Here is a 41238-nt window from a genome sequence, read left to right on the forward strand (position 1 = left end):
GCCCTCTCCACCGGCACCACCTTCGCCCCCAGCACCAAATGGCACGACTACTTCGGCCTCAACGGCGAAACCACCCTCTGAATCCGACGGTCCATCCACCACCCAGGAGGAAAAATGTCGCACCAACCGACCGGCCCCCGACTCGTGAGCCGTCGCCGTCTGCTCACCGGCGCCGCGGCGGTCGCGGCGACCGGCGCCCTGGCCGGGGCGTTCTCCGCCCCGTCGTCGGCAAGCGCGGCCGGCAACGGGCACGGGCTGACCATCGTCGACCGCAACGAGAACGGCGGCCGCCTGCAGTACTTCCGCTTCGCGACCAACGAGATCGAGTGGGACCCCGCGGTCAACGTGCTGCTGCCCGACGGCTACCACACCAGCCGCAAGCGCTACCCGGTGCTCTATCTCCTGCACGGCGGCGCGGCGGACTTCCGCACGTTCCACATGCAGGACAACATCATCAACCTGACCGCCGGTCGGGAGATCATCGTGGTGATGCCGGACGCCTCCACCGGCTGGTACAGCAACCCGGTCAACACCAACACCGGGCCGCGCAACTGGGAAAACTTCCACATGAACCAGTTGGTGCCCTGGATCGACAGCAACTTCCGTACGTTCTCCGAGTACAACGGCCGGGCGGTGGCCGGCTTCTCGATGGGCGGCTTCGGGGCGCTCAAGTACACGGCGAAGTACTTCGGACACTTCTGCTCGGTCAGCTCCCACTCCGGCCCGGCCAGCCTCCGCCGCGACTTCGGTCTGGTCGTGCACTGGGCCAACGCCACCTCCGCCGCCCTCGACCTGGGCGGTGGCACGGTGTACGGCGCACCGCTGTGGGACGAGGCCCGGGTCAGCGCGGACAACCCGGTCCAGCGGATCGAGAGCTACCGCAACAAGCGCATCTTCCTCGTCGCCGGCACCTCGCCCGACCCGATCAACTGGTTCGACCTCGCCAACGAGACCCAGGTGCTGGCCGGGCAACGCGAGTTCCGGAGTCTGCTGGGCCGGGCCGGCATCCCGCACGAGTGGCGGGAGGTTCCGGGCGGGCACTACTTCCGGCACGAGCTGTTCATCCAGGACCTCAACGGCCGGCGCGGCCGGCTGCGTCGCGCCGGCTGAGGCACCGCACGAGCGATCTGCCGTCGGGCCCCGGACCGGTGCCGACCGGTCGGGGGCGACCGCGGCGACGGGTGCGGCCCCTTCCGGACGGGGGCAGGGGCCGCACCCGTCGCCGTCGCGGCGCGTCCGGCCGGGTACGAGCGGTGGCCCTGACCGGCCCGTACAGTGCGCAGGAGACGCCGCGAGAAGGAGTGCCATGTCGAAGCCGCCGCTGCCCGAGCCTGCCGTCGCCATGCTGCGCAAGCCGAACCCGGCGGTCATCGCCACGCTGCGCCCGGACGGGCAGCCGGTCTCCGCAGCCACCTGGTACCTGTGGGACGACGACCGTGTCCTGGTGAACATGGACGAGGGACGTCGCCGGCTGGATCACCTCCGCGCCGACCCCCGGGTCACCCTGACGGTGCTCGACGAGCAGGGCTGGTACACCCACGTGAGCCTCATCGGCCGGGTGGTCGAGCTGCGCGACGACGAGGGCCTGGTCGACATCGACCGGATCGCCCGGCACTACACCGGCAACCCGTACCCGCGACGTGACCGGGCCCGGGTCAGCGCGTGGATCCACGTCGACCGCTGGCACGGGTGGGGCGCGCTCAAGGACAACGGCCAGATCGGCTGACGGCCCGCTCGTCCGACCCGCCTCTCGGACAGTCCCGCGGCTCGGTCACACCGGGCTGCGGTAGCCGATGTCGCGGGACACGGCTCGGGCCGCCTCGGCCACCGTGGCGCCATGGCGCAGGGTGTTCTCGGCGAACCGCTCCCGGGGGCCGCACAGCGAGATCGCACCCACGACATCACCGGAGGCGCCCCGAACGGCGGCCGCCACGCTCGCCGAACCGGCTTGCCGTTCCCCGAAACTGACCGCGTAGCCCCGCTGACGAATCTCGGCGACGTCCTCCCGCAGCGCGTCGGCTGAGGTGAGCGTCCGGGGGGTGAGGCTGGCGTGCCGGTGCTGGGTGAGGAACTCCTCGACGGCCTCGTCGGGCAGCGCGGCGAGAATGGCCTTCGAGGAGGACCCGGCGTGCAACGGGTACATCCGGCCCAGGGCCACGGACATCCGCACCTCGTGCGGGGAGAGCACCTGGTCGACATAGACACGCTGCCAGCCCTGGCGGATGGACAGCGTGGCCGTCTCACCACTGACCTCGACCAGCCGCTCGAGATAGGGCCGGGCGGTCTTGGGCACGTCGAGCGTACGCAGCGCCGCCAACCCGACCGTCAACGCGCCCGGACCTAGTTGATATTGCTTCTTACCGTCGTCGAAGGCGAGGAAGGCGTCCGCCACCAGTTCCTTGAGGATCCGGTGCGCGACCGCCTTGGGAATCTCAAGATCGCGCGCGATCGCCGACACGCCCAGCGCCTCGGGCGCTCGGGAGGCCAGCAGGTTGATGATGGAAAAAGTTCTGGCCAGTCCCGATCGGGCCCGACCGGCGGCGTCGGCCCCCTCCGCCTGCAAGCCGGCCTCTCGTCGGCGCTGCGTCGGCCGGGGTCGTACGGCGGCCTCCACATCGGCCTGGGCGGCGCCCGATGAGGCCATTGGCAGGCTCCTTTACACAACGGTTGGCGTCTATGGTGCCGGTGATTGCAGCAGACACGTTAGTCGCCGGACCGGACCGCGCGCATCAGACCTTCCACATCGGTCCGCGGCAGAGCGGCGGTGCTGTCGACGAGCTGGTCCACGAGGCTCTCCGGCCACCTGCCGGTCAGCAACCGTCGCACCTTGTCGGCCACCCGGTCGAAGCCGAGAGGATTGCCGGCGTGTCCGCTCGCGGCGAGCACCTCGACCGTGGCCTCCCGGCCGTCCCGGGTCACCAGCCGGATGCGGGCGCCCAGGTGCCGGGGTGGCAGCCGGTCGAGCCGGTCGTCGACGACGAGCCGGGTCGCCGACTGCAGCCGCGCGAGTTCCGGGTCCGCGATCCGTCCCAGGTCGAGGTGCGACAGGTCGAATCCGCCGTCCCGCACCCCACAGGCGATCACGTACGGGGTGCTCATGCTCGCGGCCAACGCCGTCGTCGGATGGGGTCGACCGAGCACGTCGACCATCTCGCGGAAACCCCATCCGTCGATCTTCACGATGTCGCTCCCGGCGCAGCCGAGCTCTCGACGGGCGGCCACCGCCGCCTCCAGCGCCGCGTGGGTGGCCCCCGAGGACGGGTAGAGCTTCTGCCCCGTCTGCATCAGCATCGGCTCGCCACCCAGCCCGTCGGTGAGGCTGGCGAGATCGACCCGGTCGGAGGCCGCGGCCAGGTAACCCCGGTCGGCCGCCAGCGGTTCGTCGGTGGCCCGCAGGCCGGCGTGCGCGCCGAGCGCGGCGAGCAGCCCTTCCCGGGACGCCTGCCCGGACAGGGCGTACCAGGCGTCGGAGAAGTAGGCGGCGCCCACCACCCCGGCGGCGGCGTTGACGGCCAGACCGATGGCCGCCTGGTAGACCTCGGGGCGCCGCTCGCCGCCGACCTTGAGGCTGGCGACCGCGGCGGCGGCCGCGTTGCATCCGCCCCGTGGATGCCAACCCCTGTCGAACGCGGAGCGGCCGAGCGCGGACCCGATACGCATGGTGACCTCGTAACCGACCACCGCCGCCTCGATCAGTGCCGTGCCGGGTGCCCGCACCTCCTCGCCCCGGGCGAGCAGTGCCGGGAACGTGCCGACTCCCGGATGCCCGAGCGAACCGTGCCAGACGTCGTCGAGGTTCGGGCCGGACGAGCCGGCGACGCCGTTGAGGAACGCCGCCCGGTCGGGCGCGACGCGCAGCGCGGTGCCGACGACGGTGCTCGCACCGGTCTCGCCGCCGGCCATCCGCAGCTCGGTGGAGACCCAACGCCTGTGGTGGTCACGCGTGCTGCCGAGCACCGCCACCCCGAGGTGATCGAGCAGCAACCCGCGGACCCGTTCCACCACGTCGTCGGAGAGCGAGTCGTACCGGAGGTCGGCGGCCCAGCGGGCCAGGGCTTCGGTGGGACCCATGGCTCAGCCCTGCTTCCAGCGCGTGGCCCAGCGCTCCAGCATGATGATCATCTGGGAGAGTACGACCGACACGCAGGCGACCAGGGCAACGCCTGCCAACACGCCCGTGGTGTTGAAGAACGCCGCGGCGTTGGCGATGACGTACCCCACACCCTGGTTCGACGAGATCAGCTCGCCGACGACGGCACCGATCACCGCCTGCGGTACGGCGATGCGCAGGCCGGTCATCACCCACACGACGGCGGACGGCATGACGACACGGCGGTAGATCGTCAGCCGGTTGGCACCCATGATCCGCAGCGAGTCGATGAAGAGCGGGTCGACGTCGCGCGCACCGGTGAAGGTGTTGTAGAAGACCAGGAAGAACGAGATCAGTCCGACCAGGACGATCTTGGAGCCGAATCCGATGCCGAACCAGAGCACGAACAGTGGCGCCAGTGCCAGCTTCGGCATGCTGTAGACGACGGTGACGAACGGATTGAGTACGGCGGCCGTGGTCGGCAGCCGGCCCAGGGTGAAGCCGACGAGCACGCCGGCCAGGCCACCCACGAACAGGCCGACACCGAACTCCTGCAACGTGATGAGCAGGTGCGGCCAGATCGACCCGGTCCGGAACCACTCCATCAACTGCTGTCCCACCGCGCTCGGGGAACTGGAGAAGAACGGGTCGATCACGCGACCGGACATCAACTCCCACGAACCGAGCCAGACGATCACCACCGCGATCTGGCCGAGTGCGATCTTCACCTTGGGGTTCATCCCGCGACGTGGCGGCGGTCCGGCAGGCGGACTGGCGACCGCGCTGCGGGGCAGCGTCTCGGTCTCACTCATGACTTCGCCATCTCCTTCTCGCCGGCGTGGATCTCCCGACCGAGGTTGCGCCAGACCCGGCGACGGACCTCCTGGTATTCCGCCGTGAACTGCAGTTGCTCCAGATCACGCGGTCTCGGCAGGCCGACCTCGATGACATCGACGATGCGCGCGGGGCGGGCGCTCATCACCACGACCCGGTCGGCCAACGTGATCGCCTCGTCCATGTCGTGGGTGACGAACAGCACCGCCGCGCCGAGCTTCTCCATCAGCGACAGCAACTCGGCCTGCATCCGCAGCCGCAGGATCGCGTCGAGCGCGCCGAACGGCTCGTCGAGAAGCAGCGTCTCCGGCTCGTACACGAGTGCCTGGGCCAGGCCGACTCGCTTGCGCATGCCGCCGGAGAGGCCGGCCGGGTACGCGTTCTCGAAGCCCTTGAGACCCACCATCTCGATGTAGGTGGCGACCCGGTCCCGGCGCTCCCGGGCCGGGACGCGGCGGATCTGCAGCGGCAGTTCGATGTTCTCGGCGACCGTACGCCACGGCAGGATCGAGTCCCGCTGGGTCATGTAGCCGATGCTGGTGTTCGGGCCGTCGATCACGTTGCCCCGGTAGGCAAGCGTCCCACTGGTCGGCTCGATCAGTCCGGCCACCATGTTCAGCAGCGTGGACTTGCCGCACCCGGAGGGCCCCAGCAGGGCGACGAACTCGCCCTGCCAGAGCGTGAAGTCCACGCGGGACAAGGCGTTCACGGCGCCACGGCGCCCGTGGTAGGTCATGGAGACGCCCTCCGCCGACACGACGGCGTTGCGGGGTGCCTCCGTTTGCTCTGTGCCCATCCGAACTCTCCCGTATCCGCTGTCAGGCCGGCTGGAGCATCGAACGGTCGATGTCAGCCAGGGTGGACCGTCCGAGCAGGGCCAGCGACTTCACCATCTCCGCCGCCAGCATCTCCAGGGCCAGCCGTACGCCGTCGCGGCCCCCCGCGCAGAGCCCCATCGCGGCGAGTCGACCCACCACGACCAGGTCGGCACCGAGGGCGAGCGCCTTCAGCACGTCGGTGCCACGCCGGATGCCACCGTCGACGGCGACGCTGATCCGGCCGCCGACCGCGTCGACCACCTCCGGCAGCTGCCGGAGGGTGGCCGGAGTGCAGTCGAGCTGGCGACCGCCGTGATTGCTGACGATGACCCCGGCGGCGCCCATGTCGGCCGAGAGGATCGCGTCCTCGCCGGTCATCACGCCCTTGATCACCACCGGCAGTGAGGTCTCGCTGAGCGCCTCGGCGAGGTAGTCGAACGTCCACACCGGCTGGCTCATGGCGCGGAACTCACCGAACATCTCCTCGGCGTGGTCCACCTCGCCGTGGTAGTTGCCCCGCATGACGTCCTCGTAGATGAACTGGTTCGCCAGGTTGCGGTCGCGGTAGCCCGCGGTCGGGCAGTCCGCGGTGATGATGAGGCCGCGGTAGCCGGCCGACTCGGCCCGGCGCACCAGCCGACGGAAGTTGGCCAGGTTGCCGACCGGGTGGAGCTGGAACATCAGCGCCGACTCGGGTGCCACCTCGCGGATCTTCTCCATCGAATGCGTGGAGACGTGCGGCGCCAGGGCCAGCGCGCCGACGTCCTGCGCCGCGCCGGCCACGGCCAGTTGGCCGTCCGGGTGGAACAGCCCGTCCGCCCCGAACGGTGCGGTGGCCACCGGCATCTTCAGCGGCCATCCGAGGTAGGTCGTGGCCAGCGACGGCGGCTTGCTGCCGGTGAGGATGCGCGGTCGGAACGTCCACCTGTCGAACTCGTCGGTGTTGGCGGCGACGCTGCGCTCGGCGCCGGCGCCGCCCTCCAGGAAGTCCCACACGGCCTGGCGTGCCCCACCGCGGGCGGCGGCCTTGAGATCTCCGAAGTTCTTGATATGGGTGGAGTTCACCCCTGGTACCACAGTAGTCACGATCATCTTCCCTAGGGTGAGGAGCCGGCACCGGTCCGGCTGCGGCCGGTGCGGTCAGGTGCGGTCAGTAGGACGTGCCGACCTTGTCGAACGCCTGCTGGGCGATCTTGGCGTCCCAGGTGTCCTCGAAGCCGATCTTCCGCGCGGCGGCCGCCTCGCTGACACCACCGTTGATCTCGAAGGCGGTGACCACGAACTCCTTCGCCTGCTCGTACTGCGCGGGGGTCGGGACGATGCTGGTGCCGTAGATCGGGTAGTTCGACTCGAACGCCGTCTTGAAGACCTCGGGCTTGATGTCGGTGAAGATGCCGGCGAGCAGGTCGCGGAACTCGTCCTTCTCCGCCTGGATGAAGTTGAGGGAGCGCTGGATCGCCCGGCAGTACGAGGCGATGGCCTCCGGGTTCTTCTCCAGGAAGTCCTGCTTGCAGGAGGCCATGATGTAGGGGAAGCCCGTCAGCGACTGGACCGGGTCCTTGGACATGTCGAACAGGTACTTCATGCCGAGGTCGGAGATCGCCTGGTCGGAGATCGGCGACGAGATCGCCATGCCGTCGATCTGCTTGTTCTTCACCGCCGCCAGCATCGCCGAGCCGCCACCCTGGATCGGCACGATCTTCAGATCCTTGTTGGGGTCGAGCTTGCCCAGGTTGCTCGACACGTACCGGATCAGCAGGTCCGGGGTGCTGGCGACACCTGTGGAGGCGAGCTGCATGCCGCGCATGGCCGCGCCCCGCTGCTCCGGCGTGCTCGAGTCGGTCAGGCCCGCCTTCTCGAACGTCTCGGCGCTGACCACGATGTTGGTGGCCAGCGTGGTCACCATTCCGCAGAAGCTGATCAGCGGCTGGCCCACGGCGGTGGACTTCATCGTGTCCATCGGCGACCCGACGACGAACTCGGCGTCGCCGGCGACGACGATGTTGGCCACCACGCCCTGGCCGGCGACCTTCCCCTTCTGCTCCAGCCCTTCCTCGGCGAAGTAGCCCTTCTTCTCCGCGACGAGGAACGGCGCCCAGATGTACGAGGTGGCGGTCGACCGGATCGTGGTGAAGGGGCCGTTGGAGCCGCCTGCGGAGGCCGGGGCGTCGTCGGGGCGGGAGCAGGCGGCCAGCAGGCCGCCCGCGCCGGCCAGGGCACCGAGCCGGAGCAGGTTGCGGCGGGAAAGGGCAGTTCCGTTCGACATTGGTTACTCCCGGGGGAATGAGTACGAGGGATGAGGTGGACGCTCAGTGCCGGCCGAGGGAACCGAGGGCCGCCGGAGAGTCGCCGAGACCGGCCGCCCGGAAGGCGGCCCAGATGCTCGCCTGGTTGGCGGTGACCACGGGGATCGAAAGATCCTTCTCGAGTTCGGCGACGATCCCGAGGGTGGAGAGGTTGGTGCAACTGATGAACAGCGCCTCGGCGTCCGGGTGGACGGCGGCGCGGGCCAGCCGGTGGACGACTTCCTCGGACTGCTGCGCGATGGCCGAGACGGGGGTGCGGGCGAGCGGGAAGTTCGCGACGCGGTCGCGCAGACCGAGGCCGACGAGCTTGACCACGTCGAGGTCGTGGGCGGCGAAGAAGGCGGCCAGTCGTTGGTTGATGGTGTCGTCGTAGGGCGTGGCGACCGCGACGCGGCGGGCACCCAGGGCGCGGAGCGCCTGGACCCCGGCGCCCGACGCGGACAGCGTCGGGCAACCGACCCGCTCGGCGATCCGGTCGACCAGGTCCGCCTCGTAGTCCTGGCCGCCCACGAAGCTGCCGGAGGTGCAGCCGAACACCACGGCGTCGGCATCCAGTTCGGCGAGTTGGTCGGCGGCGCGCAGCGCGTCGTCGGCCATGGTGACCAGACCGGCCGGGTCGAGTTGCGGGATCACCATCCGCGCCGCGTGGGCGGATGCGCCGCGTGGCAGCACGGAGTTGATTTCCGGCTCCATCGTCATGTTGACATGGGGAATGATCAAGCCGATTCGGGCTCGCCAGCCGTGCATCGTCTTCACCTCCTGGCAGCCCGATTCGGGCGTCGGCTTAGGGGTGGGAAAGGACCGTTCGCCTGGGAGGAACGCCGGTCCGATTATGTATGCCGGGACGCTAATGGCTGCCCCGAGCGCCGTCAAGGGTGGAAAACAAGCTGGAACAAAGCGGCTGCCAGCCTCAGCGCCAGCGACCGATCAGGTCGTTGACCAGGCTCGATCGCGCCGCCGCGGCATCCGGGAGACGATGCAGGGCCCGATACGCGGCCGCCACCGACGAGGAGAGCACCGGCACGCCGAGTTCGTCGCCCACCTGCGCGATCGCGTCGACCGTGGGCATCCCCGTGCCGCTGAGCAGCACCACCGTGTCCGGATCCGGCCGCAGGCCACGCAGCAGGGCGGCGACCTCGGCGGGAGTGATCGCGTAGATGCCGTTCGGCGCCGGGGCCTTCTGCACACCCACCACCGTGAGCCCGGCCGCGCCCCAGTGCGCGACCGCGAGGTCGGTCAGCCAGTCCGGGTACGGGGAGACCACCAGCACCCGCGTGCGGTCCAGGTCGGCCAGGGTCTCCAGGATCGCCCGAGCCGCGGTCAGGCCGCGGCCCGCCCCCGCCGCGTCGATCGCGTCGTGCAGGTCCGCGTCGCGTTCCGGTCCCACCAGGTAGGACGAGCCGGTGCAGGCGAAATAGGTGACGTCGGGCCGGGCGGGGCGCAAGGTCTCCGCAGTCGAGGTGAGCGCGTCGTTGTAGCCCGCCAGGCGATCCGCCAGGGTGCCCGTGAGCAGCGGCAACGGCGCGATGTGCACCTCGACGTCGGCCGGGAGCAAGGCCCGCAATTCGGTCGCCACGGTCGGGTTCTCCGGCGGGACCAGCGCGGCGACACCACCGCCACCGCCCTCGCCACCCGTGGTCGCATCGACCCGGTTCGGTTCGTTGGCCATGACAGCCACCACCTTCCAGTTCGCGGGTGAATCCGCTGAGGTTCGTCCGGACCGTTGACAGCCCGGGTAGTGGCACGACAGTATCCAGATTGTTCCGCCTGGGGAACCACCGTTCGTTTGACAGGAACAGTTATTTCGGGCCGGCACCCAGGCACCCCGAGGCAAAGGTGTGCAGCCAACATGTGGAATCGCCCTGACGTCGACTTCATCTCGACCCAAGACCTGCCCTGGGCCCCGGTTCCGGGCGGTCAGTTCGGCGCCGACCACGGTGGCGGTCTGCGCAAGACGCTCTCCGTCGACGAGGAGGACGGTGCCCGTACCGAGCTGCTCGCGTTCACCAACCGGCAGCACGGCGTGCTGCGCTCCGCGTGCGACATCTTCGTGCTCACCGGCCGTGGCACGGTCAACGACCAGCCGTACGCCCCGGGCACCTACCTGCACGCCCAGGCGATGACCGAGTTCGACTGGGTGCCGGGGGTGGGCGAGACGGTGCTGTACTTCGGGCCGCACGGCGCCCCGGACTTCGCCCCCGGGCAGGGCTCGGGCGCGCTCACGGTGCTGCACGAGACCCGCGACGAGTGGGTGTCGATGGGGTGGCGCGGCGACGAGCCGCAGCCCGCCGACGTGCGGATCCGGTGGCTGCGCCGCGACGAGGCCGGCATCGTCTTCCTGGTCGGCATGCTGCCCGGCTACACGGCGATCAACGAGGAGAAGCACCCCGTCTACGAGGAGTCCTTCAAGATCGCCGGGGACCTGATGCTGGGGCGGCGTGGCGTGGTCAAGCCCGGTGGCTACTTCTTCCGCAGCCCCCAGACCTGGCACGGTCCGCTCTACAGCCGCACGGGCAACCTCTCGTTGATCCGCAAGAACGACTTCGGCAGCACCGACTACCGGGACCCGCTGCCCGGCCACGACCTCGGCAGCCTCATCCCGGCCTTCTACGACCGCGACGCCTCGATGACGCCGAGCCTCATTCCGTCGCCGCGATGAGCCGGCCGGAGCAGCCCGACCAAATCGCCCGGATCCTCGCCGAGCGGGGCTACCTGCTGTCGTACCACGAGATCTACGCCCGCACCGAGCCGGGTTTCCTCGACGCGTACACCCAGCTCTACCGCCGCTTCACCCTCGACGCGCGCTACCTCTCCGCCCGGGAGCGGGAGCTGATCTGGGTGGGTCTCCTCGTCGCCGACGAGGAGACCGTCGGCACGCTGCACGTCGAACGCGGCTACGCCGCCGGGCTGACCGCCGACGAGATGTCGCAGGCGGTCGGCGTGGCCGGAGCCGGGGCGGCGTGGCGGCCGATCTTCTTCGCCGCGCGGTCCTGGGCGCACGTGCTGCCGATGGACGGTTTCGCCAGGTACCACGCCCTGCTCGCCGCCGCCGCGCCCGACCTCTCGCCCCGCGAGGTCGACCTGATCGCGGTGGTCGTGCACGCGGCGCACCAGCAGGAGGAGCCGTTCCTGCACCACCTCGACCGGCTGTACGCCGCCGGGGCCGAGGAGCGGGACGTGGCCGAGGCGCTCAGCTACCTTCTGCTGCCGCGCGGCGCCAACGCGCTGCTCTGGGCCACCGACCGGTGGCTCACCGCCGTCGAGTCCGGCCGGCTCGCACCCACCGGCGACCTGGTCGGCGTCAACACCCGGACCCGCCGGTCATGACCGCACTGGTGGTCGGAGGGCGCGGAGCGATCGGCTCCGCCGTGGTCGACGCGCTGCGCCGCGCCGGCGAGGCGGTGCACGTCCTGGACCGGGCCGACGGCGTGGACGCCGCCGACCCGGACCAGGTCCAGGAGTTCCTGGACGCGCTTCCCGAGCCGCCGACCCGGGTGGCGCACGTGGCCGGCTCGGTCGGCTACGGCGGCCTGCTGGACGTCTCGCCCGAGCAGTGGCGCACGGTCCTCGACGACAACCTCACCAGCGCGTACACCGTGGTCCGGGCGGCGCTGCCCGGGATGCTCGCGGCCAACGGCGGCGCCATCGTGCTGACGAGTTCGGTAAACGGACGGCACGGCGGCAACGCCCTGTCCGGGCCGGCCTACGCGGCGGCGAAGGCCGGCGTGCTGGCGCTGACCCGCAACATCGCCAGGGAGTTCGGGGGCCGGGGCGTCCGGGCCAACGCGGTCGCGCCCGGCCCCGTCCACTCGGCGATGACCGAGCGCCTGTCCGCCGGGGAGATGTCGGACCTGGTGGCCCAGGTGCCACTCGGACGCGCGGCCCAGCCGGCGGAGATCGCCGAGACGATCGCGTTCCTGCTCAGCGAGCGGGCGAGCTATGTCAACGGCGCGACGGTCGACGTCAACGGCGGGCTGTGGACGGGATGACCCGGACCGCACGAACGAGAAAGGACCAGCGGTGACTGAACCGAACACGCCTGCGGATCGACTCGGCCCGTTGCACGGCATCCGCGTGCTCGACGTCTCGACGATCCTGGCGGGGCCGCTCTGCTGCCAACTACTCGGCGACTACGGCGCCGACGTCATCAAGATCGAGCACCCCGTCGCCGGGGACAGCATGCGCGGCCACGGCGAGGCCAAGGACGGCGTGCCGCTGTGGTGGAAGGAGATCTCGCGCAACAAGCGCACTGTCGGGCTCAGCCTGTCCGACCCGGACGGCGCGGCGCTGTTCCTGCGGCTCGCCGCCACCGCCGACGTGGTGGTGGAGAACTTCCGCCCCGGGACGCTGGAGCGGTGGGGCGTCGGCCCGGAACAACTGCACGAGGTCAACCCGGGCCTGGTGATCGTCCGGATCAGCGGCTTCGGCCAGACCGGCCCCTACGCCGCCCGGCCGGGTTTCGGCACGCTGGCCGAGGCGATGAGCGGGTTCGCGCACCTGACCGGCGAGGCGGACGGCCCGCCGACGCTTCCCGCGTTCGGCCTGGCGGACAGCATCTGCGGCATCGCCGCTTCCTCGGCGACGGTCATGGCCCTCTACGCGCGCCGCGACGGCGACGGCCGCGGCCAGGTCGTCGACCTCAGTCTGCTGGAACCCATCATGGCCGCGGTGGGCCCCGGACCGACCGTCTACGACCAGCTCGGCATCGTCGGGCAGCGACACGGCAACCGGTCGTCCAACAACGCGCCGCGCAACACCTACCGGACCTCCGACGGGCGTTGGGTGGCCGTGTCCACCAGCGCCCAGGCCATCGCCGAGCGGGTGCTCCGACTGGTCGGGCATCCGGAGGTCGTCGACGAGCCGTGGTTCCGCTCCGGCCGCGAGCGGGCCGCGCACGCCGACCTGCTGGACGAGTACGTGGGCGGGTGGATCGGTGAGCGCACCCGCGCCGAGGTGATCCGGGAGTTCGGCGCGGCCGGTGCGGCGGTCGCGCCGGTCTACGACGCGCGGGACCTGGTCGAGGACGAACACGTGCGAGCCACCGACATGATCACGACGGTGACGGACGCGGATCTGGGTCCGGTCCGCATGCACAACGTGATGTGGCGGATGTCGGACACGCCCGGACGGATCCGGTTCACCGGACGATCCCTCGGCGCCGACACCGATGAGCTGCTCGTCGACGAACTGGGCTGCACACCCGAGTTCCTGGCCACGTTGCGCGCACGCAAGGTCGTCGCCTGACCGCCCCCTCTGGTCGGTCGACCGATTCGAAAAGAGTGAGGAACAACCCGTGACACCCCCAATCCAAGCTCCTGCCACCGATCCGCTGCTGACGGCCGTCCGCCGGGGGGTGGACGTCTACGACCTCGGACGCCCGCTCTCCGTCGGCATGCCGCAGTCCCCCAACCATCCGGCCTACTGGCACAGCCTCCCCCGGCGGCACGGCGACATGGTCCGATCCGACGGCGGCTCCGCCGCGAACGACATGATCACCATGGGCACGCACGTGGGTACGCACATCGACGCGCTCGCCCACGTGTCACACCGGGGACGACTCCACGGCGGGGCGGACGCGGTCGAGGCCGGTCGGGGCGGCCGGTACGTGGAGCTGGGCGCGCACACCATCGCGCCGATGGTGCGTCGTGGCGTGCTGCTCGACGTACCCCGGGCCATCGGCGCCGGTGCGGGATGCCCGGCCGGCTACGAGATCACCCCGGAGGACCTCGCCGCCACCGAGGCGGCCCAGGGCACCCCGATCGGGGAAGGCGACGTGGTCCTGGTGCGCAGCGGCTGGGGTCGCTTCTTCGAGCACGCCGACCGCACCGTCTACATGGGACTGGAATCGGGCGTCCCGGGTGTGGGTGAGGCCGGTGCGAAGTGGCTGGCCGACCACGCGGTGCACGCCGTAGGGGCCGACACCATCGCGTTCGAGCAGCTACGCCCGGGTGCGGCGCACAGCGTGCTGCCGGCGCACCGGGTGCTCCTGGTCGAGCACGGGATCTACATCATCGAGGCGATGGCGCTGGAGGAGATCGCCGCCGCCGGCGTACACGAGTTCACCCTGGTGCTGGCGCCGCTGCCCCTGTTCGGCGCGACCGGCTCGCCGGTCCGCCCGCTGGCGGTGGTCGGCCATGGCTGAGCCCACCGCCGCCGAAAGGCTCGCCGCGTTCGCGGCGGCCACCACGCACACCAACCTGCCCGACGACGTGCGGCACAGCGTCCGGCAGCGGGTGCTGGACGTGCTGGGCCTCTGCGTCGCCGCGTACCGCCTGCCGACGAGCACCGCGGCGGTCGGCTTCGTGGCCGACCAGGGCGGTCGGCCCGAGGCGCACGTGGTCGGCTTGGCCGACGCGGTGCCGGCCCCGCAGGCCGCCTTCGCCAACGGGGTGCTGGCGCACTCGCTCGACTACGACGACACGCACCTCCCCTCGGTGCTCCACCCGAGCGCCGGCGTGGTGCCGGCGGCGCTCGCGGCGGCACAGGCGGCGGGCGCCACCGGCGGGCAACTGACCGCCGCGGTCGCGGTCGGCCTGGAGGTGGCCGTCCGGCTCGGCATGGCCGGCTACGACCGCGAACTTGGCAACTCGGTCTTCTTCGAGCACGGGCAGCACGCCACCTCCATCTGCGGGGCGATGGGTGGTGCCGCCTCGGCGGCGCTGCTGTTCGGCCTCGGCGCCGAGGGAGTCACCCACGCCCTCGGCCTGACCGCCTCGTTCGCCTCCGGCATCATCGAGGCGAACCGGACCGGGGGCACCGTGAAACGGCTGCACTGCGGCTGGGCGGCGCACTCCGCGGTCACCGCGGCGCAGCTCGTCGGTCGTGGCTTCACCGGCCCACCCACCGTCCTGGAGGGACGGTTCGGCTTCTTCCACGCGTTCCTGCGCGACGAGGTGGACCTCGACCAGGTCACCGACGGGCTGGGCGAACGCTGGTCGGTGCCGGACATCTTCTTCAAGCCGTATCCGGCGAACCACTTCACCCACGCGGCGATCGACGCCGGGCTGCGCCTGCGGGAACGGGGCCTGCCGACGGATCGGATCACCCGCATCGAGCTGCGGGTGCCGGCGGCGGTGATCCGCACCATCGGCCAGCCGATCGAGGTCAAACGCGCACCGGAAACCGGCTACCAGGCCCAGTTCTCCGGGCCGTACGCCGTCGTCGCCGGCCTGCTCGGCGGCTCCGGGCTCGGTGTCGGGCTGAGCGACTACAGCGACGAACTGGCCCGCGACCCCCGCCGCCGCGCGCTGATGGCAACCGTCGACGTGCTTCCCGACGAGCGCTGCGACGCGATCTTCCCCTACCAGTTCCCGGCGATCGTGACGGTGCGTACCGACGACGGCCGGGAGTGGACCGAGGAGGTGCTGGCGAACCGCGGCGGACCGCAGCATCCGCTCAGCAACGACGAACTCGCGGTCAAGTTCCGGGAGAACGTCGCCGGCCGCCTCGGCGACGACGACGCACGCCGGGTCGAGGACCTGGTGCTGCGCCTCGACGAACTCGACTCCGTCGACGAGATTCCACGCACCCTGTCCCGCCTGGCTTCCGGCTCGCCCACCAACGGAGGAACCCATGACGTCCTTTGACATCCTCGTGACGAACGTTCGTGTCGTGCGGCACGCCTGGACCCAGCCGCGACAGGTGGACATCGCCGTCCGCGACGGCCGCGTCGTCCAGGTCGCCGCCGGAATCGACCCGGCGCTGGCCCGGACCGTGGTCGACGGCGGCGGCAAGCTCGCCTTCCCCGGTGTAGTGGACGCCCACCAGCACTGGGGCATCTACAACCCGCTGGAGCGCGACGCGGCCTCGGAGAGCCGGGCCTGCGCCCAGGGCGGGGTGACCTCCGCCATCACGTACATGCGCACCGGGCAGTACTACCTCAACCGGGGTGGCGCGTACGCCGACTTCTTCCCCGACGTGCTGGCCGCCGCCGACGGACGCTCCTACGTGGACTACGCGTTCCACCTCGCGCCCATGTCGAAGCAGCACATCGCGGAGATCCCCGAGCTGGTCGAGCGGCACGGGGTCACCTCGTTCAAGGTGTTCATGTTCTACGGCAGCCACGGACTGCACGGGCGGTCGGCGGACCAGAGCCAGTTCCTGATGATCCCGGAGGGCGAGCGGTACGACTACGCGCACTTCGAGTTCGTCATGCGCGGTGTCCAGGCGGCCCGCGAACGATTCCCGGAGTTGGCCGACGAGATCTCGCTGTCGTTGCACTGCGAGACCGCCGAGATCATGAACGCCTACACCCGGATGGTCGAGGAGGAGGGCGCGCTGTCCGGGCTCGCCGCCTACCACGCCTCCCGGCCGCCCCACTCGGAAGGGCTCGCGGTCAGCATCGCCGCGTACCTGGCCCACGAGACCGGCCTGCCGACGATCAACCTGCTGCACCTCACCTCCCACAAGGCGGTCGACGCCGCTCTGCGGATGTCGCAGGCCTTCCCGCACATCGACTTCCGCCGCGAGGTCACCATCGGGCACCTGCTGGCCGACGTCGACACCGCGACCCTGGGCGCCAAGGTGAACCCGCCGATCCGGCCCCGCGAGGACGTCGAGGCCCTGTGGGAGTACGTGCTGGACGGGAAGATCGACTGGGTGGTCAGTGACCACGCCTGCTGCCGCGACGAGGTGAAGTTCGGCGACCCCCGTGACGACGTGTTCGTCGCGAAGTCCGGATTCGGCGGCGCCGAGTACCTGCTGCCGGGCCTGATCTCGGAGGGCAACCGCCGTGGCCTCCCGTACCACCGGATCGCGGAGATGACCGCGTGGAATCCGGCCAAGCGGTTCGGGTTGCGCACCAAGGGCGACATCGCCGAGGGCTTCGACGCGGACTTCTGCCTGGTGGACGACGACCACGCCTGGACCGTCCGGGCGGCCGACTCGGAGTCGGCACAGGAGTACACCCCGTTCGAGGGCTTCAAGCTCAGCGCCAGGGTCACCGACACCTTCCTGCGCGGTGGGCGGGTCCTGGAGACGGGTGCCGTGGTCGGTGCGCCCCGCGGGCGTTACCTGTCCCGACCGGCCTGATCGGAAGGTTGCGATGACCCGCATGCCGCGCAGCTACCTGTACGCGCCCGGGAACGAGCCGAGGAAGCTCGCCCGGGCGGCGTCCGCCGACGCCGACGCCGTGATCTGCGACCTGGAGGACGCGGTCCCACCGGGCGCCAAGTCCGAAGCGCGGCAGGCGGTCGCCGCGTTCCTGGCCGATCCGTCCCGGCGCGACGGTCGGTGGTGGGTGCGGATCAACGCCGACTCGGCCACCACCGACATCACCGCGGTGGCGGGCCCGGCGCTGTGCGGCGTCGTGGTGCCGAAGGCAGAGCCCGAGCTGCTCGACGAGGTGGCGGCGGCGCTCGGGCGGGTCGAATCGGCGGGCGGGTTGACGCCGGGGAGCCTCCGGGTGCTCGCACTGCTGGAGACCGCGCGCGGCATCCTCTGCCTGGACCGGGTGGCCCGCGCACCGCGGGTCGTCCGGCTCGGCCTCGGCGAGGCGGACCTCGCCGCCGAACTGGGTCTGCGGCCGGGGCCCGACAAGGAGGAACTGTGGCCACTGCGGGCCGGCGTGGTGCTGCACTCCACCGCCGCCGGCCTCGCGCCACCGGTGGGCCCGGTCGAGACGGCGGTACGCGACACCGACCGTCTCGACCGGACCACCCGGTTGCTGCTCCGCCAGGGTTTCCGGGCCCGCACGTTGATCCATCCGGCGCAGGCGGCGGTGGTCAACGAGGTCTTCACCCCGTCCCCGCAGGAGGTCGCCGACGCCCGTGACCTGGTGGCACGTCTCGCCGACGCGGCCGAACGCGGTCTCGGCGTCGCGGTCGCCGCCGACGGCAGGATGATCGACGCCGCGGTGGCCCGCACCGCCCACGACATCCTCGCCCGCGCGGTCTGACCCGGGCCGGTCCCCCCACCTCCGGGCCGGGCGAAGGCGCGGTCGGCGGTTGACCGCGCCTTCGCCCGGACCCATCCTTCGGACAGTGGATCGACAATCCGGGCAGTATCGTGAACCATCTATCCCATGGTCACCCGGTCCACCGACGCCACGCCCGCCACCACGGACGACACCGGCCCCGAGCAACCCCCCGCCGACCGACCGTCGGGCGGGCCCGGCGGCTGGCGCCGGTTCCACCCCGAGTGGATTCTCGCCGTCCTGGGCAGCCTGCTGCTGGCGGTGGTGCTGACCTGGCCGACGATGCGGCACCCGGCGACCACCATCCCCGGCGACCTCGGCGACCCCACGTTGCAGGCGTGGCAGGTGGCCTGGTCGGGGCACGCGCTGCTCAGCAACCCCGCCGGCCTGTGGGACTCGAACACCTTCTACCCGGAGAAGTACACGTACGCCTACAGCGACACGCTGCTCGGGTACGCCCCGATCGGGATGATCGGGTCCGGTTTCGAGGCCGCCCTGATCCGCTACAACGTGCTCTACGTGCTGCTGCACGCGCTGGCCTTCCTCGGGGCGTACGCGCTGGCCCGGCAGCTCGGCGCGAACCGGTGGGGCGGCGCGGTCGCCGGGATCGCGTGGGCGTACGCGCCGTGGCGGCTGGCCCACAGCGGCCACCTGAACATCCTGTCCAGCGGGGGAATCGCGCTGGCCCTGGCGATGCTGGCCCGCGGCCACGGCTGGTCGTTGCGCCACGGCTACCGGCCGGACCGGCGGCGGCCCGGCTGGGCGCTGACCGGGTGGCTGGTCGCGGCCTGGCAGGTGACGCTCGGCTTCGGCATCGGGTTGCCGCTCGTGTACTTCCTGCTGGCCGCGGCGCTCGTCGCGGCCGGCTGCTACGGCTGGTCCTGGTGGCGGAAGCGGGAACGCCCGCCGTTCGGCCGGCGGCTGCTGCTCGCCGACCTGGTCGGCGGCGGCGCGTTCGGCGCGGTGACGGTGCTGCTCGGGCTGGTCTACCTGCGCGTGGTCGACCTCAACCCGCAGGCCGTGCGGACGTTGGACTGGACGAAGATGTTCTCCCCGCCGCTGATCGGGTTCCTCACCGCACCGGGGGACTCCTGGCTGTGGGGTGAGCGGCACGCCGCCGCCCGGGAGCAGCTGTCCTGGCCACCGGAGATGGCGCTGCTGCCCGGCATGACGCTGATCGGGTTGGCCGCCGCGGGGCTGTTCGTCTCGGCGTACCCTCTGCGGCACCGGGTCACGCTGGGGCTCGGCGTGCTCGGCACGGTGCTGCTCGGCCTGGGCGCCACCCTCGGCGGGGACGGTGATCCCGGCTACCTCACGTTGTCCACGCTCCTGCCCGGCTGGGACGCGTTGCGCACGCCGGGCCGGATGATGCACTGGACCAGCCTGCTGCTGGCGCTGCTGGCCGCCGGGCTGGTGACCGCGCTCGCCGAGTCGTGGAGCCGGAACGGGGCGGCGGCGGCCCGCCGCTGGACGGCGGTGGTCGCCCCGCTGGTGCTGCTGGTGCCGCTGGCCCTGGTCACCGCGGAGGGCGTCAACCGGACCCCGCACCCGACCGTGCCGACGCCACCGGCGGCGATGACCACGGCGCGGGAGCCGATGCTGGTGCTGCCCGCCGGTGGCGTGGGCGACCTGACGTACATGTTGTGGAGCACCGACGGGTTCCCCCGGATCACCAACGGGCTGGGTGGTTTCGAGCCGGTCAGCCAGGCGCAGACCCGGGTCGCGGTGGCGTCGTTCCCCGACGCTGGCAGCGTGGCCTACCTGCGGGGCATCGGCGTGCGGTCGGTGGTCGCGGTGCCGAGCCGCGCCGCGGGCACTCCGTGGGAGGGTATCGAGGCCCGGCCCGTCGACGGGTTGGGCATCACCCGGGAGGAACGCGATGGCACGCTTGTCTACCACCTCTGACCGGGTGGGGTGACGACGGTGCGGTTGTCCGTCGTGGTTCCCTGCTTCAACGAGGAAGCGTCGGTGGAGCGGTTGCACGAGACCCTCAGCGGCGCGCTCGCCGAGCTGGCCGACGTCGAGATCGAGGTGGTGTACGTCGACGACGGCAGCGAGGACGGGACCCTCGCGGCGCTGCGCCGACTCGCCGCCGCCGACCCCACCGTCCGCTACACGTCGCTGAGCCGCAACTTCGGCAAGGAGTCGGCGATGCTCGCCGGCCTGCGGCGGGCGACCGGCGACGCGGTCGTCATCATGGACGCCGACCTGCAACACCCGCCCCGGTTGCTGCCCGAGATGGTGATGCTCTACCAGCAGGGCTTCGACCAGGTGATCGCCCGCCGGGACCGGCACGGCGACCGCTTCTTCCGGATGCTCGCCTCCCGGTCCTTCTACCGCCTGGTCAACTGGTGGATCGACGTACGCCTGCTGGACGGCGCGGGCGACTTCCGGCTGCTGTCCCGGCTGGCGGTGAACGCGATCCTCGCGATGCCCGAGTACAACAGGTTCTCCAAGGGCCTGTTCTCCTGGATCGGGTTCCGGACGGTGGTGGTGGCCCACCGCAACGAGACCCGGCAGGCGGGGCGCAGCCGGTGGACGTTCGGCAAGTTGTTCAACTACGCGTTCGACGGGCTGTTGTCGTTCAACAACCGACCGTTGCGGCTGGCGATCTACGGCGGCCTGTTCCTGACCCTGATCGCCGTGGGCTACATGGCCTGGGTGGTGGCGGACGCGGTGGAGAAGGGCATCGACGTGCCCGGCTACACCACCATCATCGTCAGCGTGATCGGGCTCGGTGGCATCCAGATGATGATCCTCGGCGTGATCGGTGAGTACATCGGCCGGATCTACTACGAGACCAAGCGTCGTCCGCACTATCTGGTGCAGGAGACGGAGCAGCCGGTCACCGGGACCGGCCGGATCCCCCGGCCGCGGTCCGGCGGGGAAGCGATGTCCGGCGACACCCCCTGAGCCGACAGGTCCGCCTCGGCGGTCCGGCGGCGCCGGACCGGCCGACCGGTCGTGGCCCCTCAGCCGGTGGGCCGAGGGGTTGATCGGCGAGGGCCGATCGACCACTCGACAGACAGTTTTTGCTGGTGGCGAGCGGTTGCTATGGTCGCCGCTATGCCGCACCTCGGCGGTGGGGAAGGGGACACGATGGGGCTGATGGACAAGCTCCGGGGTGAACTTGTCGACATCGTCGAGTGGCTGGACGACAGCCGGGACACGATCGTCTGGCGGTTCCCGCGGCACCAGAACGAGATCAAGATGGGTGCCCGACTGGTAGTCCGGGAATCGCAGACGGCCGTGTTCGTCAACGAGGGGAAGATCGCCGACGCGTTCCCACCCGGCACGTACACGCTGGAGACCCGCAACCTGCCGGTCCTGTCCACCCTCAAGGGCTGGAAGTACGGCTTCAACTCGCCGTTCAAGGCCGAGGTGTACTTCGTCAACACCCGGCAGTTCACCGACATGAAGTGGGGCACCCAGAACCCGGTGATCCTGCGCGACGCCGAGTTCGGCGTGGTGCGGGTCCGGGCGTTCGGCGCCTACGCCGCCCGGGTGGTGGACGCGCAGCGGCTGCTGCGCGAGCTGGTCGGCACCGACCCGCAGTTCCGCACCGAGGAGGTGCAGGAATACCTGCGTCAGTTGATCGTGGGACGGCTGGGCGGCGCGCTGGCCACGGCGGGCGTGCCGCTGCTGGACCTGGCCGCGCACCAGGATGCGATCGGCCGGCGACTGGCCGCGGTGCTGACTGCGGAACTGGCCGACGTGGGCATCGCGATCCCCACGTTCGTCATCGAGAACGTCTCCGTGCCGCCGGAGGTGGAGAAGGCCCTCGACAAGCGCACCGGCATGGGCGCGGTCGGCGACCTGGACCGGTACACCCGCTACCAGGCGGCGAACGCGCTGGAGGCGGCGGCGAACAATCCCGGTGGCCAGGCGGGTGCCGGCGTCGGGTTGGGCATGGGCATGGCGTTGGGCCAGCAGGCGGCCCGGTCCATGGCCGGCGGGGGTGGGCAGCCGCAGCCGGCGCCCGCGCAGTCCACCGGCGCCGAGCCGCCGCCGCTGCCGAACCAGACCCAGTGGTTCCTCGGCGTCGCCGGGCAGCGGCAGGGCCCGTACGACCTCGGTGGGCTGGCCGAGCAGGTGGGCGTGGGCACGCTGGGCCCGGACACGCTGGTCTGGCGGACCGGCATGGCGCAGTGGCAGCCCGCCGGACAGGTGCCGGAGTTGGCGGCGGTGCTGGCCAGCGTCCCGCCGCCGCTGCCACCGCAGTGAGCGGAACGGCCGTCTCCCCGCCCGCGTACCGGTGCGGGGGGTGTGGAGCCCGGGTCGAGTACGCGCCTGGCACGACGGTGCTGAGCTGCCCGTACTGCGGGCACCGGCAGGAGATCGCCGGGGCCGGCCGGGAGGTGCGGGAGCACGCGTACGCGGGGCTCGCCGCCCTGCCCCGCAAGCCGGCGGCGAACGTCGGCGCCCACACGTTCGTCTGCCCGGGCTGCGGCGCCCGCACCGACAGCGACGCGCTGGCCCAGCGCTGCCAGTTCTGCACCACCCCGCTGGTGTCCGACCCGGCGGCGATCGAGCTGATCGCGCCGGAGGCGGTACTGCCGTTCGCGGTCGACCACGCGGGGGTGCGGACGGCGCTGGCGCAGTGGTGCCGCAGCCGGTGGTTCGCGCCGAACAGCCTGAAGAAGATCAGCGAGGCGGAGACGCTGCGGGGCACCTACCTGCCGCACTGGACGTTCGACGCGCGGACCGTCTCGGCCTACCAGGGCCGGCGCGGCGAGCACTACTGGGTCACCCAGACCTACACGGTGACGGTCGACGGCCGGCCGCAGACCCGCACCCGTCAGGTGCGGCACACCAGGTGGTACCCGGCCGGCGGCACGGTCCGTCGGGACTTCGACGACGTGCTGGTGCCGGCCACGACGCACCTGCCCGCACCGCAGTTGGACACGCTTGCACCGTGGCCGCTGGGCGAGGCGGTCGCCTACCACGGGGACTACCTGGCCGGATACCACGCGCTGCGGTACGACACCGAGCCCGAGTCGGGGTTGACCGAGGCGAAGTCCCGGATGGCGCCGGTCATCGAGGGGGACTGCCGCTCGGACATCGGCGGCGACGAGCAGCAGGTGTCCACGGTGGACACCACCTACTCGGACGTGACGTACAAGCTTCTCCTGCTCCCGGTGTGGATCGCCGCCTACCTGCACGCCGGCAAGTCGTACCAGGTGCTGGTCAACGCGCGCACCGGCGAGGTCATCGGCGAGCGTCCGTACAGCGCCGGGAAGATCGCGGCGGCGGTGCTGGCCGCGCTGGCGCTGGTGGCGGCGATCGTGCTGGCGTACACGCTGACACGCTGACCGCAGCCGGCGTGCGGCCCCTCCCCCGGCGTGGGTAGAGGCCGCACGCGTGCTGGCTGTGAGCGCTCACATGACAGCTCCAGGGCTCGCCCGCCTGGAAGTTTCGGCGCCACGGCGATAGTTTCGGCCGGCATCCGCGCCGGCATCACCGCTGGTCGCGCGCCATCGCGGTGGGCTTCGCCGGCACTGCGGACGCCCCGCTCCCGCATAGCGACCAGTTGAACATGTTATCGATAACCTGCTATCTTTCGGCGCGGGAGCGAAGGGCACGCTCCCGCCACCCCGGTCAACCGGCAGGGCGCTGCGTGGACACACCACCGCGCCGCCGGCCGGTCGGTGACCAGTCCGGGCCGCTCCGCCGACGCAGGCTGACCACAGGCGGCCATCGGGCGAATCCGCCCCGGCCACGTGCCCAGCTTCCCGCCCTGTACGGGCGCCCCGGCATCGACGGAGGGCCCGGGCCCCGAACCGGCTCGCCGACGGCAGACGATCAAGGGCAAGGAGCACGCAATGGTGAAACGAACACCACTCTTCTCATCCATCGCCGCTGCCGCGGTTCTCCTCGCGGCCACCACCGGCGCGGCGCTGACCGGCGGGTTCGGCGCGACGGCGGAGGCCGCCACGAACGGCACGCTCGCGGCGACCGCCGGCTGCGGCAAGGCACCCACCCTCACCAGCGGGACGCGCACCATCTCCAGCGGCGGTCAGAACCGCAGCTACATCCTGCGGATCCCGGACGGGTACGACCGCAATCACCCCTACCGGTTGATCTTCGGCTTCCACTGGCTGAACGGCTCCGCGAACAACGTCGCCTCGGCCGGCTACTACGGCCTGCTGCCGCTGTCGAACAACAGCACGATCTTCGTCGCGCCGCAGGGCATCGACGCCGGCTGGGCCAACACCAACGGCCGGGACCTGACCCTCTTCGACGACATCTCCCGGCAGGTCGAGAACGACCTCTGCGTCGACACGAGCCAGCGCTTCGCGCTCGGCTGGAGCTACGGCGGGGCGATGAGCTACGCGGTGGCCTGCGCCCGGCCGACCGTGATCCGGGCGGTCACCGTGCTGTCCGGCGCCAACCTCAGCGGCTGCAACGGCGGCACCCAGCCGGTGCCCTACTTCGGCATCCACGGCATCTACGACAGCGTGCTGAACATCTCCGCCGGCCGGTCGCTGCGGGACACGTTCGTGCGCAACAACGGCTGCACCGCGCAGAGCCCGCGCGAGCCCAGCCGCGGCAGCCTCACCCACATCACCACCACCTACTCCGGCTGCCGGGCCGGCTATCCCGTGCAGTGGGCCGCCTTCGACGGCGACCACACCCCCAGCCCGGTCGACGGCTCACCCAGCCCCAACGACTCCCGGACGTGGACCTCGGCGGAGATCTGGCGGTTCTTCAGCCAGTTCGAGTCCACCACCACGCCGCCGCCCACCACCGCACCGCCGACGAGCCCGCCGCCCACCACCCCGCCGCCCACCACCGCACCGCCCACCACCCCGCCGCCGACCGGCCCCGGCGCCTGCGCCGCCACCTACCGCACCGTCAACACCTGGCCCGGCGGCTTCCAGGCCGAGGTGACCGTGGCCAACACCGGCACCGCCCCGATCACCGGCTGGACCGTACGGCTGACCCTCGCCGGGGGTCAGGCGATCAGCAGCCTCTGGAGCGGCGTCAACACGGGCACCACCGGCACCGTCAGCGTCCAGAACGCCCCCTACAACGGGTCGGTGGCACCGAACACCTCCACCACCTTCGGGTTCACCGCCACCGGTGACGGCACCACGCCGGCCGGCAACCTCAGCTGCGCCAGCTCCTGAGCCAGGACGTCGGGCCCGGAGCCTTTCCGGGCCCGGCGGACTGCTGGGGCCCGGCGGACTGCTGGGGCGGGCCGGCCGGCCCCGCGTCGGTCAACCACTGCGCGAGCTGCCGGCCGACCTCCGCGTCGAGCAGCGGCGCGGCGCGGGCGGCCAACGTGTCGAGCTCGGCCCGTCGGCCGGCGTCGAGCGACAGTTCGGGTCGAGGAGCACCACGCCAGCTCGCTCGACCATGGTCGCGGACGAGCCGGGTCACCTCGGCCCGGCCGCGCTCGGCCAACCGCCCGTCCGGGTCGAGGGTGAGCGTCAACGCCGCGCGCAGCGTGGTGTCGACGTCCCGGCCGCGCAGCAGCCGGAAACCAGCCCGGCGCAGCTCCACCCGGCCGTCGGCCAGCAACTCCCACGGCAGTTCCGGCGGCAGGGCACCGGCCACCGGGAGCAGCGCGACGGTCACCTCCCGGACCACCGCCGGAGACGGATCGCGTACGAACGGGACAAGGTCCTCCGCGACGACCGCGTCCAGCAGCCGCAACGCTCGGATCGCCTGGGCGCGAATCCGGGCCTGCCCACTGTCGAGCAACCGCCGCACCAGCGGCACGTCCACGGTGGAACCGATCTCGGCGAGGCCGGCGATGGCTCCCGTGTTCGGACGTCCGCCGCCCACCTCGACGCGGTAGTGCTCGTGGGCGTCGACGCCCTGCCGCCGGGCGGCGTCCCGGGCCACCGCCCGGACCAACGGCGCGTCGTCGTCCAGCCAGGCGACGACCTCCCCGTCCTGGCCGGCGCGCAGCAGCCCGGTCAGCGCGACCACCCGCGCTTCCGGCCGGGCCGAGCGGGCCAGCCGGCGCAGCACGTCGAGCCGCCGGGTCCACACCGCCTCCCGGCCGGCCGCCTCGGCCGCCCGGGCGCGGATGCGTACGTCCGGGTCCGTCTCGGCGAACGCCACCAGCTCCGCCAGCCGCAGCCATCCCTGCGCCGCGGCGACGTCGAACAGGAACCGACGCTCCCGGCGATCGTCCGAACCGAGCAGGTCCCGCCACACCGGCTCCCGCACGGCCCACAACGCCGCCCGGACCTGGATGGCCGCGAACCCGCCGCGTGCACGGCGGCCCAGCCGCATCGTCATCGGCAACGCCACCGGCAGGTACGCCGCCGGGTCCTCGCCGAGCAGGAGCGCCAGCCCGGCACGGGCCTGGTCCCGCACCGGCCGGGCCCAGTCGGTGGTCCGCAACACCAGGAACGGCAGCACCTCGGGGTACGGCCGGTCCAGCATCGCGGCGACGGCGCGGGCCCGCACCCGCCCGTCACCGTGGGTGCTGGCCAGGGCGGCCGTCACCGCTCCCGGTGACGCACCCGACAAACGCGCCGCGACCCGCCGGGAGGCGGACTCCTGGTACGGGCCGCGCCACGGCCCGTGCCGTGCGTGCTCATCAAGTCGCACCACCAGATCCGGCGCGCGACTCACCACCGCCAACGCCGACCGGCCGACCTCCGCACCGGCGGCGTCGGCTGCAAGCAACGCGTCGAAGAGCCGGTTCGACGCGTCCCACCCGCCCAGCGGAACGTCGCCGGCCGCGACGCGGACAGCTTCCAGCGGCCCGTCCGTCGCCGGCGGCGGGACCGGGCCGCCCTGCCTCCCTCTCGCCATCCGGCCATCCTGCCGGACGGCCGCACGCGGTTCCCGATCGGAGGGGCGCTGCGCTGCTGTCCCTCATCGGCACCCGGCTCGTGACGGTCGAGCACCACCGGCGGGCACGGGGTTTCCCGCTCCGGCTATCGTGCGGACGAAACGGCGAAACGGAACCCACCTGTGACACGACACGAAGATCCGGAGCGGATCGCCCGGACCCGCACCGTCACCGCTGACGCCCTTTTCACCAACCGGGCCGACCTGCGCGCCTACCCGCACCGGCTGCTGACGGTCGTGGCCAACGGCGTCGGCCTCGACGCGGTGTCCCAGGCCGTCGCCGCCGCCGAGTTCCTTGAGGCGTACGGCTGGGAGCTGGTCACCATGTCCGAATTCACGTCGATTCGCCTGGTCTGCGCGGTGATGCGGCGACGCTGACCGGACGTCGCCGTCACGGGCCAGGCTCGCCGGCGCCGCGACGCCGGCGAGCCACCTCACGGCAGCGTCAGCAACCGATCCGGCTGGACCCCACCGCGACGTCGTCGTACCAGAGGGTGTCGGCTCCGCCGCCGTAGCTCTCCCAGCCCAGCTTCAGGTCGGTGAGCTGCGGCCGCCAGGTGCGGTTGTACCACTGGCCGTCGATGTCGTGGGTCGGTACGCCGTCCGCGGTCAGCCCGGCGACGGCGGCGCCGTCCAGCCAGGTACGTAGCTGACCGGCCGATCCGTCCACCATGAACTCCAGGCACGCCCACCGGTTGGTGGGCAGCGGCACGCTCTGCGCGACCCCGGCCGGGCTCTGCTCGGGCAGCGTCGCGTCGTCGGAGGCGCGGTTCCACTGCAGGGCACCGTTCTGCCCGCCGAGCCGCAGGTCCTTGTTGCCGTCGGCGGCGTCGGCCATCGTGATCATGGTGGTGTGGTCGGTGGGCTGGGCGGTGGTGTGCCGCACCCAGATCCGGGCGTACCGCACATTGCCCACGCCGGCGAGGTTGGTCGTGGAGCGGATGAAGACGTGGTTGCAGTACCCGGCCGCGCCGTTGATCCGCACCGCCCGGCTGCCGCTGTGTGTGGTGGTCGTGTCGATGGTGGCCGTGCCGGCGCCGGAGCAGTCCGGGCTGACCACGGTCCAGTCACCGGACGGCGTGGGGCCGGTCTGGTTCTCGAAGCCGTCGCAGAGCACCGCACCGGCGCACCCGGCCGGCGGCGGAGTGGTCGGCGGGGCGCTCGTCGGTGGCGCGCTGGTCGGCGGGGCGCTGGTCGGCGGGGCGCTGGTCGGGGACGGTACGGCTCCGTTGCACGGCACGCCGTTGAGGCTGAACCCGGTCGGGGCGCCGCCACCGGAGCCGTACGTGCCCTGCACGCCGAACTCGGTGGAGCCGCCGGCCGGGATGCTGGCGTTGTACGACATGCTGCGGGCCGTGACCGTCGCCCCGGACTGACTGACCGTGGCGTTCCAGCCGCTGGTGACGCGCTCGTCCCCGGCGTACGTCCAGGTGACGGTCCAGCCGGAGACGGCGGTGTCGCCGGGGGAAACCTTGACGGCGGCGGTGAAGCCGCCGGGCCACTGGTTGGCCGTGTAGTCGACCCGGCAGCCCTGGGCGGCCGCGGCCGGGTCGGTGAGCAGGGCCGCTCCGGTCACGGTCACGGCGGCGGCGAGCGCGGCGACGGCCGCCACGGCTTGCGCGGAGCGGGCACGAAGATTCGTCATGGAAGGTCCTTCTGCCATCGAGCGGGACGGAGGCGACGCGGCGCGGCGATGCGCCACGGCGAGTTGTCGGTGCACAGCACCGACGTGCCCGGCTCGGGTGGACCTGTCAGCCGCCGACGGCCCGGTCACCCGGACCTCGGCGGCGCCCGCCCTCAATCTATTGAGCGACGCCTATCCAATCAAGCCTCGTCGCCCGTCGTGTCTCAGCTCTCGATCCAGCCGTGCGAACGGGCCAGGTCGACGAGCGCCTGCCGGACGGCCCCGATCTGCGCGCCGGTCAGCGACGGCACGCGCGCGATGAGCACCTCGGTGACCTCGGCGAAGAACTCCCGCGGGGACAGGACGTCACACAGGCCGTCGTCGTCGCCCGCCGCAGCGGTGCGGCCGGGTGTGCCCTCGCGCGGCGGTCGGGGCCCCGTCGCGGCTTCGAGGATGCGCAGCGAGGCGACCTTCAGACCTCGGCCGCTCGTCTCCACCTCGTACTCCACCCGCATCCCCGGATGCACGAGACCCCGCTGGTCCCCGAAGTCGTTGGCGTGGACGAAAACGTCCTCTCCGCCCTCGTCCGGGGCGATGAACCCGTACCCGCGTACGTCATCGAACCGGATGACCTTGCCCACCGACGCCACCACAACCACCTACTGCCACTCCGTCGAAAGTCACTGATGCACCACACTCTCCGCGCAGATTACCCGACGGGTTGTTCCTTCACGCGCACCTGAGCTGGGACCGATGGTCGACGCTGTCGAGCTGACGGCTGCGGTGCACTCAGGCGGCCGGCACCGACGACACGGTCTCGCGCAGGACTGTCCGGGCCCTCGCCGCCAGGCTCGACACGGGGACGTACGACCGGCCGCCGACGCCGAGCCACACCTTCACGACGAGGTTGCCGGTGCGGGCGTGCACCATGTACTCGGCGTACCTGACACCCGGCGTCGACAGCTTCGTGAACGCCTCGGCCTCGTCACCGACCCCGTCGACCGGCCCGGCCGGCATCATACCGGTGACCCGGGCGGTCGCCCCGTACAGCAGTCGGGCGTCCTCCACGGTGGCCGGGGTGGACGCCTCCACGCGCATGGTCGCCTGGAAACCGTCTGCCGTCCGCATCTCGAACAGGCACGCGGCTCCGGGCCGACCGACCGGCGGCTTCGGGTCGGTCCACCGCACCGTCAGGCCGAGGTCGGCAAGCACCTCGACATCGGTACGCCCGCACAGGTCCAGCCCTCGGCACGAAAGACCCGACCGCCCACAGGAGCCGTCGCGACCACGACGCCCGGTGCGGAGGTGGCCGTCCCGGGGGGTACGACATCCGGCACGGCGTCCCCTGCGGCGCATCCGGACACCGCCAGGCCGGACACGATCGCCATGACGGCGGGGCGGATCGACGCAGACATGATCATGACCATACCCGTCCCGTCCCGGCCGGCCCCGGTTCTGTCGCCCACCGCGGATAGCCTGCGGCCATGGTGCGCGCCGAACTGGATGAGTTGATCGTCGCCGACGCCGACGGGTTGCGCGGGTGGTTGTCCGCACATCACGCCACCTCCCCCGGCGTGTGGCTCGCCCTGACCCGCAAGGGTGGCACGGTCACCACGGTGACCTGGCAACAGGCGGTCGACGAGGCGCTCTGCTTCGGTTGGATCGACGGGCAGGCCCGCAAACGCGACCAGGAGAGTTCCTGGATCCGGTTCACCCCGCGCCGGCCCCGCAGTTCCTGGTCACAACGCAACGTCGCGCACGTGGCCCGGCTGGAGGCGCAGGGCCGGATGACGCCGGCGGGCCGGGCCGCGGTGGAGGCCGCGAAGGCGGACGGTCGGTGGGCGGCGGCGTACGCCCCGCCCTCGGAGACCGAGGCGCCGGCGGACCTGCTCGCCGCTGTCGCCGCCGATCCCGCCGCCCAGGCCATGTTCGACGTCCTCACCAGGACCAACCGGTTCGCTCTGGTCCACCGCCTCAACGCGGTCAAACGGGCGGAGACCCGGGAACGGAAGATCGGCGAGTTCGTCGCGATGCTGGCCCGTCAGGAGACGATCCATCCGCAGAAGGCCCGGCCGACCCACCTGCCGTGAACCCACCGTGGCCCGCCGGCCGAGCTCTGGGATCCTGGCGGGATGCGAACGCTCGGGTGGCCGTTCGAGTTCCGCGCACAGCCGTGGCCCTCGATCGCGAGCCACCTGCACGGTGCTCTCGACGGCAGTGCCGCCGGCAGAACGGTGCTGGACATCGTCGACAGCATCATCGCGACCGGGGCCGAGGCGCTCCTGGCGGGCACGACGTCGATGTTCGACGTCGTCGTCACCCCGAAACCGGTCACACCCGCGCCGGTCGACGTCGTCGTGGTCCGTCAGACCTACGGCACGGTCACGATCGAACACCTCACCCACACCGGCCGCAACGACCGCATCCAGCAACCCGCGCACGAGGGGGTCGCGTTGTTCTGGCAGTTCATGATCGAGAAGTTCGGCGTCCACCCCACCCCCACCGGCGCGCCACCCGACGGCCGTCCGTCGTAGCGGATCGACGAACGCGTCCGCGGACCGGGCACGGTGGCGCGGTGGTGGAGGTGGCCACGCCGGGACGAACGAGTCCCGCGCTACCGGCCCGGACGCGCCAGCCGGAGTTGAAGCGCCGGGAACCGGGGCTCGGTGAAGCCCAGAGACCGGTACAGGGCGGTCCCCTCACCTGTGGCATTCAGGTTGATGACCCGGGCCTCGGTCTCGTCGCGGAACCAGGCCAGCAGCGCCTCCAGGCACGCCCGCGCGTGGCCACGGCGACGGCACCGGGGGTCGGTGCTCATGTTGAACACGAGACCCTGCACCCCGCCCGGGTTGCCCGGTCCCGGGGCGTGCCGGTCGCACACCCCGGCCGCGCAGCTGACCACGCCGAGATCGTGCTGCTCGACGACGAAGGCGGCGAAGGTGTCCTCGTCGTCGAGCCGCTGGGTGAACCACGCCTCGGCCTTGTCCCGCCAGCCCGGGTCGGCCCCGGTGGCGAGCATCCCCATGTCCGAGAGCATGGCTTCCCGCAGACGGGTCAGTGCCGCGGCGTCCGCCGCCGTCGCCCGACGCACCAGCGGGGGTCCCTGTGTGTCGCTCATCCCCCCATGATCGACCCGTCGTGTCACCGGCCGACGGCGGGGCACTCCTCGGGCCCCGGTGTCATGGCCGGACCTGGATCAGTCGGCTCAGCCCGGGGGGCGCCCCACATGCGTGAGCCGTACGACGATGTTCCCGCCGGCGAGCCGGACGTCGCCAGGGTCAGGCGCTGCGCACGTCGGTCCCGCCGACGCGGACGCCCCCGCCGGCGGGTGACCGCTCGAACGGGATGCTCGTCCTCACCGTTGCGCTGTCAGACAACCACGCGAGAACGCGGCGGCCACAGCCGCCGCCGTTCCGTCGACCTTCGGCATCCGCAGATCCATGAGGATCACGTCGGGTCGGAGCGCTTTCGAACTCACGGGCCCGCTCACCGAGCCAATCCCGCAACTGCTGTTCCGCCTGGCCGATACCAGATGCCCACCACTCGCCCATCCGCTCAGCCTAGGCATGTGGCACCGTCCCGTAGGCTGTCGCCCGTGGCCGCGACGCGGAAGCCGGGTTCCTACGAAGTCCGCTATGCCCTGCGCTCGGCGCTCACCCTCCTGCTGCCGGCCCGTACAGGCCCGCGGTTCCCAACGCGTCGATCACATCGGTGACCGCCGGATGGCCGGGGACCAGCGTCTCCAGAGCGACGGCGAGGGACTCCCCCGGCTCCAGGTGCCGGTAGTGCTCGAAGCTGCGCACCAGGGAGAAAAGTTCCAACCGGGCCGCGCCGTCACGCCGCAACTGGTGCACCATCACCGGCGGCAGGAGATCGTAGACCTGTTCACGGAAGGCCGACTCGGTCATCCGTGGGACAGCGAGCAGCCGATCCACCAGCGCACGCTGGAGTTCGGCCGCCCCGTGGGCCGACCGCTTCGCGGAGGGCAGCCGGTCGGCGGGCGGTCGCGGTGCGGGAACGCGAACCACCGACAGTGCATCGGTCAGGTGGCGTTTCAGTGCCACGTAGGAACGGTGTCCGTGCGAGTCCGGCTTGATGATCGAGAAGTGGTCACCCGGCAGCACCCCCACCTCGGGGAAGACGCTCCTCGCCGAAACGGGCGTGACGACTGCGTCGCGGTCACCGGCGTACGCGACGATCAGGATCGGGCACGTGGCGGCCGTGACCTCGGTGGCGTGGATGACCTGGTTGACGACGATCCGGTGCGCGTCGGAGATGGCCTGGTTGAACGGCCGCAGCTCGCGCTCCTGGGGGTGCCGCCACAGGCCGCCCCGGCGCAGCAGCAGGGCCAGGTCGGATCCGGAGTTGGGACACGCGAACAGGACGATCCGTCGGATGCGGGCAAGCTCCGGCCCGGCTCCGGCCGCGAGGGTGCGGGCGAGCATCCGCTGCGCCACCAGACCGCCCTGGCTGTGCGTGACCAGAACAAGTGGGGATCGGTCGCCGAGGTCATGCGTCAGATAGGTGCGAAGACTGTCGGCGATGTCATTGATGTCGGGAATGCGGCGCAGCGGGTTCAGCGAGACGGGCGGGCTCGGGTATTCGAAGGTATAGGGGTCGACGAGCGTGAGGTCGGCGTCGGTCTCGATCAGCCGCAGAAACGGTGACCAGGTGGCCGCCGATGACAGAAACCCGTGCACGAACACGACTCCGAGGCGGTCGGACATAGCGACAACCTACCGTGGAAGGTCGAATTGCGGGAGCGTCCGAAGTGGGCTTGCGCGATATCCTGCTGCTTCCGGAATCGTCTCCGCGTACGACATGATGAGCGCGGGGACCGCATCGACGTGAGGAGACGCCGCTAGTGAGCCGATCGATCGACGACATCGGGTCGGACCTGGTAGACCTCACGGAGGTGACCCTTGCCGATCTGCCGACATACGACGGACGAATCCTCGCTCCCACCATGCGTCGACTACTGCGTCGCATTGACGATCCCGAAAGCATCACCAGCGGCTACAATCCGCAGCGCGTCGACTGAGATGCTCGGCCTGGGATGGGCAGTGACGGGCCCGTGAACAGACCGCCCCGCCAACACCGGCTCGACGAGCGGGACGTCAACGCGCTCTGCTCCGGTGGCGGTGACACGAACACGATCGCTCAGCTCCTCGCCGTCGAGCGGAGCTGGCGTCTCCTGCAACTGCGCGCCCTGCTGGACCTCGCCGGCCCCGACCACGACACCGGTCCGCTCCCGTCCGTCCAAGCAGCCTGGGACCTGCTCACCGAGGCGGAACGGCACGACCCGGCCACCATCGACGACCTACTGCTGCATCCCCAGGCGGGCGTCTGGGCGGGTTACACGTTGCGGCGGCTGCGTGGTGCCGCCCACTCCGCGGCGCCGCTCTGGGTCGACCTCGGCTACCTGCACTCCCTCGCCGCCGCGGCGGCCCTGCGTGCCGGCATCGACTTCCGCATGACCGTGCCGGTCCGCGACGGCCATGCCGTGCTGCCGACCCTCGGTGCCGTGCCCGTGCCGGGGGCGTCCCGGTGGGACAGCACGGAGGTACGCGGGTCCGCCGGCCGCGGCGTCGTCAGCACGCCTGCGGGCGCGGTGCCGGTCGGCGGCGACGGCTGGGAGGCCATGCCCACCGTGCGGGTCGAGGCCGGCGGGCACACCCTCGCGGTACGGCTGGACTGCCTCGACCCGTACCGCAACCTGCGAGCCCCGACGCCGCCCCGGGCGCTGGACGAAGCGAAGCTCGGTCTCTGGCGCAGCCTGCTCGCCCAGGCGTGGCGGTTGCTCGTCGAGACCAACCCGGCGCTGGCGTCACCCATGACCCGTGGGCTCTTCTCGGTGGTGCCGCAACCGCCGGCGGAGCGGTTCCGCACGATGAGCGCCTCCGCCGGTGACGCCTTCGGCAGCATGATCATGTCGGAGCCGCGCGACGCCACCGAACTCGCGGTGACGCTGGTGCACGAGTTCCAACACATCAAGCTCGGCGCTCTCCTGCACCTGGCTCCGTTGCACACCGGCGAACCCGCCCGGCGGCTGTACGCGCCGTGGCGCGACGACCCCCGGCCGCTCGGTGGCCTGTTGCAGGGGGTGTACGCCTTCGCGGGCATCACCGAGTTCTGGCGAACGGCACGCCACCGCGCCCTGGACGACGCCGCCGCGCTGGCGCACTTCGAGTTCGCCCGGTGGCGCCAGCAGGTGTGCACCGTACTCGATCTGATGGGGCGGTTGCCGCAGCTCACCGAGGTCGGTCGCCGGCTTGTCGCCGGTCTCACCGCGACCGCGAACCGATGGCAGGCCGACCACGTCCCCGATCAGCCGCTCGCCGCCGCCCACGACACCGTGGCCGACCATCGGGCCCGGTGGCGGCTTCATCACCTCCGACCCGCGGCCGAGGTGGTCGCCGCCTGCGCGGATTCCTGGATGGCCGGTGCCGAACGGCCGGACCTGCCCGCCGGCGCGCCAACGGTGGAAGCCGAACCGAACGCCCGAGGGCTCGACGCGCGAGCGGTCCTGGAACTCTGGCGCCTGACCGACGCCGCCGGATTCGCACGCCTTCAGGCGGAGCCGGCCGAGATCGGCACGCGGGTGACGGGTGCCCGCCCCGCCGACCTGGCCCTCGTGGCTGGTGATCGGGACACCGCGTGGCGCGGATATCTGCACGAGTTGTCGGCGGATTCCGACCGCCCCGGCGCCTGGGCCGGGCTCGGGCTGCTCCTGACCCGCACCCGGCCTGGCCCGGCAGCGGATGCGCTGCGAGACCGGCCTGAGCTGGTGCGGGCCCTGCACCGCGCGGTACGTGACCGCGGCGGTGAAGCCGATCCGGTGGAACTCGCCGGCTGGATCGGACCGCGATGACTGCCTACAGCGGCAGCGGTTCCATGTCGCAGTTGGCCCGCCGGTCCAGGTCCACCGCGGCCGCCGTCGCCGGGTGGTCGTCGCCGAGAACTCGCCGGAACTGGGCCACCGTCGTCGTGTGCAGCTCCGCGGACTCCTGCTCGCGGCCCAGTTTGAGCAGGTCCATGGCCAGGTTGCCGTAGCCGGCCAGAGTGGTCGGATGCTCTGGGCCCAGGACCCGCCGCAGCCGCTCGGTCGCGTCGACGTCCCGCTCGTACGCCTGCGCGTACTGCCCCTCGGCATAGAGGTCGCTCGCAAGGTTGAGCGCCACGGCGAGGGCGAGCGGATGGTCGTCGCCGAGTTGCTCCCGTAGCTGGGCGAAGCCCTCCTCGTCCATCTGCCGGGCCTGCGCCACCCGGCCACGCAGCCGCTCGGTGACCGCCCAGTTGAGCCGGGCGGCGATGGTGTGCGGGTGCCTGTCGTTGTCGCGCAGCAGCCGCCGGTAGCTGGCGTACACGTGCTCGCCCAGTTCGGCGGCGCCGTCGAGGTCGCCGGTCTCCCGCAGGTCGGTGGAAAGGGTCAGGGAGGCGGCGATCGTGTCCGGGTGGTCCTCGCCGTAGCGGCGCAGGAAGCCGTCGCGGACCTCACCGGCGATGCGGCGGGCCCCCTGGTGGTCGCCGGCCGTGCGCAGTGCCACCGCCAGTGACCGCAACGCCCGCAGGGTCTGCGGGTGGCCCGGGCTGAGCCGGTGTCGCAGTTGGTCGGCCACCGCCTGCGCCTCGGCGCGCGCCCCCACGTAGTCGCCGAGTTCACGCCGGTTGGTGATCAGGCTACGGGTGCTCTCCAGGGTGATCGGATGGTCCTCGCCGTAGAGATCGATTCGCAGCCGCCGGTTCTGCTCGTCGATCTGGTAGGCCCGCTTCAGGTCACCGCACAGCCGCAGGCTCACCGCCAGGTTGTGGGCCGCCGTGATGGTCTCCACGTCGTCGGGTCCCAGGGCGCGCACGTGCCGCTGATAGATCTCCTCGGCGAGGTCCAGGGCGCCCTGGAAGTCCCCGGCCACCCGGCGGTCGGCGGCAACCGCGCCGAGGGCGCGCAGGATGTCCTCGTTGTCCTCCTCCACGGTCTCCTGGTAGGTGGCGAGCACCTCCTGGTTGAGGCGGGCAGCCTCCTCGAACCGACCGAGGACGAACAGCAGCCACCCCATCCAGTGGCCCATCCGCAGCGTGGACGGGTCCGCAGCGCCCAACTGGTCACGCCGGGCGTCGTAGGCTCGCTCGGCCAGGTCGAACGCGGCCTGGTGGTCGCCCCACCAGTAGAGATAGCGGGAGATGTTATCGACGAGTTGCTGCACCCACGGGTCGGTGGACCGGAACGCCTGGGCCGCCATGGCGTGCGGGTACAGATCGGCGTAGACGCGCCAGCCGTCCGGCGAATTCGGATCGTTCGGGTCGCCGTCGGCGAGCATCAGGTGCGCGCTGTGCCGCAACGCTTCCTGCTCGGCGTCGTCGAGCCGGTCGACGAGCACCGCCTGGACCAGCCGGTGCATCTGAATCGAGTTGGTCCGGTGGTCGATCTTGGCCAGGGCAAACCTGTTGATCTCACGGATGGCCCGGTTGAGCCGCATCGGATCGCGCCGCACCCGGTCGAGTTCCGGGTGGACGTTGCCGGATCGCCCACGGTTGAACAAGGTACGGGGGATGGGCTCCGGGGCGAGGAACGAACACACCTGCAGGAGTAGCAGCGCGCCAGGGCTGGAGTCGGCCAGGCGGTCGAGGGACACGTTCCAGGCGGCGGCGACCGGCAACTGGTAGTCAAGCGACACCGACGCCCTGAGCAGTTCGATCCGCTTCTCCTCGAACAGCCGCAGGTATTCGTCGGTGGGCATGCCGGTCTCGGCGAGCCATGCCGCCGCCTGGTCCAGTGCCAGCGGAAGGTCACCGAGAGCATCGGCCAGTCGATCGGCGTCCTCCTCGCTGAGTTCCGGGCCACGGCGACGGAGCAGAGCGACGCTCTCCTGCCGGGCGAACACGTCCACCTCCAGCTGGCGGGCCAGGGTCGACCACTGCGGGTTGCGGGAGGTGACCATGATGCGACCGGGCCCCCCGTTGGGGAAGTACCGCCGCACCGCCTCCGGGCTCTCCGCGTTATCGAAGATCAAAAGCCAGTTCGCGTACGGCTGCCCCAGCCGCAGCGCCTCCCGCACGGCCGGCACGGCGGCGTTGGCCTCCAGTCCCACGGGCAGATGCAGGCGCTGAGCGAGTTCGACAAGCGCGTTGCCGATCTGGGCCGCGCGTTCCGACGGGATCCACCAGACCACGTCGTACTCGTCCTGGTGCCGGTAGACGTACTCGATCGCCAACTGCGACTTGCCGACCCCGCCCATGCCGTGCAGCGCGTGCGGTAGCACCGCCGTCACGCCTCCACGCATCTGCTCGTGCAGGTGCACCAGTAGCGACTCGCGACCGGTGAAGTTGGGATTGCGAGGTGGGACGCTGCCCCAGATGGCGGGCGCGCCGGCCGGCGTCCTCTGCGAGACCACATCCACCACGCTGCTCGACACGACTGGCGCTCCTTCTGACGTCCGGTCAAGGTTGGCCGCCGCCATCGCCTCACCAGGCGGGTCGGCCGTAGGGCTCGACGGCGTTTCCGCGTCGATACCGAGCGCCTCGTGCAGATGGCGGGCGCGGGTGAGGTAACGGCCGGACAGGGCGTGGAGCACGGCCTGTTCGACACGTATGAAGGGGGCGGTCTCCGGGGTCACCGGGGGCACCGGTGTGTCGTCCGGGTCGTCGAGCATCCGGCTGAGCCCGCGGACCGCCGGGACCATCGGCCCCAGTTGCTCGTCGACCACCCGCAGCACCCGTACCGTGTCCGCGCGGCGCCCGGCCGCGAGCAACTCCTCGCGAACTCCCCGGTGGAACTCGTAGGTGACCTCGGCGCTCTCGGCCGTCGACACCGCGGCGGCCACCGGGTGCAGCAGTTCACCGTTGAGGATCTCGGACAGGTGCGACGTCTGCGCATCCGGGATCAGGGCCCGCTGTACCCACCTCATCACGGCCAGGTTGAGCGGAGCGGCGGCGAGCTGCGTGGCGAGCGTGACAGCGGTCGGCGTGGCCCATGCGGTGAACTGCCGCACCCGCGTCTGCGCGGACGGCGCCACCTGCGACGGGGGCGGCACGACGGTGGCCGGGAGCCGGGTGTCCGCCAGCACCGCGGGCAGGTGCGCCTCGCCGCCGGTGAGCAGCCCGGCCCAGGCGGAGAGCCAGCGGGGGTCGAGTTCGAGCACGGGCACCGGTACGGGGTCGCCGCCCTCGGGGCAGGGCTCGTCGAGGACATCCGGCACCGGGTGGTGCGCCTCCCACGCGAGATCGGCGTTCGCCACACCGCCGGACGAGGTCTGCGACATCCGCAACCGCCGGGGTCGGATGCCGGTCCGGTACCACTGCAGTTGGGGCAGGAGGTGCACTATGGCGACCGGCGCTCGGCGCCCCCAGGCTCCGAGCAGCGCCGGCATCGTCCCGGCATGCCAGGCCGCGCCGGCGCCGTCGGACAGGACCAGCACGATTCGCCCGTCGGTGGCCACCTGCCCGGCCAGGTCGGCCGGACCCGTCTCGGCGGAGTCGAACGGGACCACCTCGACGCCACTGAAACCCTGGTGGTCGCGCAACGCGGTCACCACGCCGTCGACGGTGTCATGCCATACCGCCATCGACCGGCCGGCATCGACAAGCACCGTCACGCCCCACCTGGCCGCCGACCCGGGTAGGGCACCGGGCAGCCGCCGCAGCGCCTGGGAGACCGCGTCCCGGGCGCCCTCGGCCTCACCCCGGCTCACCAACCCTCCCCGGTCCCTGGACCAGCGGGAGCGCCCAGCGCGTCGGGCCGGCGTTCCGGGTCGTCCCAGAGGATCGTCAGATGGTGGCCGATGTGGCCGTCGCGCGACGACGGGTCGAGCTGGAGCGCCTGGTGCCGCAACTCCTGGGCACGCATCGGCAACTGCCCCAGCCCTCCGTCGCCCACCAGCCCGCTGACCGCTTCCCGGAACTCGGCGCTTGTGCAGTCACCCCGGTGCCAGATGATCACCGGTAACCCGGCCCGCAGGGCCGCTTCGATCTCCTGCTGGCCGGTTTCACCGTGCCGCGTCGGTGGCTCACTGAGCACGAGTGACACCACCCGGTCGTCCGCTTTGAGCTCCGACTCGAGCCGGGTGAAGTAGTCCTTGCCGCCGGGATGGCTCCAGAAGACGACACTGTGGGCGGGAGCCGCGAGCAGTTGCCGCCAGCGCTGATGCCAGGCACGGTGCCAACGCCGGGTGCGCAGCCGTTCCAGGCTACGAACCACCACGGGATAGTCCATGGCCAACGCGATCGGCCGCGAACTGCCGGATTCCTTACGCCAGCGGTCCACCCCGAGATTGAGCAGTTCCCATGGCAGGACGAATTCGACCACGACGGTGCCTGTCCGGTCCGACCATTCGATCTCCATCTGCTCGATCACCCGCTCCACCTCACGTTCCAGGTCGTCGAGGTGGACCAGGCGGGGCTCGCCCTGCCGGGAGTGCCAGGAGTCCGCGCCGTACCACTGACGGAAATGCGACAGCGCGTACGTGTCGTCGCCACCGGCCGGATCCAGGTGCGGCTCGACCTGAACAACCAGATAGGCCGTGGTGCCCATCGGCTGTTCGCCACCGCGGTGCAGGTGTGCCCGTCGATCCTCCAGTTGCGAGGTGAGCCCTTGGCCGGTGGCCAGCCGACTGTTGCGCAGCCGGATCCACCGGGCGTCCTGCGGGTCGACCTGGTCCTCGAGCAACGCCAGGAAGGCCATGCTGGGCGGCAGGCCGTCCGGGCCGGCGTTCTGCCCGGCCAGGTGGACGAACGCCTGCCAGGCGTCGGCACACCACGGGGGCGGCCCGGGCGAACGGTGCTCGGTCGCGCGTTGGTAGAGAACGGTCAGGTTGGTCGGCACGAGATTGCGCAACAGCGGAGAAAGTCGGTCCCAGTCCTCTTCGGTCAGGACCTCGACCGCCTCCCACTCGTCCCGCAGGCGCTGCAACCGGATCACGTCCTCCGTGCCCGGCTCCAGGTGCTCGACCGTCTCCACCAGGATCTGAAGTCCGTCGGCGCGCCTGCTGCAGGCATGCACCAGTTCGACCATCTGAAGCCGCAACTCGGGGTGCTCACGCAGTGAGAAGGAACCGAGGCGATCCTGGAGCTGTTCGACGAGGAGCTGACGGCTGGTTTGACCCCGCATCAGCCGGGTGTGTTCGAGCACGCCGACGAGCACCGTCTGAATCCGGTGCCGCACCTGATTACCGCTGGTCTGCGCAGTCTTCATATACTCACAGGTTCAAGGCATGGCGTTTCGGGCCCGGACAGGTCCCGGTCGACACAGGCTACCGTCTGACGGTCCCCGACGGGACCTGGGACCACGATCGGAAAAGCGTTACACCTATTGAGCTGAACGGATGCGGCAGGCCGGTGGTGGCCGACGACGTCAGCCGCGGGGCACGACCGCCATGAGCCATCGAGCGGAAATTTCACCGAGCTCCGCCTGAACTACGACCCGCACCTCCCGGCGGAGGTCACCGAACACGCGTCGGGAATTCGCCTCTACCTGCGACCGACGTTACGCGAGGACGGCTCACGCTTACCGCCGAAATAGACGTCGACCTCCTCCGCCAGGTGTTCAATATCCAGCCGGCGGGCACGCCGCGTGCGATCACCGAAGAACTCGCCACGGTGGATGACACCGCAGCGTCCGCCCACCGTGCCGTCGACGCATTCGCCGATCACCATCCGCCCTTCGACGACCTCGGCTTCCTCCACCGGCGGTGGACGTGGGACGCCTTCACCAGCCGTCGCCCGTGGGCAGAGCGACCCCGGTTGGCGCAACTAACAGTTTGGGAGTGACTAGTGCCTTGACCACGAAGGTTCGCGGTGTTGGGGTCAGGCTGCGAGGGCGGCGGGTTGGCCCCAGCGTCGTTGGC

37 protein-coding genes are annotated in these 41238 nt (G+C 71.4%); 20 read left to right on the forward strand and 17 right to left on the reverse strand.

Annotated features, from left to right (window positions below; all coding sequences use genetic code 11):
• Nucleotides 1-114: 114 nt before the first annotated feature.
• Both ACLQ2X_RS27015 and ACLQ2X_RS27020 read left to right on the forward strand, forming a co-directional pair.
• Nucleotides 115-1110 (forward strand): alpha/beta hydrolase, encoded by a 996-nt coding sequence (locus ACLQ2X_RS27015; RefSeq protein WP_425683896.1) that lies wholly within the window; start codon nucleotides 115-117, stop codon nucleotides 1108-1110.
• Between the two features lie 196 nt (nucleotides 1111-1306).
• Nucleotides 1307-1726, forward strand: coding sequence for a PPOX class F420-dependent oxidoreductase (locus ACLQ2X_RS27020; RefSeq protein WP_425683897.1), 420 nt, complete (start codon nucleotides 1307-1309; stop codon nucleotides 1724-1726).
• Nucleotides 1727-1771: 45 nt separating this feature from the next.
• On the opposite strand, the gene ACLQ2X_RS27025 is transcribed toward ACLQ2X_RS27020, so the two are convergent.
• The 8 genes from ACLQ2X_RS27025 to ACLQ2X_RS27060 all read right to left on the reverse strand — a co-directional run bounded on the left by ACLQ2X_RS27025 (nucleotide 1772) and on the right by ACLQ2X_RS27060 (nucleotide 9717).
• Entirely contained in the window at nucleotides 1772-2644 is an 873-nt protein-coding gene (locus ACLQ2X_RS27025) for an IclR family transcriptional regulator (protein ID WP_425683898.1), read from the reverse strand.
• Between the two features lie 59 nt (nucleotides 2645-2703).
• Nucleotides 2704-4071 (reverse strand): MmgE/PrpD family protein, encoded by a 1368-nt coding sequence (locus ACLQ2X_RS27030; protein WP_425683899.1) that lies wholly within the window; start codon nucleotides 4069-4071, stop codon nucleotides 2704-2706.
• Between the two features lie 3 nt (nucleotides 4072-4074).
• Entirely contained in the window at nucleotides 4075-4902 is an 828-nt protein-coding gene (locus ACLQ2X_RS27035; RefSeq protein WP_425683900.1) for an ABC transporter permease, read from the reverse strand.
• Complete coding sequence (locus tag ACLQ2X_RS27040; RefSeq protein ID WP_425683901.1) at nucleotides 4899-5720, reverse strand: ABC transporter ATP-binding protein; 822 nt, start codon at nucleotides 5718-5720, stop codon at nucleotides 4899-4901. Before ACLQ2X_RS27040 ends, ACLQ2X_RS27035 begins: the two co-directional genes overlap by 4 nt.
• Before the next feature lie 22 nt (nucleotides 5721-5742).
• On the reverse strand, nucleotides 5743-6807 hold the full coding sequence (locus ACLQ2X_RS27045) for an alpha-hydroxy acid oxidase (protein ID WP_425683902.1): 1065 nt from the start codon (nucleotides 6805-6807) through the stop codon (nucleotides 5743-5745).
• An 85-nt stretch (nucleotides 6808-6892) separates the two neighbouring features.
• Complete coding sequence (locus tag ACLQ2X_RS27050; protein ID WP_425683903.1) at nucleotides 6893-8008, reverse strand: ABC transporter substrate-binding protein; 1116 nt, start codon at nucleotides 8006-8008, stop codon at nucleotides 6893-6895.
• A gap of 43 nt (nucleotides 8009-8051) precedes the next feature.
• On the reverse strand, nucleotides 8052-8795 hold the full coding sequence (locus ACLQ2X_RS27055) for a maleate cis-trans isomerase family protein (protein ID WP_425683904.1): 744 nt from the start codon (nucleotides 8793-8795) through the stop codon (nucleotides 8052-8054).
• A gap of 163 nt (nucleotides 8796-8958) precedes the next feature.
• A complete protein-coding gene (locus ACLQ2X_RS27060) occupies nucleotides 8959-9717 on the reverse strand; it encodes a maleate cis-trans isomerase family protein (protein WP_425683905.1) in 759 nt (252 codons plus the stop codon).
• A gap of 180 nt (nucleotides 9718-9897) precedes the next feature.
• Between ACLQ2X_RS27060 and ACLQ2X_RS27065 the strand changes: the two genes are divergently transcribed.
• The 13 genes from ACLQ2X_RS27065 to ACLQ2X_RS27125 all read left to right on the forward strand — a co-directional run bounded on the left by ACLQ2X_RS27065 (nucleotide 9898) and on the right by ACLQ2X_RS27125 (nucleotide 25091).
• Nucleotides 9898-10707 carry a hypothetical protein gene (locus tag ACLQ2X_RS27065; RefSeq protein ID WP_425683906.1) on the forward strand — a complete coding sequence of 270 codons (810 nt, stop codon included), beginning with the start codon at nucleotides 9898-9900 and terminating at the stop codon, nucleotides 10705-10707.
• Nucleotides 10704-11375, forward strand: a complete 672-nt coding sequence (locus tag ACLQ2X_RS27070) for a carboxymuconolactone decarboxylase family protein (protein ID WP_425683907.1) — start codon at nucleotides 10704-10706, stop codon at nucleotides 11373-11375. Before ACLQ2X_RS27065 ends, ACLQ2X_RS27070 begins: the two co-directional genes overlap by 4 nt.
• Complete coding sequence (locus ACLQ2X_RS27075; protein ID WP_425683908.1) at nucleotides 11372-12037, forward strand: SDR family NAD(P)-dependent oxidoreductase; 666 nt, start codon at nucleotides 11372-11374, stop codon at nucleotides 12035-12037. Before ACLQ2X_RS27070 ends, ACLQ2X_RS27075 begins: the two co-directional genes overlap by 4 nt.
• A 31-nt stretch (nucleotides 12038-12068) precedes the next feature.
• Nucleotides 12069-13292, forward strand: a complete 1224-nt coding sequence (locus ACLQ2X_RS27080; protein ID WP_425683909.1) for a CaiB/BaiF CoA transferase family protein — start codon at nucleotides 12069-12071, stop codon at nucleotides 13290-13292.
• Between the two features lie 49 nt (nucleotides 13293-13341).
• Nucleotides 13342-14190 carry a cyclase family protein gene (locus tag ACLQ2X_RS27085; RefSeq protein WP_425683910.1) on the forward strand — a complete coding sequence of 283 codons (849 nt, stop codon included), beginning with the start codon at nucleotides 13342-13344 and terminating at the stop codon, nucleotides 14188-14190.
• Nucleotides 14183-15634: an MmgE/PrpD family protein gene (locus tag ACLQ2X_RS27090; protein ID WP_425683911.1), complete on the forward strand. Its 1452-nt coding sequence runs from the start codon at nucleotides 14183-14185 to the stop codon at nucleotides 15632-15634. The genes ACLQ2X_RS27085 and ACLQ2X_RS27090 overlap by 8 nt, the downstream gene beginning before the upstream one ends.
• Nucleotides 15621-17078: a dihydroorotase gene (locus tag ACLQ2X_RS27095; RefSeq protein WP_425683912.1), complete on the forward strand. Its 1458-nt coding sequence runs from the start codon at nucleotides 15621-15623 to the stop codon at nucleotides 17076-17078. Before ACLQ2X_RS27090 ends, ACLQ2X_RS27095 begins: the two co-directional genes overlap by 14 nt.
• A gap of 13 nt (nucleotides 17079-17091) precedes the next feature.
• Complete coding sequence (locus ACLQ2X_RS27100; protein ID WP_425683913.1) at nucleotides 17092-17943, forward strand: HpcH/HpaI aldolase/citrate lyase family protein; 852 nt, start codon at nucleotides 17092-17094, stop codon at nucleotides 17941-17943.
• Between the two features lie 126 nt (nucleotides 17944-18069).
• Nucleotides 18070-19866, forward strand: a complete 1797-nt coding sequence (locus tag ACLQ2X_RS27105) for a hypothetical protein (protein ID WP_425683914.1) — start codon at nucleotides 18070-18072, stop codon at nucleotides 19864-19866.
• Nucleotides 19867-19875: 9 nt separating this feature from the next.
• Nucleotides 19876-20874, forward strand: a complete 999-nt coding sequence (locus ACLQ2X_RS27110) for a glycosyltransferase family 2 protein (protein ID WP_425683915.1) — start codon at nucleotides 19876-19878, stop codon at nucleotides 20872-20874.
• 186 nt (nucleotides 20875-21060) lie between these two features.
• Nucleotides 21061-22185, forward strand: coding sequence for an SPFH domain-containing protein (locus ACLQ2X_RS27115; protein WP_425683931.1), 1125 nt, complete (start codon nucleotides 21061-21063; stop codon nucleotides 22183-22185).
• A complete protein-coding gene (locus ACLQ2X_RS27120) occupies nucleotides 22182-23273 on the forward strand; it encodes a hypothetical protein (RefSeq protein ID WP_425683916.1) in 1092 nt (363 codons plus the stop codon). Before ACLQ2X_RS27115 ends, ACLQ2X_RS27120 begins: the two co-directional genes overlap by 4 nt.
• 510 nt (nucleotides 23274-23783) lie before the next feature.
• A complete protein-coding gene (locus ACLQ2X_RS27125; protein WP_425683917.1) occupies nucleotides 23784-25091 on the forward strand; it encodes a cellulose binding domain-containing protein in 1308 nt (435 codons plus the stop codon).
• Here the strand turns inward: ACLQ2X_RS27125 and ACLQ2X_RS27130 are convergent.
• On the reverse strand, nucleotides 25072-26736 hold the full coding sequence (locus ACLQ2X_RS27130; RefSeq protein WP_425683918.1) for a hypothetical protein: 1665 nt from the start codon (nucleotides 26734-26736) through the stop codon (nucleotides 25072-25074). The genes ACLQ2X_RS27125 and ACLQ2X_RS27130 overlap by 20 nt on opposite strands.
• A 162-nt stretch (nucleotides 26737-26898) precedes the next feature.
• Between ACLQ2X_RS27130 and ACLQ2X_RS27135 the strand changes: the two genes are divergently transcribed.
• A complete protein-coding gene (locus tag ACLQ2X_RS27135) occupies nucleotides 26899-27153 on the forward strand; it encodes a transcriptional regulator (RefSeq protein ID WP_425683919.1) in 255 nt (84 codons plus the stop codon).
• 67 nt (nucleotides 27154-27220) lie between these two features.
• Here the strand turns inward: ACLQ2X_RS27135 and ACLQ2X_RS27140 are convergent, their stop codons facing one another.
• From ACLQ2X_RS27140 to ACLQ2X_RS27150, 3 genes are all read right to left on the reverse strand, one after another.
• Complete coding sequence (locus ACLQ2X_RS27140; RefSeq protein WP_425683920.1) at nucleotides 27221-28420, reverse strand: cellulose-binding domain-containing protein; 1200 nt, start codon at nucleotides 28418-28420, stop codon at nucleotides 27221-27223.
• A gap of 203 nt (nucleotides 28421-28623) precedes the next feature.
• Nucleotides 28624-29049 (reverse strand): cold shock domain-containing protein, encoded by a 426-nt coding sequence (locus ACLQ2X_RS27145; protein WP_425683932.1) that lies wholly within the window; start codon nucleotides 29047-29049, stop codon nucleotides 28624-28626.
• A gap of 139 nt (nucleotides 29050-29188) precedes the next feature.
• Nucleotides 29189-29611 (reverse strand): hypothetical protein, encoded by a 423-nt coding sequence (locus ACLQ2X_RS27150; RefSeq protein ID WP_425683921.1) that lies wholly within the window; start codon nucleotides 29609-29611, stop codon nucleotides 29189-29191.
• Nucleotides 29612-29883: 272 nt separating this feature from the next.
• Here ACLQ2X_RS27150 and ACLQ2X_RS27155 point away from each other — a divergent pair, with 272 nt between their 5' ends.
• Nucleotides 29884-30489, forward strand: a complete 606-nt coding sequence (locus tag ACLQ2X_RS27155; RefSeq protein ID WP_425683922.1) for a YdeI/OmpD-associated family protein — start codon at nucleotides 29884-29886, stop codon at nucleotides 30487-30489.
• A gap of 42 nt (nucleotides 30490-30531) precedes the next feature.
• Nucleotides 30532-30933, forward strand: coding sequence for a hypothetical protein (locus ACLQ2X_RS27160; RefSeq protein ID WP_425683923.1), 402 nt, complete (start codon nucleotides 30532-30534; stop codon nucleotides 30931-30933).
• Between the two features lie 80 nt (nucleotides 30934-31013).
• Here the strand turns inward: ACLQ2X_RS27160 and ACLQ2X_RS27165 are convergent, their stop codons facing one another.
• Nucleotides 31014-31517 (reverse strand): GNAT family N-acetyltransferase, encoded by a 504-nt coding sequence (locus tag ACLQ2X_RS27165; RefSeq protein ID WP_425683924.1) that lies wholly within the window; start codon nucleotides 31515-31517, stop codon nucleotides 31014-31016.
• Between the two features lie 535 nt (nucleotides 31518-32052).
• A complete protein-coding gene (locus ACLQ2X_RS27170) occupies nucleotides 32053-33126 on the reverse strand; it encodes an alpha/beta fold hydrolase (RefSeq protein WP_425683925.1) in 1074 nt (357 codons plus the stop codon).
• Nucleotides 33127-33263: 137 nt separating this feature from the next.
• Here ACLQ2X_RS27170 and ACLQ2X_RS27175 point away from each other — a divergent pair, with 137 nt between their 5' ends.
• Nucleotides 33264-33440, forward strand: coding sequence for a hypothetical protein (locus ACLQ2X_RS27175; RefSeq protein ID WP_425683926.1), 177 nt, complete (start codon nucleotides 33264-33266; stop codon nucleotides 33438-33440).
• Nucleotides 33441-33473: 33 nt separating this feature from the next.
• Nucleotides 33474-35270 carry an HEXXH motif domain-containing protein gene (locus tag ACLQ2X_RS27180; RefSeq protein ID WP_425683927.1) on the forward strand — a complete coding sequence of 599 codons (1797 nt, stop codon included), beginning with the start codon at nucleotides 33474-33476 and terminating at the stop codon, nucleotides 35268-35270.
• Between the two features lie 4 nt (nucleotides 35271-35274).
• On the opposite strand, the gene fxsT is transcribed toward ACLQ2X_RS27180, so the two are convergent.
• From fxsT to ACLQ2X_RS27195, 3 genes are all read right to left on the reverse strand, one after another.
• The gene (gene fxsT / locus ACLQ2X_RS27185) at nucleotides 35275-39087 is read right to left on the reverse strand and encodes an FxSxx-COOH system tetratricopeptide repeat protein (protein ID WP_425683928.1); all 3813 of its coding nucleotides are present in this window, start codon (nucleotides 39085-39087) and stop codon (nucleotides 35275-35277) included.
• Nucleotides 39084-40586: an effector-associated domain 2-containing protein gene (locus ACLQ2X_RS27190; RefSeq protein WP_425683929.1), complete on the reverse strand. Its 1503-nt coding sequence runs from the start codon at nucleotides 40584-40586 to the stop codon at nucleotides 39084-39086. The genes fxsT and ACLQ2X_RS27190 overlap by 4 nt, the downstream gene beginning before the upstream one ends.
• 275 nt (nucleotides 40587-40861) lie before the next feature.
• Nucleotides 40862-41077 carry a hypothetical protein gene (locus ACLQ2X_RS27195; RefSeq protein ID WP_425683930.1) on the reverse strand — a complete coding sequence of 72 codons (216 nt, stop codon included), beginning with the start codon at nucleotides 41075-41077 and terminating at the stop codon, nucleotides 40862-40864.
• Between the last annotated feature and the right edge of the window lie 161 nt (nucleotides 41078-41238).

This window comes from Micromonospora sp. DT31 (assembly GCF_049841795.1).
GTDB lineage: Bacteria > Actinomycetota > Actinomycetes > Mycobacteriales > Micromonosporaceae > Micromonospora.

Excerpts from the sequence above, each read along its gene's own strand:
- ACLQ2X_RS27030 (WP_425683899.1), bottom strand. The coding sequence starts at position 4,071 with ATGGGTCCCACCGAAGCCCTGGCCCGCTGGGCCGCCGACCTCCGGTAC.
- ACLQ2X_RS27060 (WP_425683905.1), bottom strand. The coding sequence starts at position 9,717 with ATGGCCAACGAACCGAACCGGGTCGATGCGACCACGGGTGGCGAGGGC.
- ACLQ2X_RS27100 (WP_425683913.1), top strand. The coding sequence starts at position 17,092 with ATGACCCGCATGCCGCGCAGCTACCTGTACGCGCCCGGGAACGAGCCG.
- ACLQ2X_RS27155 (WP_425683922.1), top strand. The coding sequence starts at position 29,884 with ATGGTGCGCGCCGAACTGGATGAGTTGATCGTCGCCGACGCCGACGGG.
- ACLQ2X_RS27055 (WP_425683904.1), bottom strand. The coding sequence starts at position 8,795 with ATGCACGGCTGGCGAGCCCGAATCGGCTTGATCATTCCCCATGTCAAC.
- ACLQ2X_RS27130 (WP_425683918.1), bottom strand. The coding sequence starts at position 26,736 with ATGGCGAGAGGGAGGCAGGGCGGCCCGGTCCCGCCGCCGGCGACGGAC.
- ACLQ2X_RS27170 (WP_425683925.1), bottom strand. The coding sequence starts at position 33,126 with ATGTCCGACCGCCTCGGAGTCGTGTTCGTGCACGGGTTTCTGTCATCG.
- ACLQ2X_RS27160 (WP_425683923.1), top strand. The coding sequence starts at position 30,532 with ATGCGAACGCTCGGGTGGCCGTTCGAGTTCCGCGCACAGCCGTGGCCC.
- ACLQ2X_RS27065 (WP_425683906.1), top strand. The coding sequence starts at position 9,898 with ATGTGGAATCGCCCTGACGTCGACTTCATCTCGACCCAAGACCTGCCC.
- ACLQ2X_RS27025 (WP_425683898.1), bottom strand. The coding sequence starts at position 2,644 with ATGGCCTCATCGGGCGCCGCCCAGGCCGATGTGGAGGCCGCCGTACGA.
- ACLQ2X_RS27075 (WP_425683908.1), top strand. The coding sequence starts at position 11,372 with ATGACCGCACTGGTGGTCGGAGGGCGCGGAGCGATCGGCTCCGCCGTG.
- ACLQ2X_RS27035 (WP_425683900.1), bottom strand. The coding sequence starts at position 4,902 with ATGAGTGAGACCGAGACGCTGCCCCGCAGCGCGGTCGCCAGTCCGCCT.
- ACLQ2X_RS27140 (WP_425683920.1), bottom strand. The coding sequence starts at position 28,420 with ATGACGAATCTTCGTGCCCGCTCCGCGCAAGCCGTGGCGGCCGTCGCC.
- ACLQ2X_RS27090 (WP_425683911.1), top strand. The coding sequence starts at position 14,183 with ATGGCTGAGCCCACCGCCGCCGAAAGGCTCGCCGCGTTCGCGGCGGCC.
- ACLQ2X_RS27070 (WP_425683907.1), top strand. The coding sequence starts at position 10,704 with ATGAGCCGGCCGGAGCAGCCCGACCAAATCGCCCGGATCCTCGCCGAG.
- ACLQ2X_RS27050 (WP_425683903.1), bottom strand. The coding sequence starts at position 8,008 with ATGTCGAACGGAACTGCCCTTTCCCGCCGCAACCTGCTCCGGCTCGGT.
- ACLQ2X_RS27165 (WP_425683924.1), bottom strand. The coding sequence starts at position 31,517 with ATGAGCGACACACAGGGACCCCCGCTGGTGCGTCGGGCGACGGCGGCG.
- ACLQ2X_RS27095 (WP_425683912.1), top strand. The coding sequence starts at position 15,621 with ATGACGTCCTTTGACATCCTCGTGACGAACGTTCGTGTCGTGCGGCAC.
- ACLQ2X_RS27125 (WP_425683917.1), top strand. The coding sequence starts at position 23,784 with ATGGTGAAACGAACACCACTCTTCTCATCCATCGCCGCTGCCGCGGTT.
- ACLQ2X_RS27115 (WP_425683931.1), top strand. The coding sequence starts at position 21,061 with ATGGGGCTGATGGACAAGCTCCGGGGTGAACTTGTCGACATCGTCGAG.
- ACLQ2X_RS27020 (WP_425683897.1), top strand. The coding sequence starts at position 1,307 with ATGTCGAAGCCGCCGCTGCCCGAGCCTGCCGTCGCCATGCTGCGCAAG.
- ACLQ2X_RS27105 (WP_425683914.1), top strand. The coding sequence starts at position 18,070 with ATGGTCACCCGGTCCACCGACGCCACGCCCGCCACCACGGACGACACC.
- ACLQ2X_RS27015 (WP_425683896.1), top strand. The coding sequence starts at position 115 with ATGTCGCACCAACCGACCGGCCCCCGACTCGTGAGCCGTCGCCGTCTG.
- ACLQ2X_RS27040 (WP_425683901.1), bottom strand. The coding sequence starts at position 5,720 with ATGGGCACAGAGCAAACGGAGGCACCCCGCAACGCCGTCGTGTCGGCG.
- ACLQ2X_RS27190 (WP_425683929.1), bottom strand. The coding sequence starts at position 40,586 with ATGAAGACTGCGCAGACCAGCGGTAATCAGGTGCGGCACCGGATTCAG.